The sequence below is a fragment of the Serratia sp. K-E0102 genome (assembly GCF_029962625.1).
Classification (GTDB): Bacteria; Pseudomonadota; Gammaproteobacteria; order Enterobacterales; family Enterobacteriaceae; genus Serratia; species Serratia sarumanii.
Genome location: NZ_CP124754.1, coordinates 1524524 through 1581069 on the forward strand (window position 1 = coordinate 1524524; position 56546 = coordinate 1581069).

Genomic DNA, 56546 nt, shown 5'->3' on the forward strand with positions numbered 1-56546 from the left:
GTGGGATTCTGCCGTTAACAGGCGGGATTTCGATGACATATAATCCGTCCTCAATAAGCTCCTGGTTGTACAAATAATGTACGCGACGCGCGTGTTTTTTCAAGAGCGAGTCATAAATTCTGGCTAATGCCGGCCTGAGCGGTACGCTGAAAACCAATCTTGCTTGGTATTGCGCAACAAAGGTGACGATCGCCAGACCAATGCCATTAATGAAGAGTTGTTCTCGTTCATATCGGGTGTACGCCATCCTGGTATAGGTATCAAATAAGGATCTGGCTACTTCGGCGCGGACTTCCAATGCTTTTACATCATACAGTTCCATGGCATACGCATTGTCCAATATTTCCGAGGTGGGATAAGCCCCAATAAGCCATTGACGCATCCTTAACGTCGCTTTTTTAAAATCAAGGTAATACGCAGCAGCAGCGCCTGCATTTTTATAAACCGTTATTCGGTATCTATACTCTGTGGCTGGTCGCGCATTGATCTCCCTCACATCAATCTCCATGATGAAATCCTTTTTACTATTATTTTTCCTATAGTTATCCCCTTTGTGACGAACCGATTATTAACTGCGGCGGAGAAGATCCTCCAGCCGCCGATGGCGCTTATGCGCAGCGCCGCGCAAAACTAAATGCCGCTGAACCAGTTGTAGCCCTGATCTTCCCAATAGCCGCCCGGATTGACGTCGCTGACGAAGATGGCGGCGATATGTTTGGCGTTTTTGAACCCCAGCTTGGTGGGCACCCGCAGCCGCAGCGGGTAGCCATAGTCCGCCGGCAGCGCCTTGCCGCCGAAATCCAGCGCCAGAATGGTCTGCGGGTGCAGCGCGGTGGCCATGTCGAGGCTGGAGTAGTAGCGATCGGCGCATTTGAAGCCGACGTAACCGGCATTCAGATCCGCCCCGACGTGCTGCAGAAAGGTGCGCAGCGGCACGCCGCCCCATTGGCCGATGGCGCTCCAGCCCTCAATGCAGATCAGACGCGTGATCTGGCTTTGCTGCGGCAGCCGCTGCAGCTGTTCCAGCGTCCAGGGCGCTTTTTTCTCCACTTTCCCCGCGACTTCAAGCCGGTAGCCGGCCAGATCGATCTCGGGGACGTTGTATTCCGGGTAAAACGCGTTGAAGGGGAAAGGCTGGGTAATCTGATCGGGCCGGTAAGTTTGCGCCAGCCGCTGGCCGCTGAACAGCCAGGCCTGCACCCGGTCGTTCCAGCGCGACATGGCCCACAGCACCTTATCCACCCGATCGCCGTCTTGCAGGTTGCAACCGGTGAGCATGGCGATGCCGCCCAGCGTCAGGCCGGAGCGCAGCATCAGGCGGCGCTGCAGATTGACCAGTTGCTTTTTTTGGTCCGGTTCCAGTTTTGGCGCGGTTGCCCGCGGCTTTTTCTCATTCATGTTTGCCACCCGTTATCATCGCCCACAGCGTTTTGGGCACGACGATCACCATAAAGACGTGGATCGCCACGAACAGGCCAATGCCGACCATGGCGAAGAAATGCACGTAGCGCGCGAAATCGAAGCCGCCAAACAGGGCGACCAATCCCTGCAGCTGAACCGGCTTCCAAATCGCCAGGCCGGACAGCACCAGCAATAGGCCCAGCGCCAGCACGCCGAGATACATCAGCTTCTGAATGGCGTTGTAGTGGCCATGCCGGTGGCGCAGGCGCAGCGTCAACGCCAGCCAGATATCCTGCCGCAGCGCGCCGACGCGAAGCGGCAACAGATCGCGGCGAAAATGGCCGCTGAACAGGCTCCACAGCAGATAGCAGGCGGCGTTGAGCGCCAATAGCCACATCACCGCCAAATGCCAACCAATCGCGCCGCCCAGCCAACCGCCCAGCGTCATCTGCGGCGGAAAGCGGAAATCGAACAGCGGCGAGGCGTTATAGATCTCCCAGCCGCTCATGAACATGCACACCATGGCGAACAGGTTGATCCAATGAGTGATTCGAACCGGCCAGCGATGCACCGGCCGCGACGCGTTGGTTTTCATGGCTTTCTCCGGTTACATCGGCGGTACGGTGCCGTCTTTGCCGGCGGATATGCGGGTGGCGACGCGCTCGCCCTTATCGTTGACGGCGGAGAACAGCACGATGTGCACGCCCGGCTTCAGCAGGCTCAGATCGCCCGGATCCAGCGTCACGATCGGCACGTCTTCCGGCACGACGACGGTTTTCTGCTGGTTGCCGTAGGTGACGGTCAGGGTGCGGCCGTTGGATTTCACCAGTTTGCCGACGGTGCCGTTGGTCATGGTGTCCACTTTGCCGTCGGCGGATTCCCAGGCCGAGTGCCCTTCGCCGGTGCCGCGCAGGCTGGCGGCGAACACGTGCACCTCCAGCGCTTTGAGCGTGCCGTCCGGCTGCGGCACGGCGGCGGTGCCGATAAAGCTGTCCGGTTTGATGTCGTCCAGCGTGGCCTTGGACACGCTGAGCACTTTGGTCTGATCGTTCAGCTTGACGCTGAGCGTCTCACCCTTGCGATCGGTCAGCTGCAGATTGCCGTCGGCCACCTGGCTGATGGTGCCGCGCAGCGGCGCGATAACCTTGCCCGGCGTTTGAGCGGCGGCGGCCAGGCCGCTGGACAGCAGCAAGGTGGACAACAGTAAACCGGCTATACGATGACGGGTAATCATAACGTTCTCCTGAAATGAGTTTGCCGGGTAAGCATGGTTGAGCCATTGGGTCAGCGCCATGGCCGTTTGATGACATTAATGTCATCAAGTTTGTCCGCCGAAGCTGCTAGTATTTTTGCAGACGTAACGAGGTGGCGAGCATGCGAATACTGGTAGTTGAAGACGATATCGGCACAGGGGATTACCTGAAGAAAGGGCTGAGCGAGGCGGGGTACGGCGTCGATTTGGCGCGCACCGGCACCGACGGGTTGTTTCGCGCGTTGGAGCAGGATTACGATGCGATCGTGCTCGACGTGATGCTGCCGGGGCTGGACGGTTGGCAGATCATCGAGGTGCTGCGCAAGAAAAGCGACGTGCCGATTCTGTTTCTCACCGCTCGCGACGGCGTGCAGGATCGCATCCACGGTCTGGAGCTGGGCGCGGACGATTATCTGATTAAACCGTTTTCGTTCACCGAACTGGTGCTGCGTTTACGCACCTTGCTGCGCCGTGGGCCGGCGCGCGAAGCCGATCATTATGCCATCGCCGATCTGCAGCTGGACGTGCTGCGCCGCCGGGCGGTGCGTCAGGAACAGGTGATCCCGTTGACCAACAAGGAGTTCATGCTGCTGCACCTGCTGGTGCGGCGCGAGGGAGAAGTGCTGTCGCGCACGCAGATCGCCTCTCAGGTGTGGGACATGAATTTCGACAGCGACACCAATGTGGTTGACGTGGCGATCAAACGCCTGCGCGCCAAAATAGACCGGCCGTTCGACGTCAAGCTGATCCACAGCGTGCGCGGCATCGGCTATGTCTGCGAGCCACGCTCGTGAACGGGCGCACTTCACGTCGGCCGGTATCGCTGACGCTGCGCACCGCCACGCTGTTCGCGCTGGTGGCCGCTTTGGTGGTGAGCGGGACGGGCGGGTATCTGTATAGTGCCATGCGCCAGGAAATGACGCTGCGCAGCGATCTGCAGGTGACCGGGCGCGTAGAGTATTTCCGCCATTTGCTGGGACAGCGCTTTCCTTTGGCGCGCCTGACCGCCAATAACGGCCTGTTTGAAAACATGCTGGGCAATGAACAGGACGTGCTGATTTTCCAAATTCCGGGGCAAGAACCGCTCATCAACGTGAACCCGGCCGGGGTGGCATTGCCGCCGATCGCGCCGACGCCGGCCGGCCAGGCGCAGACGTTGGCCGCCGTGCGCGGCGGGGAAACGGCGCAGGGGGTGCCGCTGCGTGCGGCGTCGGCGATGGTGCGCCTGGAAGACGGCAGCCTGTTGCAGATCTCCGCCGCGCACGTGATGGTCAACGAGCAGAAGATGCTGGCGCGTTACCTGTGGCGCATCGTCGCGGCGGTGGCGGTGGCTTTCCTGCTGATTGCGCTGCTGGGGTATGGGGTCATGCGCCGGGGATTGAAGCCGTTATGGCGCATGGCGGCGCAGGCATCGCAGATTGCGCCCAATACGCTGTCGACGCGCCTCAGCGAGCAGGGGGCGCCGAAGGAGTTGCAGCAGCTGACCCGTTCGTTCAATGCGATGCTCGATCGATTGAATGAAGGCTATCAGCGCCTGACGCAGTTTTCCGCCGATCTGGCCCATGAGATCCGCACCCCGGTAGGGGCGCTGATGGGCCAGTGCCAGGTGGCGCTTTACCAGCCCCGCAGCGTGGAGGAGTACGAAACCCTGCTGTCGAACAATATGGATGAGCTGGAGCGCATTTCCCGCATGGTGGAAAACATCCTGTTCCTGGCGCGCGCCGGGGAGGCGCAGTCTGCGCTGAACTACGGCCGTCTGGATGTGGCGCTGGAACTGCGGCGGGTGGCGGATTACTTCGAAGGGCTGGCGGAAGAACGCGGCATCGCGCTGAGCTGCGAAGGGGAAGGCGAGCTGAAGGCGGACGCGATGTTGTTCCAGCGGGCGCTGAGCAACCTGGTGGCCAACGCGGTGCGCTATGCCGATGAAAACAGCCTGATCGCGTTGCGGGCTGAACGGCGCGCCGATGCCTGGTGGGTGCAGGTTATCAATCAGGGGCCGCCGATCGCGCCGGCACAGCTGGAAAAACTGTTCGATCGTTTCTACCGCGCCGATCCCGCGCGCAGCGCCGGCAATCATGCCAGTGGGCTGGGGCTGTCTATCGTGCGCGCCATCATGACGCTGCACGGCGGTGAGGTGCGCGCGCAGTGTTCCGCTGGCCAGGATGCTGCTTGCTTGACCTTTAGCCTGATATTCCCTTCATCAGTTCAATGAACTGCGCGAATGTTTTCGCCTGTTGCGAATAATGCGACAGGCGTCATTCGTAAGCTTTTCCTTTCATTATTATTTCCCCAGCGCCTTGGCTGAACCTAAATTTTAACATTTGCGTCGCGGCAAGCGTGTTAATTCATCAGGCTAATGCGTATGCCGGCTATATGTGATTGCGCTCAACATTCACGTGTTATTATTTTTTTATTAAAATTTAGTTCTGCGACCATTTTTTGAGATGATTTTCCTTAAAGTTTGTAATCTGCGATATAAAAAACTAACTTTGTGGTTTTTATCGCGTCAATATATCAATGGGCGTGGTGATTGGTTAACCTTTGGTTATGGTTTGCAAGAAAAATCCTATATAACGGTGGTGAGGTGAAAAAGCGTATTTCGTGGCGTTGATTGCGTGGTTTTTCTTGCCTGCATTTGGGTGTTTTTGCGAATTAACCCGATTTAATATTTCATTAACATTTGACGCCAAACTATAAATTATCGCTATAGTGAAAACATGTGAATAAAATGAAATATAGATTTAATGACCATATTCTCTTTGACGCAGACACCAGAACCCTTAGCCCAACTGATTTTTCTGACGATCCCATATCCATATCCAGTCCTTCCAAGCGGTTGTTGCTGCTGCTGATTGCCCACCATGGCGAGGCCGTGGGGCGTGAATTGATATTCAAGAAGGTCTGGGACGATTACGGCATGGTTTCCAGCAATAATAATCTTAATCAGTGCGTCAGCAAATTACGTCGGGTGATTAAAAATCTGGGCGTCGAGGAAGAGGTTATTGTCACTGTCCCTAAAGTGGGTTTTATGCTGCGTGATGAGATTACCATCGAGTCTTATGAGGAAGCGGAAGATAGACACGATGCAGAACCCGCCGCCTCTTTGCCGGAGCCTGCGCCCGAAGCGGCGATAAACCCGCCATCCGCAACCGTCATCAACCGGGCCACCTCTTTTTTCGGTGATTCCCGCCGCGGCTGGCTGATGATCTGTGCATTGGTCCTGGGGGGCATCCTCATGGCCATTGCTGTCACCGCCTATTTCAGCGGCTCGGAGGCCCGGCAGGAGAGCTACCTGGGAAAGTCCGGCAATTGTAAGGTTTTCATGTCCTTGCCTGCCGCCTCGGCGTCGGTCAACGCCAGCCTGAATCGGGACATTCTGGCTTACGCCGCTCACCAAACGGGAGAATGCAGCGGCGATGAGTTTTTGCTGGTGGTGCGCAGTAATCAGGTCAGGGCTTACATTTCCGGCATTTCCCGCTTATTCCTGCTGCGCTGCAAGATTTTGCGTGAACATAAAATGGAGATCTGTTCCGGTTTGGAAAGCGACAATGCCGAGTTTATTAATTGACCATCGATAGCCGTCGGCCCAACGCGATTGAAAGGACGGTGGATATGACAAAAATATTACAGCATTGAAATTGAACGTTTGATTTTCATTTGGCGGGGTGCCGTGTGGCGTTTATCGAGAGGTATTTCCCTTTCTCTACCGCTTTCTACCTCATTATGGTGATTATGTATGGTTAAAGCCGATTTCGGTGATGCGCTGCTATTTTTTGAACCCAGCTATTTAGTGAGAACAGGAATGGAAGCATTTCTCGTTACCCGATCAAGTGACAGGTATTTTATCGATACCTTGAGCGAGCTGGAGGGAGCATTGAAAGGGGGGAAGCCGCGCGCGCTTATTATGGAGTTATATCATCAGAACGAATATTTGTATGATGTATTGCGGTTCGTTCTGACGGCAAAAAATGTCTGGCCGGAACTTCCCTTGGTGATTTTCACCGCGGTAGAACACCCCGGTATATTAGCGCTGTTAGCGAGGGATGCGCGCATAGCTATAGTGGCAAAGGAGGAACCTTTGCATTGCCTGCGTGATGCCATTGCGGCTGCGGGTGAGTTCTCCGGCTATCGTTCCCCGCATATTCGCGCCCGGTTGGCCCATTCGCCTGTCGCATTATCTGACGGTGAATGGCGAGTTTTGGCCATGATGGCTGCCGGCGCATCTCCACGAAGCATTGCCAACCTGACCCGGCGAAGTTACAAAACCATCAGCTCCCATAAACTGAATATTATGCGAAAACTGGGCCTCAATCAGGCCGGTTTTATGCGGCTTATTCTTTCCCTGAGAACCCGGTACCCTTCCTGACACAGGGCGAGAAGCCCCCTTTTTCTCTACAGCGGCCGATCTGGATTGGCTGCTGCTCTCCTGAGTTAATCCAATCAATCTTCTCTCCTCAACGAATGACGCGGGCTGAAATTCTGTACGGACATGGCAAGGATAAACAGGGCTGCTTTGTGGTTAAACAACAACCGCTTTGATGGGGTTAAACCACAATATGATTGTGCTTTCATCAAAGGCTTAATCCGTGTTTTAACGTGACTGGAGGTGGTTAAAACCTTAATTGCGGTATTTAAATCTAAATATTTAAACTTTAATAGTTAATGATTCTTTTTTGATCGGCTAGGGATATTCTTGTGGCGTCAAGCAGACTGGCTAAACGCAGTGATGCAAACGGCTGGCTGAGGATGGACGAAAGAAAGAAAACATATTCAACATTGAAGGGAGTTATACCATGAAGAAAATGACACTGGCTCTGGCGATCGTTTCCGCCTTTGCAGCGGTCAGCACTGCTCAAGCCGCCGACGTTACCGCTCAGGCGTTGGCAACCTGGTCTGCGACCGCCAAGAAAGACACCACCAGCAAACTGGTTGTGACGCCGATTGGCAGCCTGACCTTCAACTATGCAGAAGGCATTAAGGGTTTCAACAGTCAGAAAGGCCTGTTTGACGTCACCGTGGAAGGCGATACCACGGCCACCGCTTTCAAACTGACCTCAAAACTGGTCTCCAATACGCTGACTCAGCTGGATACTTCCGGTTCTACGCTGGAAGTCGGGGTGAACTACAACGGTGCTGCGGTAGAGAAAACGGCTGAAACCACCATGATCGACACCACCGCCGGCATTTTGGGCGGCAATCTGAGCGCCCTGTCCAACGCCTATAACCAGGCCGGCCGCACCAGCGCGCAGGATCAGTTCACCTTCAGCATCATCGGCGCGACGTCAAACGGCACCACCGCCGTCACGGATTTCAGCACGTTGCCGGAAGGTATCTGGAGCGGCGACGTCAGCGTCGAGTTCAACGCGACCTGGACTTCCTAATCCCCCGAACGATCTGCACCTGGCAGGGGGGAGACCTCCTGCTATTTATCGCTCATCAACGCCAGTGGAATACCGCAATGACACGCTTTTCTCTCGCCGTCACCCTGATGTTAATGCTGCTGCGGCCGGCTTTGGCTCTCGATGTGGGTGAGATCAGCTCCTTCATGCCTGGCGACAGCGCGCGCCTGAGCAAGGAAATCAAAAACACCACCGACAGCGGCCGGCTGGTGAACATCAAGATCGAACGCATTTCCAGCCCCCTGGCCTCCGGTACGGCGATCCCGATGAGCAGCCGGGATGAAATGCTGCTGTCGCCCGCCAGCCTGATCTTGCCGGCCAACGCCAGCGACGTGATCCGCTTTTACTACAAGGGGCCGAACGATGCTCAGGAGCGCTACTACCGCATCGTTTGGTTCGATCAGGCGCTGAGCGAGGCGGGGCAAAACTCGGATCGGCGTAATGCCGTGGCCACCACGTCGGCGCGCATCGGCACCATTTTGGTGGTGGCGCCTCGGCAGGATCGCTTCGCCTATCAGTTCGCCAACGGACGGATCAAAAACACCGGCAACGCCACGTTCAAAGTGGTGGCCTACGGCAATTGCAGGAACAAGCAAGACGGCAGCGACTGCAAGGAGAACTATTTCGTGATGCCGGGCAAGGATCGCGCCTTCAGCAAGGTTGACGTCAACGATAAAAAAGGGCGCGTCGCGCTGTGGCACGGCGAACAGTTTATCCCGGTGAAGTAATGCGCGCGTTATCCACGATGGATGCAAAACAATCACGCAAGGAGTGGCATGTGAACGCTGTGCTGTTGAAAACGCTTTTGGCTGCCGGTGCGCTGGCGCTGCCGACGCTGTTGCCTGGCCGTATGGCGATGGCGGCCGGTTTGACGCAGATTAACGGCGTGCTGATCCCGCAAACCTTCAGCCTGGCGTTGCGCGAGGGGATGAGTATTCCGCTGTTGTTGCATTATGAAAAGAGCGATGGCGTCAAAGACGACAGCCGCATCGGCCATGCCTTTCTCTACCTGGATCAGGACAGGCTAACGATTCGTCGGGTGACGCTGGAGGATAACGACGATGGCGCCCGGCTGACGGCGGCGATAGCCGGCCAGCTGCAGGCTTTGCAGGATGCGCCATTCGATCGGCAGCAGCATATCCGGATCGCGGACGACGCTTGGCTGGCGCTGGATTTCCGGCAGCTCAACCTGCAGCTGGTGGTGAAGGAATCCGCGCTCGGAACGGTGCTGCGCGCCCGCTCCAGCGACATCGGCGCGTCCAGCGTGGATGCCGTAAGCAGCACGCTGGATTATAACCTCGGAGTCTACGATAACCGGGCCCGCGCCAGCGAAGGCAATACCTCCAGTTATTTATCGCTCAACAGCGTCACGGCGTTGCGTGAACACCACGTGGAGTTGAACGGTTCCATCTACGGTATCGGCAGCGGCGATGAAAACGCCACGCTGTACAAAGCAATGTACGAGCGTGATTTCGCCGGCCGCCGTTTCGCTGCCGGCATGCTGGACAGCTGGAATCTGCAGTCGCTGGGGCCGGTCACCACCATCAACTCGAGCAAGATTTATGGTCTGTCCTACGGCAACCGCGCCAACTCGACGGTATTCGATAATTCCCAATCGCTGACGCCGATCGTGGTTTTTTTCCCCTCGGCCGGCGAGGTGCATCTGTCGCGCGACGGGCGGCTGCTCAGCGTGCAAACCTTCACGATGGGCAACCATGAAGTGGACACCGGCAGTTTGCCCTACGGTATCTATGACGTAGAGGTGGAAGTCGTGGTCAACGGCAAAGTGGTCGATAAACGCATGCAGCGAGTGAATAAACTGTTCAGCCCCAATCGCGGCGCCAATGCGCCGCTGGCCTGGCAATTTTGGGGCGGGATGCTGCGCATGGACGACTGGCGCGGCGAGCGAGAGCGCCACCGCCCGGCAAAGGACTCTTATTTGCTTGGCGCTTCGGCTACCGGCAATCTGCACACGCTGAATTGGGCGCTGTCGGGGTATTCGTTTGACGGCAACGCCGTCGGCGAGAGCCGCGTCAGCCTGCCGGTGACCGAGTCGATTCAGATCAACCTGCAAAATATGGCGGCCTCCGATCGCTCCTGGAGCCTGGTCAACAGCGTCAGCGCCGCGTTGCCCGGCGGCTTCAGCAGCGTATGGATCAATCAGGAGAAAACGCAGATTGGCGATCGTCTGTTGCAAAATGACGCCTATAACCGCGCCGTTGGCGGCAGCCTTAATCTGGGGGCGCTGTGGTCTCCGCTGGGCACCCTGAGCGCCAGCTACAACGACGATAAGAAGAACGACAGCCACTATTACAACGCCGACTATTACCAGAACATCTTTACCGGCCGCTTCGGCACGCTGGGCGTGCGTGCGGGCGTGCAACGCTACAACAACGGCAGCAGCAACGCCAATACCGGCAAGTACATCGCGCTCGATTTTTCACTGCCGATGGGCAACTGGCTAAGCGCCGGCGTTTCCAATCAAAACGGCTACACCACCGCCAACCTGGCGGCGCGCAAGGACATCAAGGACGGGCCGATCCGCACCCTGGGCGCCAACCTGTCGCGGGCGATTTCCGGTGATACCCGCGGCGACAACCGCTTCAACGGCGGTGGCTATGCGCGCTTCGACACCAAGTATTCTGCCGGCACGCTCAACGTCAGCAGCTCCGCCGACGGCTACGTTAACAGCAGCCTGACCGCGAGCGGCAGCATGGGCTGGCAAGGGCGTGATATTGCCATCAGCGGCCGCAACGAAGGCAACGCCGGGATTATCTTCAATACCGGCATTGAAAACGACGGCCTGCTGACCGCACGGGTTGACGGCCGGATGGTGAAGCTGAGCGGCAATAAGAATTACCTGCCTTTGTCGCCTTACGGTCAGTACGACGTTGAGCTGATGAACAACAAAAACTCGGCGGAGAGCTTCGACATCGTCACCAAGCGCAAGAGCAAGCTCACCCTGTATCCGGGCAACGTGGCGGTGATCTCGCCGGAGATAAAACAGATGGTGACGGTGTTCGGCCGCATCAAGGCGGAGGACGGCACGCTGCTGGCCAACGCCTATATCAAGAACCATATCGGCCGCACCCGCACCGATGAGAAAGGCGAATTTATCATGGACGTCGACAAAAAATTCCCGGTTATCGATTTTACCCACAGCGGCAATCAGACGTGCGAAGTAGATTTGGATCTGAGCAAGGCGCAAGGCGCGGTGTGGGTCGGCGACGTGATCTGCACCGGGCTGAAAACCTATGCGGGCAATCTGTCATCCGGGGAGTCTGACCATGAGAGCTAACGTTGCGCTGTTGTTGTTGTTGGCGCTGGTCGCCCCCGCGCTGCAGGCGGCGGTCAGCCAGACCAACTGGCCGGATGCGGCGGTAATGAAATTTGTCTTCGTGGAGAACAACGCCGACGACAACTTTTTCGTTACGCCGGCCGGCGGGCTGGATCCGCGCATGACCGGCGCCAACAAGTGGACCGGGCTGAAATACGGCGGTTCCGGCACTATCTATCAGCAGAGCCTGGGGTACGTGGACAATGGTTACAACACGGGGCTGAATGCCAACTGGCGCTATGACATGTGGCTGGAAAATGCGCCGATAAAGAATCCGTTCCTCGGCTTGCGTTGCATCAACTGGTATGCCGGTTGCAATATGGATACCAGCTTGATTCTGCCGCAGACCACCGACGAAAAGGGATTTTATGGCGCCGTGGTCACGCCAGGCGGCGCAAAATGGATGCACGGCATGATGTCGCCGAGCTTCTATCAGTATCTGAAGCAGATGGCTGCGGGTGACGCTTTCAGCATGCAGATCAACGGTTGCCAAACGTCGGTGGCTTACGACGCCGCGGCCGGCGGCCGTTGCCAGGATCAGGCCAGCGGCAGCTGGTACAAGCGCACCGTCACGCACAGCAAGGCGGCGCACCTGCGCTTTATCAATACCAACGCCGTATCGGAGGTGTTCGTCAACAGCGATGGGGTGCCGATCATCGGCGAGGGCAATGCCGATTGCAAGAACCAGACTATCGGCGCCCGCTCGGGCATCATGTGCAAGATGGTCAGCTATGATTTGCAGACCGACGGCAGCGTCAGTAATACCTCGATTCATGTTTTCCCGGCGATTAACCATGCGGCGCTGTCATCAGCGGTGAACGCCGCCGACCTGCAGTTCAGTCTGAACGGCAACACCTGGAAAAACACGTCGGGCACCGGCAGCTACTATACCTTTAACGAACTGAAGAGCAGCAATGCCGTCTATGTGTTCTTCTCCAGTAACTTCTTCAAACAGATGGTTGCGCTGGGGATTTCCGACAGCGGCACTCGCGATCTGATCAATTTCCGTTTTCAGAACACCACCTCGCCGGAGTCGGGATGGTATGAGTTTTCCACCTCAAACCAGCTGATTATCAAGCCGCGCGATTTCAGCATCAGCATTATTTCCGATGATTACGACAACAGCCCTCATCGTGAAGGTTATGTCGGCCCGACGGAGCCGGCGCTGGAGTTCGGCTACCTGGTGACTACCAGCGGCAAAACCGCCGCCGATCAGGTGAGGGTGATGGCGACCGGGCCGACTCGGGCGATCAACGGGGTGAACTATTGCCTCTTTTCTTCCGCGGATAACAGTACCCAGGTGCCGTTTCCCGCCACCCTCGGCATCACCACCAGCACCAACGGCCAGCAGAGCTTCGCCGCCGGCTGCGATGGCCAGTGGCACGACATGACCAATGCGCTCTGGAGCAGCACCCCGTGGAATGATATTTCCGGTGAAGTGGGGGTGCTGAACAAGACCCGTGTGACCTTTAGCATTCCGATGAATAACCCGATCTCGCTGAGAACCGTCGACGGCAACGGTTGGTACGGCGACGTCAGCGCCGCCGGTGAAATTCATGTCGAAGCCACCTGGCGCAACATCAATTGAGGGCAGAGCGTGAAACTTATGCTGATAGGGTTGCTGTGTTTGTCCTTCCCCTTTACCGCCGCTGCAATCAATGTCGGTACCCTGACGTTTGCCATGGATCAGGATCGCTCATTCACTGCCAAGCGGGTGTTGAATAACAACCGCAGCGCGCGCCTGTATCAGGTGAGCATTCGCGCCATCGATCGGCCTGGAGAGAGTGAGGTGCGCAGCCGGCCGGCGGATGGCGAGCTGCTGTTCGCGCCGCGCCAGCTGACGCTGCAGGCCGGGCAGGCGGAGTACTACAAGTTTTTCTACCGCGGGCCGCAGGATAATCGCGAGCGTTATTACCGGGTATCATTTCGCGAAGTGCCGACCCGATTGTTCGAGCCGGGGCCGCGTCGGGGCGCCGGCGTCAACCTGGAGCCGATCGTGGTGATGGACACCATTCTGGTGGTGCGTCCGCGTCAGGTAAACTTTGCCTATCGGCTCGATACCCAGCGCGGTACGCTCACCAACACCGGCAACACCTACTTCAAGTTCCTGCTCAAGCCGGGCTGCAACAGCACGGATGAAGAGGGCGTCACCGAATACCTGCGCCCCGGCGATACGCTGACCCATGCCGGTATTCGGCTGAAGGGGCAGAAATTCATTATCTATAACGACAAGTTTATCAGCGTCGATCGCAGCTGCCTCGATTAACGCGGCGGAATGGCAAAGCGGAAACAGGCGCCGCTTTGCGCTTGTTCGATCAGCTGAATATCGCTGTCGTGCAGCTGCAAAATGCGCCGCACGATCATCAACCCCAGCCCGCCGGAAGGGCGCCGGGCGCCGCTCAGGACAGACGGGCGCACGAACAGATCGGCGCGCAGCGTCTGCGGAATACCGGGGCCGCTGTCGCTGACCTGCACCATCACCCGATCGTCCTGCCGCCACAGCCGCACGCCGATGTCGCCGCCGGGCGGCGTATGGCGAATGGCGTTGTCCAGCAGGTTGGTCAGCACCCGCTCAATCATGCTGAGATCGGCGAACACCGGCGGAATGCCGGGGGGAATGTCGGCGTGCAGCCGCTGGTTGCGCGCCTCCGCCGCCAGTTCGAACTTTTGGAACACGTCCTGCAACAGCTCGCTGAGGGAGAAGGGTTCTTTCTGCGGTTTCACCACGCCGTACTCCAGCCGCGCCAGCTCGAACAGCTCCTGCGCCAGCTTGCCCACCTTGCGGCTCTGCGCCAGCGCGATCTCCAGGTAGCGCTGCCGATCGGCTTCGCTCAGGGTGGCGGCTTTGACCGACAGCGTCTCCAGATAGCCGTGCAGCGAGGTGAGCGGGGTGCGCAGATCGTGCGAGACGTTGGCGATGAACTCGCGCCGCAGCCGATCCTGCTGCGCCAGCGTTTGCCACTGTTCGGCAAGGCGCTGCGCCATGCGGTGGAAGGCCTGCTGCAGCTGGCTGACTTCGTCGCGCCCGGCCCGTACCGCCGGCAGCGATGCGTAGGCCTGCACCGCCTCGATGCCGCCGCTGTCCAGCGCGCTGACCTGCCGGGTCAGGCGACGGATAGGGCGCGTCACCCAATAAAACGCCAAACCGCCGGCCAGCAGGCTGAACAGCACCATCAGCCCGGAGGTCCACAGCGCCATCCTGACCGCCGAGTTGAACTGGGCGTTGCTGGCCAGCGCCGTGTACTCTTCGCCGAGCAGCACCACGTACAGATAGCCTTCGATCCGGCCATCAACCTTTAGCGGCGCGACGCTGAACACCTTGCGCCCGTCCGCGCTGCGCGGATCGTCGCCATACACCGGCATCGGCGCGCCACCGAGCAGCGCCTGCAGCGGTGGCAGCGCGACCCGCTGCCGCTTCAGATGCCCGGCCGGCGCGGCGTTGCCGATAATCGTGCCCTGTTTGTCGAGCAGGTAAACCTCAACGCTGGGATTCACCGCCATCAGCTGATCGAACAGGGTATGCACCGCCTGCGGATCCGGCCCGTTCACCCCCAGCAGCGGGTTGCTGTCGGCGATATGCTGCGCCAGGTTGCCGGACAGGCGCTGGATCACCGCCTGGCTGTACTGGGTGCTGCTGCGCACCTGCATCCAGCCGGAAAAGGCGCAGCCGATGACGATCAGCAGCGCGAAGATCAGCGTGAGGCGTTGCGCTAACGTAAGGTTTTTCATGGCTCACTCTTGCGGCGCGGCCGCGAATTTATAGCCCATGCCCCACACCGTGAGGATGCGCTCGGGTTCCGCCGGGTTGCGCTCGATCTTGATGCGCAGCCGGTTGATATGGGTGTTGACGGTGTGCTCATACCCCTCGTGCTGATAGCCCCAGACCTGATTCAACAGGCTCAGGCGCGAGAACACCTGACCCGGGTGGCGGGCAAAAAAGTACAGCAGGTCGAATTCGCGCGGCGTCAGCTCGACCGGCTGCTGGTGCAGGTGCACTTCGCGGGCGATGGGATCGATAGTCAGATCGTTGAAACTGAGCACGCCGGCGTCCATGCGCAGGTTGCGGCTCATCGCTTCCTGGCGGCGGAACAGCGCCTTGACCCGCGCCACCAGCTCCAGCATGGAGAAGGGCTTGGCCAGATAGTCGTCGGCGCCCAGTTCCAGCCCCAGCACGCGGTGTACCTCGCTGGAGCGTGCGCTGATGATGATGATCGGCGTGTAGCGCGTCATGGTGCGCGCCCGGCGGCAAATTTCCAATCCGTCCACGCCCGGCAGCATCAGATCGAGGATGAGGGCGTCCCAGCCGCCCTGTTCCAGCATCGCCATGCCCCGGTTGCCGTCGGCGGCGTGGCTGATGGCGTAACCCTCGTCGCGCAGATGCAGCTGCAGCAGTTCGGCGATGTCGCCGTCGTCCTCGACGATCAAAATTCGTTTTGGCTTGTCCATTCTCATTACCGCTGATTGCCCGTTTCTCTCTGAAGTCTACACAACCCCCACCGGCGGAGTTATCACATTTTATTTAACTTTGCGTGAGGTCTTGGGGAACAAATCCGGGGAATACTCGGCTCATCGCTTCATTGGTCGCCAGGAGTTCGCATGAGCCTCATTCTCACCCCGGAACAACGACAGACGGTGCATCCGCTGTGGCTGCGGTTGACGCACTGGCTGAATGCGCTGGCGATGCTGATCATGGTGACCAGCGGCTGGCGCATCTACAACGCCTCGCCGCTGTTCAACTTCAGCTTTCTCAATGAGCTGACGCTCGGCGGCTGGCTGGGCGGCGCGCTGCAGTGGCACTTCGCCGGCATGTGGCTGTTCGGTGTCAACGGGCTGTGCTACCTGCTGATCAACCTGGCCAGCGGGCGTTTCAAACGCAAATATTGGCCGCTCAGCCCACGGCAGTTTCTCGCCGATATAGGCGCCGCGCTGCGCGGCAGGCTGCAACACGCCGACCTGCGCCACTACAACATGGTGCAGCGCGTGGCCTATCTGTCGGTGATGATCCTCGGCGTGTTGAGCGCGCTGTCCGGGCTGGTGCTGTGGAAATCGGTGCAGTTTCCGCTGTTGCGCACGCTGCTCGGCGGCTATGAGGCAGCGCGCTATATCCACTTTTTTGCCATGTCGGCGCTGGTGGCCTTCGTCGCGATTCACCTGGTGATGGTGGCGCTGGTGCCCCGGACGCTGCTGGCCATGCTGCGCGGACGCTAAGGAGTGAATGATGGAAAAGGATAAACAGATCATGACGATCGATGAAGGGCAGGCGATCGTCAAAGAAGCGCAGCGGTTGTTGAGCGCGTCATCCCGCCGCCGCTTTCTGCGCAATGGCCTGACGCTGGGCGGCATCGCCATGCTCACCGGCTGCGATCTCAGCGACAACGCCAACGTCGAACAGGCGCTGAGCCGCATGTCGCGCTTCAACGATCGGGTGCAGGGCTGGCTGTTCAACGGCGATCGCCTGGCGCCGGTCTACCCGGAATCGATGATCACCCGGCCGTTTCCGTTCAACGCTTTCTACGCCGAGGAGGACGCGCCGGACATCAACGGCGACGACTACCGGCTGGAGGTGGCGGGACTGGTGCAGGACAAACGCGCCTGGAGCCTGCCGCAGCTGCACCGGATGGCGCAGGTCAGCCAGGTGACGCGCCATATCTGTGTCGAGGGCTGGAGCGCCATCGGCAAGTGGGGCGGCGTGCCGTTCGCGACCTTCCTCAAGGTGATTGGCGCGGATCTGAGCGCCCGCTACGTCAGCTTCAAATGCGCCGACGACTACTACACCAGCATCGACATGGCCACCGCGCTGCATCCGCAGACGATTATCGCGCTGACTTATGACGGCCAGATCTTGCCGCGCAAGTACGGCTACCCGATGAAGCTGCGCATGCCGACCAAGCTGGGCTACAAGAACCCGAAACACATTCAGGTGATCGAGGTCACCAACCGCTTCCCGGGCGGTTACTGGGAAGACCAGGGCTACAACTGGTTTGGCGGCAGCTGAGGCGGCCGCCGGCCATTCTCCGGCACTCCGGTGCCTTTGACATGACGGAAGGAAATACCATGAAAAAGTTATTTGCAATGATGATGTGCAGCACGCTGATGCTGGGCGTAGCCGGCGCCAACGCCGCTGATGGCATGAGCAAAGACGCGATGAAAAAGGACGGCATGAGCCAGATGTCGCACGACGGCATGGCGAAAGATGGGATGAAGAAAGAGTGCATGGGCAAGGACTGCATGAAGAAAGACAAGATGGGCAAAGACGCCATGAAAAAGGATGGCATGGCGAAAGACGGTATGGCCAAAGACGGCATGAAGAAAGACGAAATGAAGAAGGACGCGATGGGGCACTAAGCCGCCGCACTCCGCGGCTGCCAGCGGGCGATCCGCGGCGGCCGTGGGCAACATAAGGAGAGAGGATGATGCTGGCGACATGGCTGCGGCGCTTTCAGCGCTCGAACGGGGACGTTATCTTTATGCGCGCGGCGCTGGTGGTGATCTTCGCCGCCTTCGGCTACGCCAAATGGTTTGATTACGAGGCGCAGGGGCTGGTGCCGCTGATCGGCAACAGCCCGCTGCTGAGCTGGATGCATCAGGCGTTCGGCATCCGCGGCGCCAGCTATGCGTTGGGCGTCGCTGAGTGGAGCTTCGGTTTGCTGCTGCTGGCGGGATTCTGGTCGCGGCGGCTGGGGTTGCTGGGGGCGATCGGTTCGACGGTGACCTACCTGACCACGCTGACGCTGATATTTTCCACGCCGGGTGCCTGGGAGCCTTCCGCCGGCGGTTTTCCGGCCATGGCCGGCGCCACCAGCTTTTTGATCAAGGATCTGGTGTTGCTGGCCGGTTCCCTGGTGCTGCTGAAAGCCGATTTGCCGGCCGAGCAGGCATAAAAAAGGGCGTAGCCTGGCTACGCCCTCTGGTTATTGATCGACCGTCACATATCCGGGAAGGTCAGGGTGCCCCCCGGCGCTTCGCGATGAATGTGCAGGAAGTTCAGGTGCTTCTCGTACTGGTCGAGGATATCGCCAATCACCTGTTCCTTGCTGTAGTCCATCAGGTCGTTGCCCTGGGTGCCTTCCATCAGGAAGGTTTCCAGCCGGTAGTAGTGCGACTTGCCGGAGCGGGCGCGGTAGGTGAAGCCCGGCACCGAGTAGCGCATCGGCCAGATCTGATAGATGAAGTTCTGTTCCTCGCCCAGGTGCACCAGCAGCTCCAGGTGGTTCAGGCGCTCGTCTTCGGTCGGCGGCACTTCACTGAACTCCACTTTCGCGCCGCGCAGCTCCAGCTCGCGCGCCACGTCCTGCATTGCCGGGCGGCAGACTTTATCCAACATTTTCTGCGTGTACTGGGTGCCCGGGTAGTTCATCACCCGCGACAGGCGCTGTTTCCAGTTGAGCACGTCGTGGCTGGAGACCGGCACCGGCGCCAGGGTGCTGAGCGCGCTAGCCTTGCGGTAGTCTTCCACCCGCAGCGATTTATACAGCCCGGCCATCACGAAGAAGATCACGAAGCTGAACGGCAGACCCATGATCACCGTGGTTTTCTGCAGCGCCGGCACACCATCGGTCATCAGCATGCCGATGGTCAGCAGGCCGATGGCCACCGACCAGAAAATCCGCAGCCAGTTTGGCGCATCATTATTGATGTCGGCCAGGCGCGAGGTGAAGTTGCCCAGCACCAGCGAGCCGGAGTCCGCCGAGGTGACGTAGAACAGCAGGCCGGTGATGGTGGCCACCGAGGCGCTGAAGGTGAAGCCGGGGTATTGCGCCAGCAGGCTGTAGAAGCCGCGCTCCGGGAACTGCATCACTTCCTGCGCAAACTCGGCGTTGCCGTGAATGATCTGGTACAGCGCGCTGTTGCCGAAGATTGACAGCCACAGCAGGGTGAACACGAACGGAATGATCAGCGTGCCGACCACGAACTGGCGAATGGTGCGCCCGCGCGAGATGCGCGCCAGGAACAGGCCGACGAACGGCGACCACGCCACCCACCAGGCCCAGAAGAACAGCGTCCAGTTGTTCATCCACTCCACCGGCCGATCGAAGGCGAAGCTGTTGAGCGTCATGCCCATAAAGCGGTTGATGTAATCGCCGACGTTGAGCACCAGCGCATTGAGCAGGAACTCGGTGTCGCCGAAGAACAGCACGAACAGGATCAGGCCCAGCGCCAGCAGCACGTTCAGCTCGGACAGGATGCGGATGCCCTTGTTGACGCCCGAGGTGACCGAGATGGTGGCCATGATCACCGACAGCAGGATCAGCGAGCCCTGCACCGTCAGGTTTTCCGGGATCTCGAACAGCACCTTGAGGCCGTAGTTGAGCTGCACTACGCCGATGCCCAGCGTGGTGGCGATGCCGAAGATGGTGCCGAGCACCGCGGCGATGTCCACGCTGTGGCCGATCGGGCCATTGATGCGCTTACCGAAGATCGGGTACAGCGCCGAGCGGATGGTCAGCGGCAGATTGTAGCGATAGCTGAAGTAGCCGAGGGCGATGCCCATCAGCGCATACATCGACCAGCCGGTCAGGCCGTAGTGGAACAGCGTCCAGACCATCGCCTGGCGCGCGGCCTCCAGCGTTTGCGCGTCGCCTTCCGGCGGCATCATGTACTGGGTCACCGGCTCGGCGACCGAGAAGAACATCAGGTCGATGCCGATGCCGGCGGCGAACAGCATCGCCGCCCAGCTCATCAGGCTGAACTCCGGCTTGGACTGCTCCGGCCCGAGCTTGATCGAACCGAAGCGCGAAGCGGCGATAAACACCACGAACACGATGTACAGCGTCGCCGCCAGCAGGTAGTACCAACCGAAGGTGGTCGACACCCAATTCAGCGTGCGGGTGATCCACTGCCCGGAGAAGTCGGTGAAAAAGATGGTCATCAGCGAGAAGGCCAGGATCAGCCCCGCCGAGGTGAAGAAAACCACAGGGTTGAGGCGGTCCTGCTGCGGTTTGGAGGAGGTTTCGCGTGTTGTCATCGTCATCCTCTGAACTGAGTAAAATCGTGCCGCTCCGCATTTCGGGGCGCGTTGGCGCCGCCGGAAAACGGGCGAATGAAGGCGGCGGCCACCCCATCAGGAGGGCCTGAGTAACGCCGCTTTCGCCTGTTAACGAAGCGCCGGCGCGCTTCGCGGCGGGAACCGCTTACAGCCACTGATTTTGGTCAGATTCGTTAATTACCTCACAAAAATCAGCCAGTTCCACAACCAGATAGTACAAATTTTTAACCAGGCGGCAATAAAATATATGCAATTTTTATTGAACGTTCAATCAAAAAAAAGTTTAATAGTCCCCATGATGACCTGAATCACGGGCGAAACGGCAGTGAAATTTGCCCGCTGAGATAAGGCCGAAGTCGGTTTTGTGAGAGTCGAAATATGCCAAAGGTAGGAATGCAGCCAATCAGAAGGCAGCAGTTGATTGATGCCACGCTCGCCGCGGTAAACGAAGTGGGAATGCATGACGCCACCATCGCGCAGATCGCGCGGCGGGCCGGCGTTTCCAACGGCATCATCAGCCATTATTTCAAGGACAAGAACGGCCTGCTGGAAGCCACGATGCGCTATCTGATCAGCCATCTGGGCGAGGCGGTGAAGCTGCGTTTGCAGGCGCTGACCGATAACAGCCCGGCGGCGCGGCTGCAGGCGATCGTCGCCGGCAACTTCGACGACAGCCAGATCAACAGCGCGGCGATGAAAACCTGGCTGGCCTTTTGGGCCAGCAGTCTGCACCAACCGCAGCTCAACCGGCTGCAGCAGGTGAACGGCCGCCGGCTCTATTCCAACCTGTGCGCCGAGTTTCGCCGCGTCATGCCGCAGCCGCAGGCGCGGTTGGCGGCCAAGGGGCTGGCGGCGCTGATCGACGGACTGTGGCTGCGCAGCGCGCTGCGCGGCTCGGCGTTCAATCAGGCGCAGGCGCTGGCGCTCACGACCGAATACATCACGTTCCAACTCCGGGGGCAGACGCCGCCCGGAGGATAACTCAAGGAGATCCTATGTCCCGTTTTGGCTTGCAGAAGCTCTATATTCATGGCGCCTATGTAGACAGCACCGCTGGAAAAACCTTCAACGCCATCAACCCGGCGAACGGCGAAGTTCTGGCAGAAGTCCAGGCCGCCGGCGCTGAAGACGTCGATCGTGCAGTGGCCAGCGCGGCCAGCGGGCAGAAGGTGTGGGCGGCGATGACGGCGATGGCGCGTTCGCGCATCCTGCGCCGCGCGGTGGATATTCTGCGCGAGCGCAACGATGAACTGGCGGCGCTGGAAACGCTGGATACCGGCAAAGCGATGTCGGAAACCACCGCGGTGGACATCGTCACCGGCGCCGACGTGCTGGAGTATTACGCCGGCCTGATCCCGGCCATTGAAGGCGAACAGATCCCGCTGCGCGAAACCTCATTCGTCTACACCCGCCGCGAACCGCTGGGCGTGGTGGCCGGCATCGGTGCCTGGAACTACCCGATTCAAATCGCGCTGTGGAAGTCCGCGCCGGCGCTGGCGGCGGGCAACGCGATGATCTTCAAGCCGAGCGAAGTCACCTCGTTGACGGCGCTGAAGCTGGCGGAAATTTACACCGAAGCCGGCCTGCCGGACGGTGTCTTCAACGTGGTGACCGGCAGCGGCGCGGAAGTTGGGCAGTACCTGACTGACCATTCGGGCATCGCCAAAGTCTCTTTCACCGGCGGGGTGAAAACCGGCAAGAAGGTGATGGCCAACGCGTCGGGGTCGACGCTGAAGGAAGTCACCATGGAGCTGGGCGGCAAGTCGCCGCTGATTATCTTCGACGACGCCGATCTGGATCGCGCCGCCGATATCGCCATGATGGCCAACTTCTACAGCTCCGGCCAGGTGTGCACCAACGGCACCCGCGTCTTCGTGCCGGCGGCGCTGCAGGCGCAGTTTGAGGCGAAAATCCTCGAGCGCGTGAAGCGCATTCGCCTCGGCGATCCGACCGATCCGCAGACCAACTTCGGGCCGCTGGTCAGCTTCGCGCACATGGAATCGGTGCTGCGCTTTATCGAAAGCGGCAAGAACAGCGGCGCGCGCCTGCTGTGCGGCGGCGAACGCGTCACCCACGGCGAATTCGGCAAGGGCGCTTACGTGGCGCCGACGGTATTCAGCGACTGCCGCGACGACATGGAAATCGTGCGCGAGGAGATCTTCGGGCCGGTGATGAGCATTCTCAGCTACCAGAGCGAAGAGGAAGTGGTGCGCCGCGCCAACGATACCACCTTCGGCCTGGCCGCGGGCGTGGTGACCAACGATCTGGCGCGCGCGCACCGCGTGATCCACCAGCTGGAAGCCGGCATTTGCTGGATCAACACCTGGGGCGAGTCGGCGGCGGAAATGCCTGTCGGCGGCTACAAGCAGTCCGGCGTTGGCCGCGAGAACGGCCTGACGACGCTGGAACACTACACCCAGATCAAATCGGTGCAGGTTGAGCTGGGCGAATACGCCTCGGTATTCTGATCTTCCCGCCGTCTTTCGAGCCGCAGCCGCGTTGGCTGCGGCCGACAATCTCTAGAGAGCCAAAATACACCGCCTGTTGCCGAGTCGCGCTTCGCGTCTTTGCCTGACCAGGCCTCTATAAAGTAAGGAGATAATGAATGGAATTTGACTACATCATTATCGGTGCCGGTTCCGCCGGCAACGTGTTAGCCACCCGATTGACCGAGGACGCCGACGTCAGCGTCCTGCTGCTGGAAGCCGGCGGCCCGGATTACCGGATGGATTTCCGTACCCAGATGCCGGCCGCGCTGGCGTTTCCGCTGCAGGGCCGCCGCTATAACTGGGCGTATGAGACCGATCCTGAGCCGCACATGAACAATCGCCGGATGGAATGCGGCCGCGGCAAAGGGCTGGGCGGTTCGTCCCTGATCAACGGTATGTGTTACATTCGCGGCAACGCGATGGACTTCGATAACTGGGCCAAGGCGCCGGGTCTGGAAGACTGGACCTATCTGGACTGCCTGCCGTATTTCCGCAAGGCGGAAACCCGCGATATCGGCCCGAACGACTATCACGGCGGCGAGGGTCCGGTGAGCGTCACCACGCCGAAAGCCGGTAACAACGAACTGTTCCACGCCATGGTGGAAGCCGGCGTGCAGGCGGGTTACCCGCGCACCGACGATCTGAACGGTTACCAACAAGAAGGCTTCGGCCCGATGGATCGCACCGTGACGCCGAAAGGGCGCCGCGCCAGCACCGCCCGCGGCTATCTGGATCAGGCGCGTTCGCGGCCGAACCTGAAGATCGTCACCCATGCGCTGACCGACCACATTGTGTTCGACGGCAAGCGTGCGGTGGGCGTCAACTATTTGCAGGGCGACAGCAATCAACTGACCTACGCCAAAGCGCGGCGCGAAGTGCTGCTGTGCGCCGGCGCCATCGCCTCGCCGCAGATCCTGCAGCGTTCGGGCGTCGGCCCGGCGGCGCTGCTGAACAGCCTGGATATCAAGGTGGTGCACGATCTGCCGGGCGTCGGGGAAAACCTGCAGGATCACCTGGAGATGTACCTGCAGTACGCCTGTAAGAAACCGGTGTCACTGTACCCGGCGCTGCAATGGTTCAACCAGCCGAAGATCGGCGCGGAATGGCTGTTCAACGGTACCGGCGTTGGCGCCAGCAACCAGTTCGAGGCCGGCGGCTTCATCCGCAGCCGCGCAGAATTCGCCTGGCCGAACATTCAGTATCACTTCCTGCCGGTGGCGATTAACTACAACGGCAGCAACGCGGTAAAAGAGCACGGCTTCCAGGCGCACGTCGGCTCGATGCGTTCGCCGAGCCGCGGCCGGGTGCAGGTGAAGTCGAAAGATCCGCGCCAGCACCCGAGCATTCTGTTCAACTACATGTCGACCGAACAGGATTGGCAGGAGTTCCGCGACGCTATTCGCATCACGCGCGAGATCATGGCGCAGCCGGCTTTGGACGAATACCGTGGCCGCGAGATAAGCCCGGGGCCGGAGGTGCAGACCGACGAGCAGCTGGACGCCTTCGTGCGCGAGCACGCCGAAACCGCCTTCCACCCGTCCTGCTCGTGCAAGATGGGCGAGGATGAGATGGCGGTGGTCGATGGGCAGGGCCGGGTGCACGGCATGGAAGGATTGCGGGTGGTGGATGCGTCAATCATGCCGCTGATCATCACCGGCAACCTGAACGCCACCACCATCATGATCGCCGAGAAGTTAGCCGATCGCATTCGCCAGCGCGCGCCGCTGCCGCGCAGCACCGCCGACTATTACGTCGCCGGCGATGCGCCGGTGCGCAAACAGTAACCGACACGCCCTCTCGCCGTTGAGGGGGAGGGCCGCCGTAGCAAGCAACCCCTCTCCATATGCTCTTCCCCAAGGCGAGGGGGCAACTCTCTTTTTATTCCTTATCCCATCATGCCGCCGGCAGCGAGATCGCCTGATCGAAACTGGTGGGCGTCGCCATGCGCCACATGCGGGCGTAGAACTCGCTTTTGATCTCCGGCTGCAGCAGCGCGCCCGGCTCCAGGTAGTAATAGATATCGGCGTATACCTTGATCTCGGTCGGCGTGATGCGGCGCAGCATATGGTGCGAGGTCAGCTGCTCCGGGCGGCTGACGCCGGCCGCCGCCAACATGTCCGCCAGCGCTTTCACCGTATTTTGATGGAAGTGGTAGACGCGTTCCGCCTTGTTCGGCACCACCAGCGCCTTTTGCCGCAGCGGATCTTGCGTCGCTACGCCGGTCGGGCAGTGGTTGGTGTGGCAGCTCTGCGACTGGATGCAGCCGACGGCGAACATAAAGCCGCGCGCCGAGTTCACCCAATCGGCGCCGAGCACCAGCACGCTGGCGATGTCGAACGCGCTGATGATCTTGCCGCTGGCGCCTATCTTGATCTGGTCGCGCAGGCCGCAGCCTACCAGCGTGTTATGCACGAACAGCAGCCCTTCGCGCAGCGGCATGCCCATATAGTTGGAAAGCTCGAGCGGCGCGGCGCCGGTGCCGCCTTCCTTACCGTCCACCACGATGAAATCCGGCAGGATGCGGGTGTGCAGCATCGCCTTGACGATGGCGACGAACTCCCACGGGTGGCCGATGCACAGCTTGAAACCGACCGGTTTGCCGCCTGACAGCTCGCGCAGCTGTTGGATGAAATGCATCATTTCCAGCGGGGTGGTGAAGGCGCTGTGCGACGCCGGCGAGATGCAATCGACCCCTTCCGGCACGCCGCGGGTGGCGGCGATTTCCGCATCCACCTTTTTCGCCGGCAGAATGCCGCCGTGGCCGGGTTTGGCGCCCTGGCTGAGCTTGATTTCAATCATTTTCACCTGCGGGCTGTGCGCCTGTTCGGCAAAGCGCCGTGGATCGAAATGGCCGTCGGCGGTACGGCAGCCGAAATAGCCGCTGCCCAGCTCCCACACCAGATCGCCGTTGTTTTCACGGTGATAGCGGCTGATGCTGCCCTCGCCGGTGTCGTGGTAGAAATTGCCCTTGGCCGCGCCGAGGTTGAGCGCGCGAATGGCGTTGGCGGAGAGCGCGCCGAAACTCATGGCAGAAATGTTGAAGATCGACGCGGAGTAAGGCTGGCGGCAGTCGGCGCCGCCGATGGTGATGCGGAAACTGGTCGGGTCGGCGGCTTCCACCGGCCGCATGGAGTGGCCGATGCACTCATAGCCGGTTTGGTAGACGTCCAGCAGGGTGCCGAACGGTTTGTCGCCCATCTCGTTTTTCGCCCGGCGATACACCAGCGTGCGCTGGGTGCGCGAAAACGGGATCTCTTCATTATCCTGCTCGAGGAAATACTGGCGCAGTTCCGGGCGGATGAACTCGAAGAAGAAGCGCATGCGGCCGATGATCGGGTAGTTGCGGCAGATGGCGTGGCGCTGCTGGGTGAGATCGTAGATACCCAACACCATCAGGCAACCGCAGGCCAGGGCCGGCAGCCAGAACCACGGATAGTTGTGCATCATGATTAAGAAAGCCAGGGTGAGCAAGATGCTCAGTACAAAGCAGGTATAGCGGCTGAATAAGGACGACTTCATAACATCTCCTGATGTTTATTTTAATCCACACGACATGACTCACGGATAATCCGTGTGCGAATCGTAGCCAACAGGAGGAGATGTTGTGTGTCTGTTGCTGCTTTGTCGCCGGTTGTTACATTAATTTAACGTGGCGGCAGGGGAGACGGGTTGCCGCGCGGCGTACCGCGCAACAAGCCAGGATGTTTATTTGCCGGCGACGAAGATGGTGCTCATGCTGCGCAGCCGCAGCTTTTTCATCGCGCTGTATTTCTGCGAAAAGATGGTTTTTGGGTGCGTGCCGCGCTTTTCCGCAATGTGCAGCAGGCTGTCGCCGCGCAGCAGATTGAAGATCACGTCGCTTTCCGCCGGGCTGAGCTCGCGGGTTTTCTGCACTCTGATGCCGCCCGGTTCTTTGCTTTCCAACAGCCGCTGGATTTTTTCCTGCAGCGAATAAAGCGGAATGCGGGTAGAGACCAACTCAACGGAAATTCCCAGGATCGACAGCAGTTTCACCACGCGCTCGTCGTCGTAGAACACCAACAGGCGCGTTTTGCTGTTGTACTGCTGGTGCAGGGACACCAGGCTTTCGATCACGTTAACGCTCTGCTCCAGGTTTTGCGAGGTGAAAATCAGCGCGATATCGTGCTTGGTGATCTTCTCTGCTTTGGCGCCGCCGTGCATGAAATCGGAAAACAGGCGGATATCGTACGCGCCGTAGTGTTTCTTCAGCAGCACCGACAGGCCAACATAGCTGTACTTACACTCACTAATCACAAGAACGTTGTTTTTAGACATAGGGCAAACACCAATACCGAGTTAAAAGTATTCAGCTGTAAGAAGCGAGTTCAAATCCTTGATGCTGGATTCCTTCCACAGCTTTCCCTGCAGTGCGTAATATGGCATTTCATCCAGCCATTTCTTGTGTTCGGGAGTTTCAACTCCTTCGATAATTACCTTGTAATGATTAAGGTAAAAGAAGCGCAGTAATGCGCGCATCAAGCCCTCGCCGCCGGACTTTTTCATGAAGTCCCAGAGCAGAAAACGGTCGAGCTTAACGAAGCGGAACTGGCTGTTGTACAACGCGGAAAAACCCGCATAGCCAGAACCAAAATCATCGAGCCAAAATGAATAACTATTCAATGACGGATCGCCGTGCACGCGATCTTTCACCAGCCGGGTTGAATTCTCGCTGATCTCGAAATGAATACAGCGCATGGCATTAATTCTTTCAGCAAAGTGAGTATTCGCCAGCGATTGCAGAGAATAATCGTCAACATTCAAAGTGGCTATCACTTGGTTTTCATGAAACCAGTGTTTGTATTTATCGATCAGATTGATCTGATCCATCAAAATCTCAATCCGGGTGGCGCTATCGGCGTGGCGAAAGAACTGTTCAGGAGAAAAATGAGCGTATTCGCTATTAAACGTAAAGCGAGACAGACATTCAACGGCCAGCAATTGTCCCGATTTCGCGAACATTGGCTGAAAAACATAATTAATGCCGTTATTTTTCTCTCTGAAAGAACCGCTCATTTCCCAATCCTTGGATTGATATTTAACTTGTTGATTTTAAATGATTAAAAAGAAAGTTACTCCAGGTTTATTGGTAAATTTCTTATTTAAAGCGCCAGAATGGCCGAAGCGTGTCGACAGACCATTTAACGCGTAATTCGTGCCAAAGTCCAAATGTCGCAATCTGTTACTAAATGTAAATATTCGGGATAATATGCTGATTTTCAGGCCTTAATGCAAAATCTTGAACTCTGCAGCTTTCCCAAACACAGATTATTCCTATTCATATGAATCGTCAACATCGATCGATAGGTATTCGCCGATAGTTTATTCCTATCAAGAGGGGCCTTATGAATGTTTTAAACGATTTAACATTAAGAATATGCTTAGTCTATATTTCGTCCGGCAATGAGTTCATCGAGGCAACGCTCCTTTTCAGCAAGGGAGTGCTATCGCTGAGTGTATGCTCAGTGGCGGCAATATATATAAGCCCGCCACTGAATCGATTATTTTATTGTTCTATGGAGCTGGAAATGAAAAAAGTATTATTGCCTTTGGCTGCCCTGGTATTGTCTGCAACTGCTTCCAACGCAATGGCAGCAAACGGCAACGTTAAATTCACCGGTGAAATTGTACAGTCCACCTGTAAAGTTGTTGATAAAGACCAGAATAAAGAAGTTTACCTGGGTAAATATCCTACTACCGCTTTCCCAACTGCCGGTTCTACCAGCGGTGCTAAAGCTTTCGATATCAGCCTGGAGAAATGTGAAGCGGGTAACTACACCCTGCGTTTCGACGGTAACACTCCAGCCGGCCACCCAGAGCTGTTGGCTGTAACTGGCGGCGCGACTGGCGTTGGCGTTGAAATTCTGGACAACAACGGCTCTACTCTGCCTATCTCGCAGGAAGTGGCTACCCCAGCTACCGTTACTGTTGCCGCTGATGGCGATAACCCAGGCGCTGCGACTTTCAACCTGCGCGCTCGTTACAAATCCTTCCAGGATCTGGTAACTGCCGGTCAGGCAAACTCTAACGCTACCTTCACCATCGAATACAAATAATTCGCTGGCAGGATAGATAGAGTTATTGGCCATGGATGGCTAAATTTTGAGAGTTGAGACATTCCGATGAAAAAAATTCTGACTGGTATTTTATTCGCATTCTCTGTTAATGCCTTCGCCGGCATCCAGGTTGATGCGACGCGTGTCATCTATAACAGTGCAAGTAAATCCGCATCGCTCTCAATCAGCAATGACAGCGACGATACCTACATGGTGCAAACCTGGCTGGATACTGGCGATGCAAGCCAGATGCCCAAGAATTTGCCGATCGTGGTGACGCCACCCATTTTGAAGCTGGCTGCCAAGAAAGACGCCATTTTGCGTTTTATCTATTCCGGCAGCGGTTTGCCGCAGGACAGAGAATCTCTGCTCTGGGTCAACGTACAGGAAATTCCGCCAACGCCTAAGCAAGATAACGTGCTGCAGGTGGCGATCCGTACCCGTATCAAACTGTTCTACCGCCCGGATTCGTTGAAAACCAACCTGCAACAGCAGGCGGAAGCGCTGAAGTGGAAGCGCCAGGGCGGCAATTTGGTCGTGACTAACGATGGCCCGTTGTTCGTCACTCTCGGCGTGTTGAACCTGAAGAGCGGCGGCAAGAGCTGGAAAGTGAACGCCGACATGGTCAAGCCACACGACAGCCTGCGCATCTCTCTGCCTCAGGGCGCGCAATCAGCCAACAACATGTCGTTTACCTATATCAACGACTATGGCGGTCACACCGAGATTAAAAACGTCGCACTGAATTGATTGAAGCACTTCAAGGAATGAAAGAAATGGCACACAAAAGAATAACAACCCTCGCGCCAAAACGTTTGGTTAAGCTGATTAATGGTGTAATTTATTTTTCTGCCGTGCCATTTTCATTCTCGCATATGGCCATGGCGGAGGAGCAGTTCAACACCTCCTTCATCCATGGTGATGACAATATTGCTCAGGTGGCGGCGCTGGCCAGCGGAGACGATATTTTGCCGGGTAAATACCCGTTTGATATCTATCTCAACGGACAGCGTGTCGATCACCGCGAGATAGAGTTCAAGAAAGAATCCAAAGACTCCCCGGTAGCGCCGTGCCTGACGGCTGTGGACTACCAGGATTACGGCGTAAAGCTGCCCGGCGATCTGACCACCGCCGGTGCCGAGCAATGCTACGCATTGCCGCAACAGATCTCCGGTGCCAAGCTGAGCTATGACGCTGCCGTACAGCGTATGGATCTGGAAGTGCCGCAGGTGTTTCTGATCCCGCGCCCGCAAGGCGCCATTTCGCCGAAAGTTTACGATCGCGGCATCAACGCCGGCTTTGTAAACTATAACTTTAGCGGCACCCATAACCGCTACGGCAACAACCAGAACGACAAGACTTCTGACTATTACTTCCTGAGCCTTAACAATGGCCTCAATATTGGCGATTGGCGCCTGCGCAACAACTCGACGCTGAACCAGCAGTCGGGTGCCGGCACGCACTGGAAGAACATTTCCAGCTGGGCGGAAACGGATATCGTTTCTCTGCGCAGCCGTCTGGTGATCGGCCAGACCAACACCAACAACAACGTTTTCGACAGCATCCAGTTCCGCGGTGTGCAGATGTCCAGCGCCGACGACATGCTGCCGGAAAGCCAGCGCGGCTATGCGCCGGTGGTGCGCGGCGTGGCGACGACCAACGCGCGCGTTGAGGTGCGTCAGAACGGCTATACCATTTACAGCACCAACGTTCCGCCAGGGCCGTTTGCGCTGACGGACATTTTCCCAAGCACCCTGAGCGGTAACCTGGACGTGACGGTCATCGAAGCCAACGGCTCGAGAACCTCTTTCGTTGTGCCATTCTCCTCGGTGCCGAACATGCTGCGCGAAGGGATTTGGAACTATCAGCTGACCGCCGGTAAATACCACGACGGCACCAGCCGCTATCAACCTAAATTTGTGCAGGGCACCTTGTCGCACGGCATGGCGTATGACATCACGCCTTACGGCGGCGTGCTGGTGGCGGAAAACTACCGTTCAGCGGTCGTGGGCCTCGGTAAAAACCTGGGGAACTGGGGGGCCGTCTCCTTTGATATGTCCTATTCCGACACCAACCTGGTGAACGGCGATGACAAACAAGGGGAGAGTTTCCGCTTCCTGTATTCCAAGTCGCTCAACGACTGGGGGACGGAATTCCGCATTGCCGGTTACCGTTACTCGACCTCCGGATATTATGATTTCTCCGATGCGGTTGCCGAGCGCGAACGCTATGAGAACGGTTATTACCGTAACGATTACTACGATCAAAACGATCGCAACCTGGGCGTGCCGGACTGGGCGGAATCTCGCCGTCGCAGCTATTATACCAGCCGTTTCAACAACAAACGCCAGCGCGTTGAGCTGTCTGTCAACCAGCGCATCGCCGGTAATTCGACGCTGTACGCCAACCTCAGCAACCAGTCTTACTGGGGAGGATCCGGTGAAGATCGCACCGTACAAACCGGTTTCAACAGCAGCTATAAAAATATCAGCTATGGCGTCTTTTATCAGGACAGCCGCAGCAACTACGGCTATAAAGACCGCAGCGTCAACCTGACCGTGTCGATTCCGTTCAGCTTCTTCAGCAAGGATTCGTCGGACATGACCGCCAGCTTCAACGCCGGTCACAGCAAGCAGAGCGGCAATACCTACAGCGCCGGCCTGAGCGGCACCGCGCTGGATGACAACCGCTTGAACTATGCGGTGCAAAGCGGTCATGATCGTTATTCGGGCCAAACCAGCTCGGCCAACGTCGGTTATCAGGGCAGCATGGGGACCATCAATGCCGGTTATAGCTACAGCAAAGATTATCAGCAGTCTTCGTTGGGCGTGGCGGGCGGCATCGTCGCACACTCCGGCGGCGTGACGCTGACCCAACCGCTGCAGAATACGTTTGTGCTGGTGGAAGCGAAAGACGCCAAGGGCGTTCGTATCGAAAACCAACCGGGTGTCGCCATCGACCGCTTCGGTTACGCGGTGATGACCTCTGCATCGCCATACCGCCATAACCGCGTGGCGCTGCGCACCGAAGATATCGGCAACGGCCTGGATATCCCGATGGCGGCGAGAGACGTGGTGCCGACTTACGGCGCAATTACCCGCGTGAAGTTTGAAACGCACACGGGCCAAAGCCTGTTGGTACACAGCAAAATGGCCGACGGCAGCGTACCGCCGATTGGCGCCAACGTCTTCAGTGCGGACGGCAAGAACAACGGTACTGTCGGTACCAACGGCGATATTTATATTTCAGGGGCTTCCGCAGGGGATCGCCTGCTGGTGAAATGGGGCAACGACGCGGGCGAAAGCTGCTCACTGGTGGTGCCGGAATTGAAAGCGGCGACCGAACAGCTGATGGGTTATCAGGAACTTTCGCTGACCTGCGGAAAACCGTAAAAGGAAAGGATATGTCTTCTTTATTAAAGCATAAGAATCTCGGGTTGGCGGCTGGGCTGCTGGTCACGCTGGGCACGTTTTCGCAGAGCAGCTATGCGCTGTCATGTAAGCAGAACGGCAGCATTCGCCAGGACATCGTGCTGGATAAAGCCATCAAGGTATCGACCGCCAATACCGCGCCGGGCGCATTGCTGTGGCGTTCGCAGACCTTTACCTCGACTTTCCAATGTACGGATGACTGGAACAACCCGAGAGGGGAAAATGCCTACCTGTACTGGGATCCTCAGTCCCGTATGAGTCAGATCCATAACTCGATCGAAGTGGGTGTCACTTATCAGGGGATTGATGTCAAACCAACGAAAGGCGCACGTCAGGATGTGGGGCCAGGAACGGAATGCCGCCGTTCAGGCAGCCGTTGTCTGTCTCCGGCCAGATCGCTGACGGTAACCGTGTCTTACGCTATCTATATTAAAGCAACCGGCAAGGCGCCTCCGGCTGGCGGCAAGATTAACGACAACAACTCGTACTCGGTATTTCAGGTTGATGGCGTCGGCGGCTTGAACGGCACGCCGAACAGCAACTTTAACGCCTATATTTCCGGGCTGGGCAACATTCAGTTTATTTCCTGCAACCCGAAAATCACCGTGGTGGCCAACAACGGTTCGACGGTTAATTTTGGCACTATCCCGCGTCAGAATGCGGTAGTGGGCAAAATCGAGAAACAGGTGCCGTTCTCGGTTGCCGCCAATATGTCCGATCCGACGACCGGGCAGGACTGCCAGGGGGAGACGTTGCAGGCCAGCTTCAGCAGTACTTATCCGCTGCAGGATAACAGCGTGATCCTGCCGACCAGCGACAGCGGCTTCGGTATTTTGATCTCGCAGGCGGCGACGCCGAATACGCCGATCATGATGAACAGCCCGGTCGATCTGGGCCTGGTTAACGGCACCATCGTTGAAAAGAACTTCATGGCCAGCCTGAAATGGTTGAGCACCAACCCGAAAGTGGGGCCGTTCAGCGCATCGGCGAATATTGACGTCACCTTCAAATAATCCGGTGTCGCTTCAATTAAAAAGGGTTCAGTTCGCGAGAACTGAACCCTTTTTACGTGTTATGCCGCGTTTATCAGCGCAGCCCCATCCAGGTGGTGCAAACGCCTTCCGGCGGTTTGCCTGCATACCAACGAGGCAGCGTGGGGGCATCGTGGCGTGGCTCGGCCTCCACTTCCACCGGCTGCGCCGGCCATTCCGCCACGTCCCAGCGGGTGGTGCGGCGATACACCGCCGGGGTTTTGCCGAACTGTTTCTTGAAGGCGCGTGAGAACGAAGGCTGAGAATCGAAATGGTATTGCAGGGCGATATCCAGGATCGGGCGCGGGGTGGAGCGCAGCGCCTGCGCCGCCTGCGACAGGCGCCGCTCGCGGATATAGCTGCCGAGCGCGTGGCCGGTGGTGCTGCGGAACATGCGCTGCAGGTGCCATTTGGAGTAGCCCGACTTGGCGGCGACGTTATCCAGCAGCAGCGGCTGGTCCAGATGAGTTTCAATCCAGTCTAGTAAATCGTGAATGATATTGACGCGATCCATGGTTTTAGTTCTCCCGCAAAAACGACATTCAGGTCACAGTGACTTAGCTTAATTATCCAAGAATATACTTTGATAATAGGCGCGAGTGCGCCGTTACGCAAGGGTAAACCGGGGGGAAAAAGGTGACCAAAAATGCTCTTTGAATCGCAGGGGGATAAAAGAAAGGCCGCATAAAGCGGCCTTTCCAGCAGGAAACGAGTGGAAAATCAGTTGGTTTCCGGTTTCACTTCAATGTAGTTCAGACCCAGCACGCTGCTGGTGTAGCCGCGGATCTTGTTGGTCATCTCGATATCGCCGTTCAGCTTGTGGCCGTAGGACGGGATGATCTCTTTCAGCTTGCTCTGCCATTCCGGCGTCGCCACTTTGCCTTTGAACACGGTTTCCATCAGGTGCAGCATGATCGGCGCAGCGGTGGAAGCGCCCGGTGACGCGCCCAGCAGAGCGGCGATGCTGCCGTCTTCAGAGCTGACGACTTCGGTGCCGAACTGCAGCACTCCGCCTTTATCCGCGTCTTTCTTGATGATCTGCACGCGCTGGCCTGCGGTCCACAGCTTCCAGTCTTCCTGCTTGGCGTCCGGGAAGTACTCTTTCAGCGCGGCGAAGCGATCGTCGTCGTTCATCATCAGCTGGCCGACCAGGTATTTCACCAGATCGAAGTTATCCAGACCGACGTGGGTCATCGGCATCAGGTTCGAGGTGCTCAGCGAGTGCAGCAGATCGAACAGCGAACCGTTCTTCAGGAACTTGCTGGAGAAGGTGGCGAATGGCCCGAATAGCAGTACGCGCTTGCCGTCCAGCATGCGGGTATCCAGGTGCGGCACGGACATCGGCGGCGAACCTACGCTGGCCAGGCCATACACTTTGGCCAGGTGCTGGTTGGCGATCGCCGGGTTGGTGGTGACCAGGAACTGGCCGCCGACCGGGAAGCCGCCGTAGCCGTCGGCTTCAGGGATGCCGGATTTCTGCAGCAGGGTCAGGGAGGCGCCGCCTGCGCCGATGAACACGAACTTGGCGTTAACGGTGGTTTCTTTACCGTCGCGGTTCAGATCGGCAACGGTCACGCTCCAGGTCTGATCGGCGTTGCGCTTGATGTCGCGCACTTCGTGGCTCAGGTTCAGCTTGAACTTGTCGCTGGTGCTCAGCGCGTCAACCAGCTGGTGGGTGATCACGCCGAAGTTGACGTCGGTACCCAGCGGCATGCGGGTCGCGGCGATTTTCTGCGCCGGATCGCGGCCGTTCATCACCAGCGGCGCCCACTGTTTGATTTGCGCAGGATCTTCGGAGTATTCCATGCCGCGGAACAGGGTGCTGTGCTGCAGCGCCGCGTAGCGTTTACGCAGGAAGTTGACGTTGTCGTCGCCCCACACGAAGCTCATGTGCGGCACGCTGTTAATGAAGGATTTCGGATCTTTCAGGACATTGTTTTTCACCTGATAAGACCAGAACTGGCGAGAGATTTCGAAAGACTCGTTGACCTTCACCGCCTTGCTGATGTCGATGGTGCCATCGGCTTTTTCCGGCGTGTAGTTCATTTCGCTGAAGGCGGAGTGGCCGGTGCCGGCGTTGTTCCAGCCGTTGGAGCTCTCTTCTGCCACGCCGTTCATGCGCTCGTACATGTCGATGGTCCAGGTCGGCTCCAGCTCATGCAGATAGGTGCCCAAGGTGGCGCTCATGATGCCGCCGCCGATCAACACCACGTCGACGGTTTTATTCTTCTCTTCAGCCGCCGCCTGCTGCGTAACGCTAAACAGGCTGAGGCTGAAAATCAGGACGAGTAATTTTCTCATTGAATTAAATCTCTTGTGTGTAAATTCTACTCATTGCAGGTGAAAGAATTTAGCGGGAGTTACCCTGGAAAATAGTGAAGCCGACCGCCCGGCGTGAGCCGATAGGCAGCGATAATGCCTTTTTGTTAATAGGGTTTTTAACGAAAAGTGAACTATTGCAGGCCGTCCGGATGCAAATTGATCGGTTCACGTTACTGGCGGGGTATTATTGTTTGCGAGAATGTTAAAAACTACTTTTGTAACTAAAAAAAATGAATATAAGCAAAAATAGGCCGGTTGCTGTCGCAGGAATAAACAGAGAGGGGAGTAAGGCCATATAACCGCGTTATTTTCAGGGGCTAATTGTCGCGTAATTAAACGTTATTTCGTTATCACACAATAATTGCGGTTAAATTGCAAATACGCATCGGTAACCAATAATAAACGGCCGCCGTTGCGGGCGGCCAGGATTCACATGGCGGTTACTTGATGCCCATCGCATCACGCATGGTGAAGAACAGATCGGTCTGATCGGTCAACCCCACCACGTTGGCGGCGTGCGGGCCGTAGGCCGCGACGCGCAGCTGGGTGCCGGTGTGCCCCTGCGATTCCTCTTCCGAGTTGCCGTAGCTGAGGGTCATCGGCGCGCCGTCTTTGGTGGTCAGTGTCTGGGTCAGGCCCGGCGCTTTGGCGTCGGCGGCGACGATCTGGCTGGAGTGCGCGTGGTCGGCGGTGACGATCACCAGCGTGTTGCCGTCGGCGCGGGCGAAGGCCAGCGCTTTTTGCACCGCCTCGTCCAGATCGACGGTCTCACCAATCTGCCCGCACGGGTTGGCGGCGTGATCCTGCTTATCGATCGACGCGCCCTCTACCTGCAGGAAGAAGCCGTTCGGGTTGTCTTTCAGCAGCGCGATCGCTTTTTCGGTCATCGCCGCCAGCGTTGGCGTGGCCGCGGTGCGCGCCGGGTTGTTTTCGCAGGTCACCGCCGGCTTGTCGAGGTTGCCGTGATAGCTGGCTTTCGGCCCCAGCCAGCGCACCGGCATGTTGCCGTCGGCGAACAGGCCCAGCAGCGGTTTTTGCTGATTGGCCAGGGTAACGGCCTGCAGTTCATCCGCGTTGCTCACCCACTGATAACCTTGCGCCGCCGCTTGATCTTTCAGCGATTTTCCTTGCCATTCGCCGCTTTTCGCCAGTTGGTTGAAGGATTTCGCGCCGCCGCCCAGCGTGACGTCGGCACGGGTTTTCAGCAACTGCTCGGTGATGGAACCGCGGCCGCCGTTTTCCAGCGCGTTAGCGGCGCATTTCTCGCTGGTTTCCTCCGGGCCGTAGCATTTGCGCGAGGTAACGTGCGACACCAGCGCCGCCGGCGTGGCGTCCTGCAGTTCGGCGGTGGAGACGTTGCCGGTGGCCTTGCCGGCCGCCTTGGCGATCTCCAGCAGCGTCGGCTGGTCTTTGCCGTTCACGTCCACGCCGAGCGCGCCGTTATAGGTTTTCACCCCGGTGGCCCAGGCGGTGGCGGAGGCGGCGGAGTCGGTTACGTAATCCGGTTTGTGGGTTTTCTTGTCCAGCGAGTAGTGGGTGTATTGCCCGGTCAGCGGCAGGGCGTCGATGCCCTTGAAGTAACCGCCTGCGCCCTCGGCATAGTTACGCGCGGCGGTGATCTCGGAATCCCCCATGCCGTCGCCAATCAGCAGGATCACGTTTTTCACCGTTTTGTCCGACAGCGACGCCTTCAGCGCGGCGGTCTGATCGCCGGCCAGACGACGGGCGCCGCCCGGTTCGGTGAGGGTACCGCGCGCGGCGCGCTCGGTCAGGCCATCGGCATTGGCCGAGGTTTCCGCCGCGATGGCGGAGGAACAGAGCAGGGCGGACAGCACGGCGCCGGCGATCAGGGATACAGCAGGTTGCATGGGGCAAGCTCCTTGTCGTAATACAACAATGTAAATAACATCAAATTGTTACGTAAGGAGAGTAGAGCAGAGGGATGACAATTTTATGACAGCGGAAGGCGGGACGGCCCGGCGGCCATCCCGTTTGACGATCAGGCCGCGCGCGCCGGTATAGTGAGCCCACGTTGCACCGCCGGCCGCGCCAGACCGCGCTCCAGCCACTGCGCGACGCGGGGGAAACTGTCGAACTCTACCAGTTCGCGCGCCTCATAGAAGCCGATCAGGTTGCGCACCCAGCCCAGCAGCGAGATATCGGCGATGGTGTAGTCCGCGCCCATGATCCAGTCGCGGCCTTCCAGGCGCGTTTCCAGCACGCCGAGCAGGCGTTTCGATTCGTTTTTGTAGCGCTCCAGCGGCCGCTTGTCTTCATACTCGCGCCCGGCGAATTTGTGGAAGAAACCGAGCTGGCCGAACATCGGGCCGACGGCGGCCATCTGGAAGAACACCCACTGAATGGTTTCGTAACGCTGCGCCGGATCCTGCGGCAGGAAACGGCCGCTCTTTTCCGCCAGGTAGAGCAGAATGGCGCCGGATTCGAACAGCGGCAGCGGCCGGCCGCCGGGGCCGTCGGGATCGATGATCGCCGGGATCTTGCCGTTCGGGTTCAGCGCCAGGAATTCCGGCGTCCAGGTTTCGTTGTTGCCGATGTCGATCAGGTGCGCCTCATAGGGCAGGCCGATCTCTTCCAGCATGATGGACACTTTGACGCCGTTCGGCGTCGGCAGGGAATAGAGCTGCAGCCTTTCAGGATGCTGAGCCGGCCAGCGTTTGACGATCGGGAATTGGGTGGAATCGAGCATGGAAACTCCTCGGGTTGGCGGGGTGGCCTAAGCGTACCCCTTGAGTATTGCAGTAAAACTACCCCGCCGCCGGGTTACACCGTGAGCTCAAAATGTGCTGCCAGCGCTTTTTTACCGGCAGGGGTCAGCTGCAACTCGCGGCTGTCGAGCCGACGGACGATCCAGCCGCGGTGGATAAAGGCGGCCAACAGCGCGGCGCCCAGCGCGCCGCCGAGGTGAGAGCGGCGTTCGCTCCAGTCCAGGCAGCCGCAGGCGAAGCGGCGGCGGGTGGGGGCGGGGGAGCAATCGACGCCCAGCCGCGCCAGCGCGGCCTGACCGGCGTCGCTTAAGCGGTAGTCTTCCTCACCGGTCAGCCAATTCAGCGCATGCAGCCGATCGTGCAGTTTCACCGCCACCTCGCCCGCCATATGGTCGTAGCAGGTGCGGGCATATTGCAGCGTGGTGGGCGTGCTGCTTTTCACCGACGTGCGCGGCACGCCCGCCAGCGCCATCAGGCCTTCCAGCGCCTCGGCCACCGGCTGACCGGCCAGCCGAAAATAGCGGTAGCGCCCCTGTTTGACGCAGGCGATCAGCCGCTGCTCCAGCAGTTTCGCCAGATGTGCGCTGGCGGTGGACGGGGCGACCTCGACCGCCGCGCTGAGCTCGGTGGCGGTGTAGGCTCGCCCATCCATCAACAGGCACAGCATGCGCGCCCGGGTGCGGTCGGCGATGGCGGCGCTCAGCGCCGCCAAACGATCTTCTAGGTCGATGTTATGCATACTTCGAGGTTAGACGAAGTATGACTGCGCGTCCATTGCTAACCTGTGGCTGTCGCATTCTGGTGCTGTGCGTCTGTGTTCGCTGGATATTGATGAGCGGGCGTTGAAATCGGTGCGGTGGCGCCCTTCCTACAATCAATGCGCGCGTACCTGAGTTTTACCGTTGAGAGGGGACGATAATGATCGCCGTGATTTTTGAACTGCAGGCCGCCGACGGGCAGCGTGATACCTATCTGGCGTTGGCGACGGAGCTGAAGCCGCTGCTGGCGCAGATCGACGGATTCATCTCCATCGAGCGCTTTCAAAGCCTGGCCGATCCTGCGCGCCTGCTGTCGCTCTCCTTCTGGCGCGACGAGGCGGCGGTGCAGCAGTGGCGCAATCTCGAGCAGCACCGGGCGGCGCAGGCGCGCGGACGTGGCGAGGTGCTGGCGCAGTATCGGCTGCGGGTGGCGGAGGTGGTGCGGGACTACGGGCTGGAGAGACGCGAACAGGCGCCGCAAGATAGCCGTTGTTATCACCGCACCTGAATAAAGCCCGCCGCCGGCGGGCTTTCGTCCGTTATTTCGCTTCGCTGCCCACCTTCATTGCCCCGGCGTAGCTGGCGCCCATCCCCCAGGCGGCGCCGTGGTCGCGGGCGATCTGCAATACGCCTCCCGCCGTGGCTTTGCGGCTCCAGTCCTGCTGCCATTCCAGCATCAACGCCACCCAGTTGATGGGCGTGGCGCCCGCCTGTACCAGACGCTGCATGGCGTTGTTTTGGCTGTCTGGCGTAATGTCACCGGTGACGTCCGACAGGATATAAACCTCATAGCCCTCGCCCAGGGCGGACAGCGCCGGCAGCATCACGCAGCTGGCAGTCCACAGCCCGCCGATGATGATTTTCTTGCGGCCGGATTGTTTGATCAGATCCACCACGCGCCGATCCTGCCAGACGTTGATGGCGGTGCGATCGTACACCTGCAGGTCCGGGCGTGCCTGCGTCACCTGCTGGAATACCGGCCCGGCGAAGCTTTTGGCGTTGGCCGAGGCCAGAATGGTCGGCACGTTGAACACCTTGGCGGCCTTGGCGATGCCGGCGGCGTTATTGACCAGGTTGGTTTGATCGATAGAGGAAATGGTCATGCCGAACATGTCCTGCAGATCGACCAACAGCAACAGGCTGTTCTCGGCGGTCAGCGGCTGCACATAACCCGCCTGGCGGCTGTCGGCGGCGGGGGATTGCGCCAGCGCGGCGACGGGGGCGGCGGCGGCGCTCAGGCCGAGCATCAGGGCGAACAGGGTCTTTTTCATTATTAACTCCATGATTATCAGTAGATTAAATTCACCTCTCACTCAGGGAGGCGGTTGAATAAAGTCTACTGAGGTTGTTGAAGTTAATAATCTGTGTTTTATTGAATTTATAATTAACCATCAGGACATAATATGGACGTGCTACTGACGATGCGCGCCTTTCGTCGCGTGGTTGAGCGCAACAGTTTTTATAAGGCGGCGGAGGATCTGGCGATCACGCCGGCGGCGTTGAGCAAGCAGATTAAGCAGTTGGAAAATCGGTTGGGGACGCTGTTGCTGGTGCGCACTACCCGCAGCATGGGCCTGACCGAAGCCGGGCAGCTCTATTACCAGGAAGCCTGTCGGTTGCTCGGCGAGTTCGACGCGCTGGAGCAGACGGTTGCCGCCAGCGCGCAGCAGGTCTCCGGCACGCTGCGGGTCAATGCGCCGCTTTCGTTCGGCCTGACGGTGTTGTCGCCACTGCTGCCGCCGTTTATGCAACGTTACCCGCAGCTGCAGGTGGAGCTGACGTTGGACGACAGGGTATTGGACGTGGTGGCGGCCGGTTTCGATATTTCCTTGCGCATTCGCCGACGGCTGCCGGATTCTTCCCTCAGCGCCCGGGCGCTGGGTGAAGTGCACCAGCGAATTTGCGCCGCGCCCGGCTATTTGGCGCAGCACGGCGTGCCGCAAACGCCGAATGAATTGCAGCGACACAGCTGTCTGGCCTATTCCCTGGCGGAAAGGCCGGGGCAGTGGCAGTTCACCGCCGGCGAGGAGAGCCTGAGCGTGACGTTCACTCCCCGGTTGATCGCCAACAACAGCCTGATGCTGCGGGATATGCTGGTGGCGGGACTGGGCATCGGTTCGCTGCCGTCGTTCGTGGCGGATCCCGAAATCGCCGCCGGCAGGCTGGTGCGGCTGTTCCCTGAACAGATTGCCGACGTGCATCAGGTTTTCGCGGTTTACCCGACGCGCCGGCATGTGCAGCAGAAAGTGAGTTTATTCACCGAATTTGTGCGAGAACAGGGATTGATGACGGCGAATTGACAACGGCGCACGGTTGTCATATTCATTAGCTATGAAAAAATCCTACCGCCCATTCGCGCAAATTATAATCACCCTTCTCCAAAGGGTGGGATAGCGCGTGTGTCGCCAATAAAAACCCGCCGGCAGGCGGGTTTTTTTATCCCCTTCCGGCAACGACCGGAGAACGTCATGAAAACCTACCCTGCAGTTTTACACCTGATGTGTGGCAAGGCCGGCGCAGGCAAATCGACGCTGGCGCAGCGTTTGGCGCAGCAACCGCAAACGCTGTTGCTGGTCGAAGATGCGTGGCTGGCGACGCTGTATGAGCAGGAGATGACCAGCCTGCAAGACTATGCGCGCTGTTCCGACCGGTTGCGGCGGGCGCTGGGCGGGCACCTCGTTCAGCTGCTGCGCTGCGGCTGGTCCGTGGCGCTCGATTTCCCGATGAATACGCCGGACAGGCGGCGCTGGGCCAAAGCGTTGGCGGAGGAGGCCGGCGTTGCGCACTGTCTGCATTTTCTCGACGTCAGCCATGCGCAATGCCTGAGCCGGATAACGCTGAGAAACGCGCGCGGCGAGCACCCGTTTACACTGAGCGAAGCGGAGTTTGAGCGCCTGGCGCAGTACTTTGTTCCCCCGGCGGAAGAGGAAGGAATGACAGTCTTGCGTTATGGCGAACAGGACTGAAAACCGGCGCCATGACGGCGCCGGCAACAACAGGGCTAGGCTTCGGCGTTAAACGCGTTGTGGAAGGCGACTTCCGCGCACGGCAGTGCGGCCTGGAAGGCGATGGCGCAGAAGTAGATTAGAAAGGCTTGGTCGGCAGGTATTTGCCGTCCAGGGTGATCACCGCGCGTTCGCCGCCTTCCGGATCGGCGACCTTCTTGATATCCAGCTTGAAGTTGATGGCGCTGATGATGCCGTCGCCGAACTGCTCGTGCACCAGTGCTTTCAGCGTGGAACCGTAAACCTGCAGCATTTCATAGAAGCGATAAATGGTCGGATCGGTCGGCACGCCGCCGGGAATGCTGCCGCGTAGCGGGATGGTTTGCAGCAGCTGTACCGCCTCTTCGTCCAGCCCGAGCTTGGCCGCCACGGTGCGTGCCGCTTGTTCCGGCAGCGCATGCTGCCCCAGCAGCGCGGCGGTGACGAACGCCAGGCTGAGTCCGGTGCCCTCCGCCAGCGCGTCGAAAGTCAGGTTATGGCGGATCTTGGCGGCCATGATGGTGTCGGTGAGCGCTGCGCGCGGGGCGGCGTTGTGCAGAGAGTGTGTCATGTTAGCTCCTTTTGTTGGCTTAAAAACGGGCGAGCGCCGGGGTGGCGGTCACCTCGGGATAGGTGGCGAGCGGCACGAAGCGGCGGGTTTCGCCGTCCAGCGCCTCGATAGCGCCGCTGGCGATGTCATAGACCCAGCCGTGCAGCGTCAGGCGGCCCTGATCCAGCGCCAGGGCGACGGAAGGGTGCGTTTTGATGTTGTTGAGCTGGGCGATGACGTTTTCGCGTACCATCGACGCGACCCGCGCCTCGTCCGAGGCGTGCGGATAAGCCTGATTGACCGCCTTCGCTGAATCGGCGTAACGCAGCCAGCCAGCGACCGTGGGCAGGTGATCCAGACACTGGCAGGTGGCGATGGCGGTCATTGCGCCGCAGTCGGAATGGCCGCAGATCACGATATCTTCCACGCCCAGCGCGGCGACGGCGTACTCGACCGAGGCGGTAACCCCGCCGGGTTCGGGGCCGAAAGAAGGTACGATGTTGCCGGCATTGCGGATCACGAACAGATCGCCCGGCTCGCGCTGGGTGACCAGCTCCGGCACCAGGCGGCTGTCGGAACATGAGATAAACAGGGTGCGCGGGTTTTGGCGGGTCGCCAACTGCTGAAACAGCGCCGTGCGTTCAACAAAGGCTTCGCGCTGGAACTTCAGGAAGCCTTCAATCACCTCTTTCATCCGTTTCTCCATTGGGTGTCGTTATGCGATGGCGGCATGATGAACGCTTCTGGCTATAGGGTCTAAGACCCATTTATAATGCAAGCTATAGGTTTTACTAATAGCTGGGGCGTTATGCTGCTGCGACACATCCGTTATTTTCTGGCCGTTGCCGAACAGGGCAACTTCACCCGCGCCGCCGAAGCGCTGCACGTGTCGCAACCGACGCTGTCGCAACAGATCAAGCAGCTGGAAGACACATTGGGAGCGCCGCTGTTCGATCGCAGCGGCAGAGCCGTGCGTCTGACCGACGCCGGTGAGGCGTGGATGCGCTATGCGCGGCTGGCGCTGCAGGATCTGGATGCCGGCGCGCGGGCGATCCATGACGTGGCGACGTTGGCGCGCGGCCATTTGCGGCTGGCGATGACCCCCACGTTCACCGCCTATCTGGTGGGGCCGGCGGTCGATGCCTTCTACCGCCGCTATCCGGGGATTACGCTGAGCATTGAAGAGATGGCGCAAGAGCGAATGGAGGCGCTGCTGGCGCAGGATAGGCTGGATCTGGGCATTGCCTTCGAGATGGCGCAGTCGGCGGAGGTGGAAGCGGCGCCGTTGTTCAATGAGTCGCTGGAGCTGATGGTCGGCGCCGATCATCCCTTGGCGTCTCATCGCCGGCCGCTGACGCTGGCGGAGTGGCAACATCTGCCGCTGGCCTTGCTGAGCGGCGACTTCGCCACGCGCCAGTTTATCGATCGCTACTGCACGCAGCTGGGTTTCCGGCCGCAGGTGGCGGTGGAGGCCAATGCGCTGGGCGCCATCGTCGAGATCGTGCGGCGCGGGCAGCTCGCCACGCTGCTGCCGGCCGCCATTGCGCGCGAGAACCGGCAGTTGAAAAAAGTGGCTTTGGCCAACGCCATGCCGGTGCGGCAGGCGGTATGGCTGCAGCGCAAAGGCGCTTACCGCAGCGCCGCCGCGCAGGCGTTTATTGCCCTCTTGCAGGAACAGGGCATTACGCCGGCGCCGGGCAGCCGATAGCCGCACGGCTCGGCAGCAGGCGCTATTCTTTATGACGCTCCCGGAACAGCAGAGTGGCGATCAGGCTGACGGTCAACATGCCGGTGACGTACCACGCCGGCGCCATCGGATTGCCGCTGACGTCCAGCAGCCAGGTGACGACCAACTGCGCCGAGCCGCCGAACAGCGTCACGCCAAAGGCGTAAATCATCGAGGTGCCGGTGGCGCGCACGTGGCGCGGCAGCGCCGAAACGATCAGCATGGTGCTCGACAGCATGTTGATGCCCAGCGCGCCGATCAGCAGGATGCGGAAAACGATCGCCAGCCACAGGGTTTGCGTGGCGCTGAGGAACCAGAAGGTCGGGTAAATCAGGATCAGTGCTGCAAAGATTGAGAACAGCAGCGGCCTTTTGTAGTTCTGCACCCGATCGACGTAACGGCCTGCGCAATAGACCGCGATGATCTGTACCACAGAGGCGATACAGCTGAACAGGTAGGCGGTCGGGCCGGCGATGTGATAGGTCTGCATCATGTAGGTCGGCATATACAGCAGCACCACGTAGACCATCACGGTGCCGGACATGATGATCAATACGCCCAGCAACAGATCTTTGGCATGATTGCTCACCAGATCCCATACCGGATTCAGCGGCGGCCGCGCGTGAGCCGGCGCCTCTCCACTGTAGGTCTCTTCCAGATGTTTGCGAATATAGATGCCGACGGGAATGATCAACAAACCGATGATGAACGGCACGCGCCAGCCCCAGGCATACAGTGCCTGCTCCGGCAGAAAATAGGTGAGCGCCAGGCCTAAAGAGGCGCCAAGCAGGGCGCTGATGCCCTGGCTTATCGCCTGCCAGCTGACGAAGAAGCCGCGTTGGTTGGCCCCTGCCGACTCCAGCAGCAGCGTGGTGGCCGAGCCCACTTCACCGCCGGCGGCAAACCCCTGAATCAGGCGGCCAACCACGATCAGCACCGGCGCCAGAACGCCGATTTGCGCATGGGTGGGCGCGAAGGCGATCAGCGCGGTGCCGACGCCCATCAGCACGATGGTCATCAGCATGGCGGCCTTGCGGCCGACCCGATCGGCATAGGCACCCAGCACCATGCTGCCCAGCGGGCGCATGATAAAGCCGACGCCGAACACCGCCACCGACATCAACAAGGAGCCGTAGGCGCTGTCGCTGGGAAAATAGAGTTTGCCGATAATGGCGGCAAAGAAGCTGTAGACGGTGAAGTCGAAAATCTCCAGGCCGTTGCCCAGGCTGGCGCCGACAATGACTTTGTAATTTACCGCGCCCTTCTCCGCCGTTTGGCTTTTGGGCAATGCGTTTTCAGCAGTGTTCATCGTTGTCTCTCGCGATAGGTGGACGGTGTGTTGTTATTATTTTCTGGCCGGGGTGGCGTTATCCGGGGCGGCGATAACCGAGCCCCGAAACGCCAACAAAACGGCAACGTCACGTTTACATATACTTGTATGTACAATCATATGCAATATGAGAGTAGTTAGCGCGATAACGGTGGTTTGATTTTCACATCTTTCTGTATTTAATTGTTTTTATTTGATTTTTTCTTCAGCTGGAACGAATGTGCCATGTCGATTTAGTGAGCTGTAACGCATTAATCCTCTAAAAAACCTTGGTATTTAAGAAGGCGGTCACAAAATGTCGCGTATAGCAGAATGTGTGGCGATAGTCGGAAAAAACTAGAATTAAATAGAGACGTGTTGGCTGTATTAATGATTTTCATAAGATGAACAGATACGATTTATTCGTGCCTGGGGCGGTGTCAGGGGAGAATAAATGTCATTTTTAAGTTTAATTAATATATTTGGCGAATTGGTTTCAAATATTGTACGGCTCGCTGCGTGAAATCTCGCCGTGAATTTTATCGGTGTTATTTAACCCAGCTATGACTTATCCGTCGTCACCGCTCAAAATGTCACCAAAACTTCCCGCGATCTCTTAACCCCGTTGTGGCATAATGCGCGCCAAATCACATTCCCTATGTATAAAGAGCGAGCGCTGTGTTAAGCACCAACAACATCACCATGCAGTTCGGCAGCAAGCCGTTGTTTGAAAACATCTCTGTTAAATTCGGCGGCGGCAACCGTTATGGCCTGATCGGCGCCAACGGCTGCGGCAAGTCCACCTTTATGAAAATCCTCGGCGGCGATTTGGCGCCGACCGGCGGCAACGTGTTCCTCGATCCGAACGAGCGCCTGGGTAAACTGCGTCAGGATCAGTTCGCCTTCGAACAATACAGCGTGCTGGACACCGTGATCATGGGCCACACCGAGCTGTGGGCGGTGAAGGAAGAGCGCGACCGCATCTACGCCATGGCGGAGATGAGCGAAGAAGACGGTTATAAAGTGGCCGATCTGGAAGTCGCCTACGGCGAGATGGACGGTTACACCGCCGAAGCGCGCGCCGGCGAACTGCTGCTTGGCGTCGGCATTCCGGTGGAACAGCACTATGGCCCGATGAGCGAAATCGCGCCGGGCTGGAAGCTGCGCGTGTTGCTGGCGCAGGCGCTGTTCTCCGATCCGGAAATCCTGCTGCTCGACGAACCGACCAACAACCTGGACATCGATACCATTCGCTGGCTGGAGCAGGTGCTGAACGAACGCAACAGCACCATGATCATCATCTCGCACGACCGTCACTTCCTGAACATGGTCTGCACCCACATGGCGGATCTGGATTACGGCGAACTGCGCGTTTATCCGGGCAACTACGACGAATACATGACCGCCGCCACCCAGGCGCGTGAACGTCTGCTGGCCGACAACGCCAAGAAGAAGGCGCAGATCAACGAGCTGCAATCGTTCGTCAGCCGTTTCAGCGCCAACGCCTCCAAATCCAAGCAGGCCACCTCGCGCGCCCGCCAGATCGACAAGATCCAGCTGGAAGAAGTGAAGGCCTCCAGCCGCCAGAACCCGTTCATCCGTTTCGATCAGGACAAGAAGCTGTTCCGTAACGCGCTGGAAGTGGAAGCGCTCACCAAGGGCTTCGACAACGGCCCGCTGTTCAGCAAGCTGAACCTGATGGTGGAAGTGGGTGAGAAGGTTGCGGTGCTGGGCGCCAACGGCATCGGTAAAACCACCCTGCTGAAAACGCTGGTGGGCGACGCGCAGCCGGACACCGGCACCGTGAAGTGGTCGGAAAACGCCCGTATCGGTTACTACGCGCAGGATCACGAATACGAGTTCGACGATACCCTGACCGTGTTCGACTGGATGAGCCAGTGGAAGCAGGAAAAAGACGACGAGCAGGCGGTGCGCAGCGTGCTGGGCCGTTTACTGTTCAGCCAGGACGACATCAAGAAGAAAGTGAAGGTGCTGTCCGGCGGTGAGAAGGGCCGCATGTTGTTCGGCAAGCTGATGATGCAGCGCCCAAATATTCTGGTGATGGACGAACCGACCAACCACCTGGATATGGAATCCATCGAATCGCTGAACATGGCGCTGGAGATGTACGAAGGCACGCTGATCTTCGTCTCCCACGACCGTGAGTTCGTCAGCTCGCTGGCGACGCGCATTCTGGAAATCACTCCGAACAAGGTGATCGACTTTACCGGCAACTACGAAGACTATCTGCGCAGCCAGGGCATAGTGTAACCCTCGCGGCAACGCATCAGGGCGGGAATTATCCCGCCCTTTTTTTATCCGTCATTCCCCGCCGCACACCTCGCAGTGCGGATCCTTCGGCAGTTTCATCTCTCGGAACTGCATGCTCATCGCATCGAACATCAACAGCTTGCCGCGCAGCGGCTGACCATAGTCGGCCAGCAGCTTGATGGCCTCCATCGCCTGCAGGGTGCCGATAGTGCCGACCAGCGGCGCCATCACGCCCGCTTCGACGCAGGTGAGGGCGCTGTCGCCGAACAGCCGGCTCAGGCAGCGGTAGCAGGGCTCGCCCGGCTGATAGGTGAACACGCTGAGCTGGCCTTCCATGCGGATCGCCGCGCCGGAAACCAGCGGCCTCTGCTGCGCGTGGCACAGGCGGTTCAGGGCATCGCGCGCCGCCACGTTGTCGGTGCAGTCCAGCACCAGATCGCAGGCGGCGATTTCTGCCGCAATCGCCTCATCTTCCAGTCGGCCGTCGATCGCGTCGATGCGGATATGCGGGTTGATGGCGCTCAGTTCCTGCCTGGCGGAGGCGACTTTGCTCTGGCCGATGCGATCGTCGCGGTGCAGGATCTGGCGCTGCAGGTTGGAGAGCGAGACGGTGTCGAAATCCACCAGCACCAGATGGCCGACGCCGGCCGCTGCCAGATATGGCGCGGCGGCGCAGCCCAGCCCGCCCAACCCGGCGATCAGCACGCGGGCGGCCTTCAGCTTCTCCTGGCCGTCGAAGTCAAAGCCGCGCAGCACGATCTGGCGGTTGTAGCGCAGCGCTTCGGCGTCGGTCAATTCCGGCAGCATGTTCAGCTCCTCAGCAGGGCATTGAATGGCTCGATCTCCACCGTTTCGCCTACCGCCACCGAACCGCGTTCGCGCTCCAGCACGATGAAACAGTTGCCCTGGCTGTAGGAGCTGAAGACGTGCGAGCCCTGGTGGCCGGTGGTGCTGACCTCCAGTTCGCCCGCGGCGTTGCTGCTGAACACGCCACGCTGAAAATCGAGGCGGCCCGGCGATTTCTTCAGCGGGGTCAGCGCCCGTGCGCGCAGGCGCGGCGGCAGGCGCCAGTCGCTGTGGCCGGCCAGCTTCGCCAGCAGCGGTTGCACCAGTTGGTAGAAGGTCAGGGCGGCGGAAACCGGGTTGCCCGGCAGGCCGCAGAACCAGGCGTGGCCCAGTTTGCCGAAGGCGAAGGGTTTGCCGGGTTTGATCGCCAGCTTCCAGAAGCTGACCTGGCCCAGTTCGTCGAGCATTTGTTTGGTGTAGTCGGCTTCGCCGACCGAAACGCCGCCGCTGCTGATGACCACGTCGGCCTGGCTGTCTGCCTGTGTGAAGGCGTCGCGCAGCGCATCGCGATCGTCGCGGATAATGCCGAGATCGAGCACCTCGCAGCCCATCTGCTCCAGCATCAGGCGCACCGCGAAGCGGTTGGTGTCGTAGATTTGGCCCGCCTGCAGCGGCTGGCCGACCGGCTGCAGTTCGTCGCCGGTGGAGAACACCGCCACCTTCAGCTTACGCATCACCTGCACTTCGGCGACGCCAAGCGAAGCCAGCAGCGGCAGCTGCGCGGCGCCCAGCTTCACGCCGGCCGGCAACACGCTCGCGCCGCGGCGAATGTCTTCACCCGCCAGACGGATATTCTGTCCGGCTTCAACCGGCGCGGTAAAACACACGCCCTGGTCGCTCACCTCGGCCTGCTCCTGCATCACTACCGCGTCCGCCCCGGCCGGGATCGGCGCGCCGGTCATGATGCGCACGCAGCTGTTGGCCGGCCATTGGCCGTCGAACGGCGCGCCGGCGAAGGCCTTACCGGCGACCGGCAGCGGCGCATTGGCCGCCAGATCGGCGAGGCGCACAGCATAGCCGTCCATCGCCGAGTTGGCGAACGGCGGCACGTCGAGCGGTGAGACCACCGGCGCGGCGGTGATGCGGCCGGCGGCGGCGGTCAGGGCGATGGATTCGGTCTGCTGCAGCGGGGCGATCTGCCCGAGCATTTTTTCCAGCGCTTGCTCCAGGGAGATGAGATCGGAAGTATGGCAATGATCCATAAAGGGAACTCCGTAATCAGGGTGCGCTAAAATAGCGACAAAGTGCGGGTATTATGGCAGAGAACGCCGGGGGGGAGAACGGGTTATGCCCGCCATCTTTCGCACTGCGGCGCTGGGGCGATCGGGTATAAATTGCGTAAAACAGAGGAGAATCATGATGCATAAACAGGTTATCGACTTCTGGTTCGACGAGATCGAACCGATCATGTGGTTCAAAAAGGACGACGATTTCGATTGTCTGCTGCACAGCCGTTTCGGCGAAATCTGGCGCGCGGCGGCGGCGGGGGAGCTGGCGCACTGGCGCGACACTATCGAAGGGCGCCTGGCGGAGGTGATCGTGCTCGATCAGTTCAGCCGCAACCTGTTCCGCGGCACGCCGCAGTCGTTCGCCTGCGACGGCATGGCGCTGATCCTGGCGCAGGAGGCGATCCGCAGCGGCGAGTGCGAACGGCTGAGCCGCGAGCAGCGCGGTTTCCTTTATCTGCCGTTCATGCATTCGGAATCGCCGCTAATCCACCAGCAGGCGCTGGTGCTGTACACCGAGCTCAATAACGGCGACCAGCTGGAGTTCGAGCTTCGGCACAAAGCGATCATCGATCGTTTCGGCCGCTACCCGCATCGCAATGCGATATTGGGGCGCACCAGCACGCCGGAAGAAGAGGCTTTTTTACAGCAGCCCGGATCGGGTTTTTAATCTCGGATCATCTGCGCCCGGCCGGGGAAAAAACAGCAGGCCGGGCGCCGCAATAAGCGTTATTCAGCGTGAACGTTTATTTCCTTACGCCATGCCGCTATTTCCGCACGCGGAATTACCAATAATCTCGGCCGTACGATCGGCGATTTACGGCTTTTCATAACCTGCTGTTTTTATTCCAATAAGCTATTTCAAGGTGCGAAACGGTCTAAGCGGACTACGCTAAAAGCGGGACGTGGACGTTATGCTGTACTTCCACTGTAGGACTAAATAGAGTCGAAAAAGACTGAATAATAATGATACCGCGCTCAGCTTATTCGCTGCGCAACGGCGGGATTAACACAGGGTGTCAGGCAAATGAGCAAACCAGTGATTGCCATTCATGGCGGCGCGGGCGCAATTACCCGGGCGGCGCTGAGTGCGGAAAAAGAACGGCAGTATATCCAGGCGCTGTCCGAGATCGTGACCGCCGGGCAGGCGATACTGGCCCAGGGCGGCAGCGCGCTGGACGCGGTGACCGAAGCGGTGCGGCTGCTCGAAGAGTGCCCGCTGTTCAACGCCGGCAAAGGCTCGGTGTTTACCCATCAGGGCACCCACGAGCTTGATGCCTGCGTGATGGACGGCCGCACCTGCGATGCCGGCGCCGTCGCCGGCGTCAGCCGCATCCGCAACCCGGTGCTGGCGGCGCGCGCGGTGCTGGAAAACAGCGAACACGTGCTGTTTGCCGCCGAAGGCGCCGAGAAGTTTGCCGCGGCCCACGGCCTGGAACTGGTCACCCCCGATTTCTTCTTTACCCAGGAACGTTTCGATCAGCTGCACCGGGCCCAGGCGGAGCAGGGCCGGGTATTGCTCGATCACGACGGTGCGGCGCAGGCCGGCGATCCGCTCGATCCCGATCGCAAATTCGGCACCGTCGGCGCGGTGGCGCTGGATGCGCTGGGCAACCTCGCCGCCGCCACTTCGACCGGCGGCATGACCAACAAGCAGGCCGGGCGGGTAGGCGACACGCCGATTATCGGCGCCGGCTGCTATGCCAACAACGCCACCGTGGCGGTTTCCAGCACCGGCACCGGCGAAATCTTCATGCGCGGCGTGGCGGCCTATGACGTCTCCGCCCTGATCGAATACGGCGATCTGAGCCTGCAGGCGGCCAGCGATCGGGTGGTGATGGAGAAGCTGCCGGCCCTCGGTGGCAGCGGCGGCATGATCGCCGTCGATCGCCACGGCAATATCGCGCTGCCGTTCAACTGCGAGGGGATGTATCGCGGTTTTGGCTATGTCGGCGATGCGCCGTCCGTCGGGATTTACCGCTAAGCGTTCACCGGGAGGGTGCATGACCGACGTTTTACTTCGACCCGCCGCCAGCGGCGGGCCGTCATTGCCGCCGCAGCGGGTGCTGACGGTGCGCGATCTGAGCATCAGCTTTCCTCAACCGGACGGCGCCGTGGCAGCGGTGCGCAACCTGTCGTTCGATCTCGATCGCGGCGAGACGCTGGCGATCGTCGGTGAGTCCGGCTCCGGCAAATCGGTCACTTCGCTGGGGCTGATGCGGCTGGTGGAGCAGGGCGGCGGGCGCATCGTCGGCGGCGTCATGACGCTGCGCCGGCGCGACGGCGCGCTGCTCGATCTGGCGCAGGCCTCGCAGAGCACGCTGCGCACGGTGCGCGGCGCCGACATGGCGATGATCTTCCAGGAGCCGATGACCTCGCTCAACCCGGTATTTCCGGTCGGCGAGCAGATCGCCGAATCGCTGCGCCTGCATCAGGGCATGGATCGCCGCAGCGCGCGCCAGGAGGCGCTGCGCATGCTCGATCTGGTGCGTATTCCGGAGGCCAAAGAGGTGCTGGGGCGTTACCCGCACCAGCTTTCCGGCGGCATGCGCCAGCGGGTGATGATCGCCATGGCGCTCTCCTGCAAGCCGGCGCTGCTGATCGCCGATGAACCCACCACCGCCCTCGACGTCACCATTCAGGCGCAGATCCTGCAGCTGATCCGCGTGCTGCAACGGGAGATGCAGATGGGGGTGATCTTCATTACTCACGACATGGGCGTGGTGGCAGAGATCGCCGATCGGGTGCTGGTGATGCGCCGCGGCGAGCAGGTGGAACAGAATCGGGTGCGCGAGCTGTTTGCCGCGCCACAGCAGGCCTATACCCGGGCGCTGTTGGCGGCGGTGCCGAAGCTGGGGGCGATGGCCGATCGGCCGCTGCCGGCGAAGTTTCCGTTGCCGGGCGGAGAGGGGGATACGGTGCCGCAGGATACCGTGCCGCCCGGCGCCGCGCCGATCCTGCAGGTGGAGCATCTGGTTACGCGCTTTGATCTGCGCGGCGGGTTGTTCAATCGGGTCACTCGCCGGGTGCACGCGGTGGAAAACGTCAGTTTCGATCTTTACCCCGGCGAGACGCTGGGGCTGGTGGGCGAGTCCGGCTGCGGCAAGTCCACCACCGGGCGCTCTTTGCTGAAGCTGGTGGACAGCCAGAGCGGCACCATCACCTTCGCCGGGCGGCGGATAGATCAGTTGAAGGGGCCGGCGCTGCAGCACCTGCGGCGCGATATTCAGTTCATTTTTCAGGATCCCTACGCTTCGCTTGATCCGCGTCTGACGGTCGGTTTTTCCATCATGGAGCCGCTGCTGGTGCACAACGTGATGCGCGGCCGCGAGGCGGAGCAACGGGTGGCCTGGCTGCTGGAGCGCGTCGGCCTGCTGCCGGAGCATGCGCGCCGCTACCCGCACGAATTTTCCGGCGGCCAGCGCCAGCGCATCTGCATCGCGCGCGCGCTGGCGCTGAACCCGAAAGTGGTGATCGCCGACGAGGCGGTGTCGGCGCTGGACGTGTCGATTCAGGCGCAGATCGTCAATCTGCTGCTCGACCTGCAGCGCGAGTTCGGCATCGCTTTTTTGTTTATTTCACACGACATGGCGGTGGTGGAGCGCATCAGCCACCGGGTGGCGGTGATGTACCTCGGGCAGATCGTCGAGATCGGCCCACGGCAGGCGGTGTTCGACAACCCGCAGCACCCTTACACCCGCAAACTGATGGCGGCGGTGCCGGTGGCCGATCCCGCCCACGCCCACAAACGGCAGCCGCTGCCGGCCGATGAGATCCCGAGCCCGGTGCGCGCGCTGGGCGATGAACCCGTTACCGCACCGCTGGTGCAGGTTGGCGCCGGGCACTTTGTCGCCCGCCACCCGATCGCCGGTGCTTTTTAAAGACCTCAGGAGAGACAAGCGACATGAAGCACACATTCAAACGCAATGCGCTGTTGGCCGCCGTACTGCTGGCGGCGGGAACCGGCCCGGTCTGGGCGGCGAAGGACGCGGTGATCGCCGTGGCCTCCAACTTCACCACCCTCGATCCTTACGACGCCAACGATACGCTGTCGCAGGCGGTGGCCAAGTCTTTCTATCAGGGGCTGTTCGGCTTCGACAAGGACATGAAGCTGGTGAACGTGCTGGCGGACAGCTATGAGGTCAGCAAAGACGGCCTGACCTACACCGTCAAACTGCACCAGGGGATTAAATTCCACGACGGTACCGCGTTCAACGCCGAGGCGGTGAAGGTAAACCTCGATCGCGCCAGCAACCCGGACAGCCACCTCAAGCGCTACAACCTGTTCAAGATGATCGACAAAACCGAAGCGGTGGACGCCAATACGGTGAAGGTCGTGCTGAAAGCGCCGTTCTCGGCGTTCGTCAACAACCTGGCGCACCCGGCGGCGGCGATCATCTCGCCGGCGGCGCTGAAGCAATACGGCAAGGAGATCGGTTTCCACCCGGTCGGCACCGGGCCGTATCAGTTCGTCACCTGGAACCAGACCGATTTCGTCAAGGTGAAGAAGTTCGACGGCTACTGGCAGCCGGGGCTGCCGAAGCTCGACAGCATCACCTGGCGCCCGGTGGTGGATAACAACACCCGCGCGGCGATGCTGCAAACCGGCGAGGCGACCTTCGCCTTCCCGATCCCTTACGAGCAGGCCAAGGTGCTGGAAGGCAACGCCAAGCTGGACGTGGTGGCCGCCCCGTCGATCCTGCAGCGTTACATCAGCATGAACGTCACTCAGAAGCCGTTCGACAACCCGAAGGTGCGCCAGGCGCTGAACTATGCCATCAACAAGGACGCGCTGATCAAAGTGGCGTTCGCCGGGTACGCGGTGCCGGCGGAAGGGCCGGTGCCGCCGGCCATTGACTTCGCCGCCCGCTATAAGCCGTGGCCGTACGATCCGGCCAAGGCGCGCGAGCTGCTGAAAGAGGCCGGCTACCCGAACGGCTTCACCACCACCCTGTGGTCTTCCCACAACCACAGCACCGCGCAGAAGGTGCTGCAGTTCACCCAGCAGCAGCTGGCGCAGGTGGGGGTAAAAGTGACGGTGACGGCGATGGATGCCGGGCAGCGCGCGGCGCAGGTGGAGAGCGTCGGGGTGAAAGACACCGGCGTGCGGCTGTTCTACACCGGCTGGTCGGCCTCGACCGGGGAAGCGGACTGGGCGCTGTCGCCGCTGTTCTCCACCCAGGCGGCGCCGCCGAAGCAGTTCAACACCGCGTTCTACAGCAACCCGCAGGTGGACAAGGATCTGACCGACGCGCTGGCGACCACCGATCGCGCCGAGAAGCAGAAACTGTATCAGGACGCGCAGGATCGCATCTGGGCCGATGCGCCCTGGATCTTCCTGGCGACCGAACGTCTGTTGTCGGCCAACAGCAAACAGCTGAGCGGTTTCTACGTGATGCCGGATACCTCGTTCAACTTTGATAACGCCGATCTGAAATAAGGCGCCCATCCCCGCCTGCGGCCAAGCGTCGGCGGGCGGGGGAAGGAATGAGATGCTCAATTATTTTCTGAAACGACTGCTGGGCCTGATCCCGACGCTGCTGATCGTGGCGGTGCTGGTGTTCCTGTTCGTCCACCTGCTGCCGGGCGATCCGGCGCGGCTGGCGGCGGGGCCGGAGGCCGACGAGGCGGTGGTGCAGCTGGTGCGCAAGGATTTGGGGCTGGATCAGCCGCTGCCGCAGCAGTTCGCACACTTCTTCGTCAACGCGCTGCGGGGCGACTTCGGCATCTCGATGGTGTCCAAGCGCCCGGTGAGCGAAGAGATCGCCTCGCGCTTTATGCCGACCTTTTGGCTGACCGTCACCAGCATGCTGTGGGCGGTGGCGTTCGGCCTGGCGATCGGCGTGGTGTCGGCGGTGTGGCGCAACCGCTGGCCGGATCGCCTCGGCATGACGCTGGCGGTGTCGGGGATCTCGTTCCCGGCCTTTGCGCTCGGCATGCTGCTGATGCAGGTGTTCTCGGTCGAACTGGGGTGGCTACCGACGGTGGGCGCCGACAGCTGGCGACACTACATTCTGCCTTCGATCACCCTGGGGGCGGCGGTGGCAGCGGTGATGGCGCGTTTCACCCGCGCTTCGTTCGTCGAGGTGCTGCAGGAAGACTACATGCGCACCGCGCGCGCCAAGGGCGTGCGGGAAAGCGTGGTGGTGATGAAACACGGCCTGCGCAACGCGATGATCCCGGTGGTGACCATGATGGGGCTGCAGTTCGGCTTCCTGCTCGGCGGTTCGATCGTGGTGGAGAAGGTGTTCAACTGGCCGGGGTTGGGGCGGTTGCTGGTGGACTCGGTGGAGATGCGCGATTACCCGGTGATCCAGGCCGAGGTGCTGCTGTTCTCGCTGGAATTTATCCTGATCAACCTGCTGGTGGATATGCTGTACGCGGCGATCAACCCGGCGATTCGTTATCAATGAGGACGCGGCATGATT

Annotated in this window: 52 protein-coding genes (2 of these 52 running past the window's edge); 31 read left to right on the top strand and 21 right to left on the bottom strand. The window is 59.6% G+C overall.

The window, feature by feature from the left end:
- The 4 genes from SSARUM2_RS07360 to SSARUM2_RS07375 all read right to left on the bottom strand — a co-directional run.
- On the bottom strand, positions 1 to 508 hold the 5' portion of the coding sequence (locus SSARUM2_RS07360) for a hypothetical protein (protein ID WP_041034124.1). The gene continues 92 nt to the left of window position 1, outside the view; the window shows 508 of its 600 coding nt (coding positions 1–508); it begins with the start codon at positions 506 to 508; its stop codon lies beyond the left edge, outside the window.
- 122 nt (positions 509 to 630) lie between these two features.
- A complete protein-coding gene (locus SSARUM2_RS07365) occupies positions 631 to 1398 on the bottom strand; it encodes a molybdopterin-dependent oxidoreductase (protein ID WP_033637672.1) in 768 nt (255 codons plus the stop codon).
- Positions 1391 to 1996, bottom strand: coding sequence for a cytochrome b/b6 domain-containing protein (locus SSARUM2_RS07370; RefSeq protein WP_033637673.1), 606 nt, complete (start codon positions 1994 to 1996; stop codon positions 1391 to 1393). Before SSARUM2_RS07370 ends, SSARUM2_RS07365 begins: the two co-directional genes overlap by 8 nt.
- Before the next feature lie 12 nt (positions 1997 to 2008).
- Positions 2009 to 2635 carry a hypothetical protein gene (locus tag SSARUM2_RS07375; RefSeq protein ID WP_033653393.1) on the bottom strand — a complete coding sequence of 209 codons (627 nt, stop codon included), beginning with the start codon at positions 2633 to 2635 and terminating at the stop codon, positions 2009 to 2011.
- 140 nt (positions 2636 to 2775) lie between these two features.
- On the opposite strand from SSARUM2_RS07375, the gene SSARUM2_RS07380 reads away from it, so the two are divergent.
- From SSARUM2_RS07380 to SSARUM2_RS07420, 9 genes are all read left to right on the top strand, one after another.
- Entirely contained in the window at positions 2776 to 3447 is a 672-nt protein-coding gene (locus tag SSARUM2_RS07380; protein ID WP_033637675.1) for a heavy metal response regulator transcription factor, read from the top strand.
- A complete protein-coding gene (locus tag SSARUM2_RS07385) occupies positions 3444 to 4865 on the top strand; it encodes a heavy metal sensor histidine kinase (RefSeq protein ID WP_060452755.1) in 1422 nt (473 codons plus the stop codon). Before SSARUM2_RS07380 ends, SSARUM2_RS07385 begins: the two co-directional genes overlap by 4 nt.
- A 516-nt stretch (positions 4866 to 5381) precedes the next feature.
- Positions 5382 to 6221 (top strand): winged helix-turn-helix domain-containing protein, encoded by an 840-nt coding sequence (locus SSARUM2_RS07390; RefSeq protein WP_033646852.1) that lies wholly within the window; start codon positions 5382 to 5384, stop codon positions 6219 to 6221.
- A gap of 168 nt (positions 6222 to 6389) precedes the next feature.
- Positions 6390 to 7019 carry a LuxR C-terminal-related transcriptional regulator gene (locus SSARUM2_RS07395; protein ID WP_060452756.1) on the top strand — a complete coding sequence of 210 codons (630 nt, stop codon included), beginning with the start codon at positions 6390 to 6392 and terminating at the stop codon, positions 7017 to 7019.
- A 427-nt stretch (positions 7020 to 7446) separates the two neighbouring features.
- Positions 7447 to 8034 carry a common pilus major fimbrillin subunit EcpA gene (locus SSARUM2_RS07400; protein ID WP_033646847.1) on the top strand — a complete coding sequence of 196 codons (588 nt, stop codon included), beginning with the start codon at positions 7447 to 7449 and terminating at the stop codon, positions 8032 to 8034.
- A gap of 77 nt (positions 8035 to 8111) precedes the next feature.
- Positions 8112 to 8780, top strand: a complete 669-nt coding sequence (locus tag SSARUM2_RS07405; RefSeq protein ID WP_033646845.1) for a hypothetical protein — start codon at positions 8112 to 8114, stop codon at positions 8778 to 8780.
- 17 nt (positions 8781 to 8797) lie between these two features.
- Complete coding sequence (locus tag SSARUM2_RS07410; RefSeq protein WP_060452765.1) at positions 8798 to 11350, top strand: CS1-pili formation C-terminal domain-containing protein; 2553 nt, start codon at positions 8798 to 8800, stop codon at positions 11348 to 11350.
- On the top strand, positions 11340 to 12977 hold the full coding sequence (locus tag SSARUM2_RS07415) for a hypothetical protein (RefSeq protein WP_060452757.1): 1638 nt from the start codon (positions 11340 to 11342) through the stop codon (positions 12975 to 12977). The genes SSARUM2_RS07410 and SSARUM2_RS07415 overlap by 11 nt, the downstream gene beginning before the upstream one ends.
- 18 nt (positions 12978 to 12995) lie before the next feature.
- Positions 12996 to 13655 (top strand): fimbria/pilus periplasmic chaperone, encoded by a 660-nt coding sequence (locus tag SSARUM2_RS07420; RefSeq protein ID WP_120150935.1) that lies wholly within the window; start codon positions 12996 to 12998, stop codon positions 13653 to 13655.
- On the opposite strand, the gene SSARUM2_RS07425 is transcribed toward SSARUM2_RS07420, so the two are convergent.
- Positions 13652 to 15118, bottom strand: a complete 1467-nt coding sequence (locus SSARUM2_RS07425; RefSeq protein ID WP_049196265.1) for an ATP-binding protein — start codon at positions 15116 to 15118, stop codon at positions 13652 to 13654. The genes SSARUM2_RS07420 and SSARUM2_RS07425 overlap by 4 nt on opposite strands.
- A gap of 3 nt (positions 15119 to 15121) precedes the next feature.
- Positions 15122 to 15835, bottom strand: a complete 714-nt coding sequence (locus tag SSARUM2_RS07430; protein WP_041034140.1) for a response regulator transcription factor — start codon at positions 15833 to 15835, stop codon at positions 15122 to 15124.
- 150 nt (positions 15836 to 15985) lie between these two features.
- Between SSARUM2_RS07430 and SSARUM2_RS07435 the strand changes: the two genes are divergently transcribed.
- The 4 genes from SSARUM2_RS07435 (at position 15986) to SSARUM2_RS07450 (ending at position 18270) form a co-directional block, all read left to right on the top strand.
- A complete protein-coding gene (locus tag SSARUM2_RS07435; RefSeq protein ID WP_033646833.1) occupies positions 15986 to 16597 on the top strand; it encodes a cytochrome b/b6 domain-containing protein in 612 nt (203 codons plus the stop codon).
- A gap of 10 nt (positions 16598 to 16607) precedes the next feature.
- The gene (locus tag SSARUM2_RS07440) at positions 16608 to 17384 is read left to right on the top strand and encodes a molybdopterin-dependent oxidoreductase (RefSeq protein WP_049213469.1); all 777 of its coding nucleotides are present in this window, start codon (positions 16608 to 16610) and stop codon (positions 17382 to 17384) included.
- 59 nt (positions 17385 to 17443) lie between these two features.
- Positions 17444 to 17734 (top strand): pentapeptide MXKDX repeat protein, encoded by a 291-nt coding sequence (locus tag SSARUM2_RS07445; RefSeq protein ID WP_049213467.1) that lies wholly within the window; start codon positions 17444 to 17446, stop codon positions 17732 to 17734.
- A gap of 65 nt (positions 17735 to 17799) precedes the next feature.
- Positions 17800 to 18270, top strand: coding sequence for a DUF417 family protein (locus tag SSARUM2_RS07450; RefSeq protein WP_033637683.1), 471 nt, complete (start codon positions 17800 to 17802; stop codon positions 18268 to 18270).
- A gap of 44 nt (positions 18271 to 18314) precedes the next feature.
- Here SSARUM2_RS07450 and SSARUM2_RS07455 read toward each other — a convergent pair whose 3' ends face one another.
- Positions 18315 to 20354, bottom strand: a complete 2040-nt coding sequence (locus tag SSARUM2_RS07455) for a choline transporter (protein ID WP_033653535.1) — start codon at positions 20352 to 20354, stop codon at positions 18315 to 18317.
- A gap of 399 nt (positions 20355 to 20753) precedes the next feature.
- Here SSARUM2_RS07455 and betI point away from each other — a divergent pair, with 399 nt between their 5' ends.
- From betI to betA, 3 genes are all read left to right on the top strand, one after another.
- Positions 20754 to 21356, top strand: a complete 603-nt coding sequence (gene betI, locus SSARUM2_RS07460) for a transcriptional regulator BetI (protein WP_004939107.1) — start codon at positions 20754 to 20756, stop codon at positions 21354 to 21356.
- A gap of 14 nt (positions 21357 to 21370) precedes the next feature.
- Positions 21371 to 22843: a betaine-aldehyde dehydrogenase gene (gene betB, locus SSARUM2_RS07465; protein ID WP_049196262.1), complete on the top strand. Its 1473-nt coding sequence runs from the start codon at positions 21371 to 21373 to the stop codon at positions 22841 to 22843.
- A 137-nt stretch (positions 22844 to 22980) separates the two neighbouring features.
- Positions 22981 to 24648: a choline dehydrogenase gene (gene betA / locus SSARUM2_RS07470; protein WP_049196261.1), complete on the top strand. Its 1668-nt coding sequence runs from the start codon at positions 22981 to 22983 to the stop codon at positions 24646 to 24648.
- A 109-nt stretch (positions 24649 to 24757) separates the two neighbouring features.
- On the opposite strand, the gene SSARUM2_RS07475 is transcribed toward betA, so the two are convergent.
- The 3 genes from SSARUM2_RS07475 to SSARUM2_RS07485 all read right to left on the bottom strand — a co-directional run bounded on the left by SSARUM2_RS07475 (position 24758) and on the right by SSARUM2_RS07485 (position 27898).
- Complete coding sequence (locus SSARUM2_RS07475; RefSeq protein ID WP_060426553.1) at positions 24758 to 26383, bottom strand: FMN-binding glutamate synthase family protein; 1626 nt, start codon at positions 26381 to 26383, stop codon at positions 24758 to 24760.
- A 186-nt stretch (positions 26384 to 26569) separates the two neighbouring features.
- A complete protein-coding gene (locus SSARUM2_RS07480) occupies positions 26570 to 27160 on the bottom strand; it encodes a LuxR family transcriptional regulator (protein ID WP_004939094.1) in 591 nt (196 codons plus the stop codon).
- 21 nt (positions 27161 to 27181) lie between these two features.
- Positions 27182 to 27898: an EAL domain-containing protein gene (locus SSARUM2_RS07485; RefSeq protein ID WP_033637688.1), complete on the bottom strand. Its 717-nt coding sequence runs from the start codon at positions 27896 to 27898 to the stop codon at positions 27182 to 27184.
- A gap of 512 nt (positions 27899 to 28410) precedes the next feature.
- Here SSARUM2_RS07485 and SSARUM2_RS07490 point away from each other — a divergent pair.
- The 4 genes from SSARUM2_RS07490 to SSARUM2_RS07505 all read left to right on the top strand — a co-directional run bounded on the left by SSARUM2_RS07490 (position 28411) and on the right by SSARUM2_RS07505 (position 33382).
- Complete coding sequence (locus tag SSARUM2_RS07490; RefSeq protein ID WP_004939088.1) at positions 28411 to 28938, top strand: fimbrial protein; 528 nt, start codon at positions 28411 to 28413, stop codon at positions 28936 to 28938.
- 66 nt (positions 28939 to 29004) lie between these two features.
- Positions 29005 to 29688, top strand: a complete 684-nt coding sequence (locus SSARUM2_RS07495) for a molecular chaperone (RefSeq protein ID WP_004939085.1) — start codon at positions 29005 to 29007, stop codon at positions 29686 to 29688.
- Between the two features lie 26 nt (positions 29689 to 29714).
- The gene (locus SSARUM2_RS07500) at positions 29715 to 32330 is read left to right on the top strand and encodes a fimbria/pilus outer membrane usher protein (protein WP_033637689.1); all 2616 of its coding nucleotides are present in this window, start codon (positions 29715 to 29717) and stop codon (positions 32328 to 32330) included.
- Positions 32331 to 32341: 11 nt separating this feature from the next.
- On the top strand, positions 32342 to 33382 hold the full coding sequence (locus SSARUM2_RS07505; RefSeq protein ID WP_060438935.1) for a fimbrial protein: 1041 nt from the start codon (positions 32342 to 32344) through the stop codon (positions 33380 to 33382).
- Between the two features lie 73 nt (positions 33383 to 33455).
- On the opposite strand, the gene SSARUM2_RS07510 is transcribed toward SSARUM2_RS07505, so the two are convergent.
- From SSARUM2_RS07510 to SSARUM2_RS07530, 5 genes are all read right to left on the bottom strand, one after another.
- Positions 33456 to 33914 (bottom strand): helix-turn-helix domain-containing protein, encoded by a 459-nt coding sequence (locus SSARUM2_RS07510; protein ID WP_033646824.1) that lies wholly within the window; start codon positions 33912 to 33914, stop codon positions 33456 to 33458.
- Between the two features lie 206 nt (positions 33915 to 34120).
- Entirely contained in the window at positions 34121 to 35701 is a 1581-nt protein-coding gene (locus SSARUM2_RS07515) for a malate:quinone oxidoreductase (RefSeq protein WP_060453191.1), read from the bottom strand.
- A 461-nt stretch (positions 35702 to 36162) separates the two neighbouring features.
- Positions 36163 to 37590, bottom strand: a complete 1428-nt coding sequence (gene phoA / locus SSARUM2_RS07520; RefSeq protein ID WP_033646822.1) for an alkaline phosphatase — start codon at positions 37588 to 37590, stop codon at positions 36163 to 36165.
- Between the two features lie 131 nt (positions 37591 to 37721).
- Positions 37722 to 38429: a glutathione S-transferase N-terminal domain-containing protein gene (locus tag SSARUM2_RS07525; protein ID WP_039566863.1), complete on the bottom strand. Its 708-nt coding sequence runs from the start codon at positions 38427 to 38429 to the stop codon at positions 37722 to 37724.
- A gap of 74 nt (positions 38430 to 38503) precedes the next feature.
- Complete coding sequence (locus SSARUM2_RS07530; protein WP_060453193.1) at positions 38504 to 39187, bottom strand: metalloregulator ArsR/SmtB family transcription factor; 684 nt, start codon at positions 39185 to 39187, stop codon at positions 38504 to 38506.
- A 179-nt stretch (positions 39188 to 39366) separates the two neighbouring features.
- On the opposite strand from SSARUM2_RS07530, the gene SSARUM2_RS07535 reads away from it, so the two are divergent.
- Entirely contained in the window at positions 39367 to 39714 is a 348-nt protein-coding gene (locus SSARUM2_RS07535; protein WP_060453194.1) for an antibiotic biosynthesis monooxygenase, read from the top strand.
- Between the two features lie 31 nt (positions 39715 to 39745).
- Here the strand turns inward: SSARUM2_RS07535 and SSARUM2_RS07540 are convergent, their stop codons facing one another.
- On the bottom strand, positions 39746 to 40477 hold the full coding sequence (locus tag SSARUM2_RS07540) for an isochorismatase family protein (RefSeq protein WP_033637699.1): 732 nt from the start codon (positions 40475 to 40477) through the stop codon (positions 39746 to 39748).
- A 132-nt stretch (positions 40478 to 40609) separates the two neighbouring features.
- On the opposite strand from SSARUM2_RS07540, the gene SSARUM2_RS07545 reads away from it, so the two are divergent.
- Both SSARUM2_RS07545 and SSARUM2_RS07550 read left to right on the top strand, forming a co-directional pair.
- Positions 40610 to 41506, top strand: coding sequence for a LysR family transcriptional regulator (locus SSARUM2_RS07545; RefSeq protein WP_033653371.1), 897 nt, complete (start codon positions 40610 to 40612; stop codon positions 41504 to 41506).
- Positions 41507 to 41674: 168 nt separating this feature from the next.
- Entirely contained in the window at positions 41675 to 42172 is a 498-nt protein-coding gene (locus SSARUM2_RS07550; RefSeq protein WP_060453195.1) for an ATP-binding protein, read from the top strand.
- 118 nt (positions 42173 to 42290) lie between these two features.
- Here SSARUM2_RS07550 and cynS read toward each other — a convergent pair whose 3' ends face one another.
- Together cynS and SSARUM2_RS07560 are read right to left on the bottom strand one after the other, a co-directional pair.
- The gene (gene cynS / locus SSARUM2_RS07555; RefSeq protein ID WP_033637703.1) at positions 42291 to 42761 is read right to left on the bottom strand and encodes a cyanase; all 471 of its coding nucleotides are present in this window, start codon (positions 42759 to 42761) and stop codon (positions 42291 to 42293) included.
- 19 nt (positions 42762 to 42780) lie between these two features.
- Positions 42781 to 43434 carry a carbonic anhydrase gene (locus tag SSARUM2_RS07560; RefSeq protein ID WP_060453196.1) on the bottom strand — a complete coding sequence of 218 codons (654 nt, stop codon included), beginning with the start codon at positions 43432 to 43434 and terminating at the stop codon, positions 42781 to 42783.
- A 114-nt stretch (positions 43435 to 43548) separates the two neighbouring features.
- On the opposite strand from SSARUM2_RS07560, the gene cynR reads away from it, so the two are divergent.
- Positions 43549 to 44448, top strand: coding sequence for a transcriptional regulator CynR (cynR, locus tag SSARUM2_RS07565; RefSeq protein ID WP_041034168.1), 900 nt, complete (start codon positions 43549 to 43551; stop codon positions 44446 to 44448).
- 22 nt (positions 44449 to 44470) lie between these two features.
- On the opposite strand, the gene SSARUM2_RS07570 is transcribed toward cynR, so the two are convergent.
- Positions 44471 to 45775, bottom strand: a complete 1305-nt coding sequence (locus tag SSARUM2_RS07570; protein WP_060453197.1) for an MFS transporter — start codon at positions 45773 to 45775, stop codon at positions 44471 to 44473.
- Between the two features lie 678 nt (positions 45776 to 46453).
- Between SSARUM2_RS07570 and SSARUM2_RS07575 the strand changes: the two genes are divergently transcribed.
- Positions 46454 to 48046, top strand: coding sequence for an ABC-F family ATPase (locus SSARUM2_RS07575; RefSeq protein WP_049233478.1), 1593 nt, complete (start codon positions 46454 to 46456; stop codon positions 48044 to 48046).
- Between the two features lie 51 nt (positions 48047 to 48097).
- On the opposite strand, the gene moeB is transcribed toward SSARUM2_RS07575, so the two are convergent.
- Both moeB and moeA read right to left on the bottom strand, forming a co-directional pair.
- Positions 48098 to 48853 carry a molybdopterin-synthase adenylyltransferase MoeB gene (gene moeB / locus SSARUM2_RS07580; RefSeq protein ID WP_060453198.1) on the bottom strand — a complete coding sequence of 252 codons (756 nt, stop codon included), beginning with the start codon at positions 48851 to 48853 and terminating at the stop codon, positions 48098 to 48100.
- A 2-nt stretch (positions 48854 to 48855) separates the two neighbouring features.
- Positions 48856 to 50094, bottom strand: coding sequence for a molybdopterin molybdotransferase MoeA (moeA, locus tag SSARUM2_RS07585; protein ID WP_041034174.1), 1239 nt, complete (start codon positions 50092 to 50094; stop codon positions 48856 to 48858).
- A 157-nt stretch (positions 50095 to 50251) separates the two neighbouring features.
- Between moeA and SSARUM2_RS07590 the strand changes: the two genes are divergently transcribed.
- The 6 genes from SSARUM2_RS07590 to gsiD all read left to right on the top strand — a co-directional run.
- A complete protein-coding gene (locus SSARUM2_RS07590; protein WP_060453232.1) occupies positions 50252 to 50788 on the top strand; it encodes a DUF924 family protein in 537 nt (178 codons plus the stop codon).
- 357 nt (positions 50789 to 51145) lie between these two features.
- Complete coding sequence (locus SSARUM2_RS07595; protein WP_041034178.1) at positions 51146 to 52102, top strand: isoaspartyl peptidase/L-asparaginase; 957 nt, start codon at positions 51146 to 51148, stop codon at positions 52100 to 52102.
- A gap of 19 nt (positions 52103 to 52121) precedes the next feature.
- Positions 52122 to 53999, top strand: a complete 1878-nt coding sequence (locus SSARUM2_RS07600) for a dipeptide ABC transporter ATP-binding protein (protein ID WP_060453199.1) — start codon at positions 52122 to 52124, stop codon at positions 53997 to 53999.
- A gap of 23 nt (positions 54000 to 54022) precedes the next feature.
- On the top strand, positions 54023 to 55558 hold the full coding sequence (gsiB, locus tag SSARUM2_RS07605; RefSeq protein ID WP_060438924.1) for a glutathione ABC transporter substrate-binding protein GsiB: 1536 nt from the start codon (positions 54023 to 54025) through the stop codon (positions 55556 to 55558).
- Between the two features lie 52 nt (positions 55559 to 55610).
- Positions 55611 to 56531 (top strand): glutathione ABC transporter permease GsiC, encoded by a 921-nt coding sequence (gene gsiC, locus SSARUM2_RS07610; protein ID WP_033637716.1) that lies wholly within the window; start codon positions 55611 to 55613, stop codon positions 56529 to 56531.
- Between the two features lie 9 nt (positions 56532 to 56540).
- A protein-coding gene (gene gsiD, locus SSARUM2_RS07615) for a glutathione ABC transporter permease GsiD (protein WP_049233469.1) crosses the window boundary here: on the top strand, positions 56541 to 56546 show its beginning. 903 nt of this gene lie beyond the right edge of the window; the window shows 6 of its 909 coding nt (coding positions 1–6); the start codon lies at positions 56541 to 56543; its stop codon lies beyond the right edge, outside the window.

What these genes read in the sequence shown, in the direction of transcription:
- SSARUM2_RS07365 (WP_033637672.1), bottom strand. Translation starts at nt 1,398, where the DNA reads ATGAATGAGAAAAAGCCGCGGGCAACCGCGCCAAAACTGGAACCGGAC.
- SSARUM2_RS07370 (WP_033637673.1), bottom strand. Translation starts at nt 1,996, where the DNA reads ATGAAAACCAACGCGTCGCGGCCGGTGCATCGCTGGCCGGTTCGAATC.
- SSARUM2_RS07375 (WP_033653393.1), bottom strand. Translation starts at nt 2,635, where the DNA reads ATGATTACCCGTCATCGTATAGCCGGTTTACTGTTGTCCACCTTGCTG.
- SSARUM2_RS07380 (WP_033637675.1), top strand. Translation starts at nt 2,776, where the DNA reads ATGCGAATACTGGTAGTTGAAGACGATATCGGCACAGGGGATTACCTG.
- SSARUM2_RS07390 (WP_033646852.1), top strand. Translation starts at nt 5,382, where the DNA reads ATGAAATATAGATTTAATGACCATATTCTCTTTGACGCAGACACCAGA.
- SSARUM2_RS07395 (WP_060452756.1), top strand. Translation starts at nt 6,390, where the DNA reads ATGGTTAAAGCCGATTTCGGTGATGCGCTGCTATTTTTTGAACCCAGC.
- SSARUM2_RS07400 (WP_033646847.1), top strand. Translation starts at nt 7,447, where the DNA reads ATGAAGAAAATGACACTGGCTCTGGCGATCGTTTCCGCCTTTGCAGCG.
- SSARUM2_RS07405 (WP_033646845.1), top strand. Translation starts at nt 8,112, where the DNA reads ATGACACGCTTTTCTCTCGCCGTCACCCTGATGTTAATGCTGCTGCGG.
- SSARUM2_RS07410 (WP_060452765.1), top strand. Translation starts at nt 8,798, where the DNA reads ATGGATGCAAAACAATCACGCAAGGAGTGGCATGTGAACGCTGTGCTG.
- SSARUM2_RS07415 (WP_060452757.1), top strand. Translation starts at nt 11,340, where the DNA reads ATGAGAGCTAACGTTGCGCTGTTGTTGTTGTTGGCGCTGGTCGCCCCC.
- SSARUM2_RS07420 (WP_120150935.1), top strand. Translation starts at nt 12,996, where the DNA reads ATGCTGATAGGGTTGCTGTGTTTGTCCTTCCCCTTTACCGCCGCTGCA.
- SSARUM2_RS07425 (WP_049196265.1), bottom strand. Translation starts at nt 15,118, where the DNA reads ATGAAAAACCTTACGTTAGCGCAACGCCTCACGCTGATCTTCGCGCTG.
- SSARUM2_RS07430 (WP_041034140.1), bottom strand. Translation starts at nt 15,835, where the DNA reads ATGGACAAGCCAAAACGAATTTTGATCGTCGAGGACGACGGCGACATC.
- SSARUM2_RS07435 (WP_033646833.1), top strand. Translation starts at nt 15,986, where the DNA reads ATGAGCCTCATTCTCACCCCGGAACAACGACAGACGGTGCATCCGCTG.
- SSARUM2_RS07440 (WP_049213469.1), top strand. Translation starts at nt 16,608, where the DNA reads ATGGAAAAGGATAAACAGATCATGACGATCGATGAAGGGCAGGCGATC.
- SSARUM2_RS07445 (WP_049213467.1), top strand. Translation starts at nt 17,444, where the DNA reads ATGAAAAAGTTATTTGCAATGATGATGTGCAGCACGCTGATGCTGGGC.
- SSARUM2_RS07450 (WP_033637683.1), top strand. Translation starts at nt 17,800, where the DNA reads ATGATGCTGGCGACATGGCTGCGGCGCTTTCAGCGCTCGAACGGGGAC.
- SSARUM2_RS07455 (WP_033653535.1), bottom strand. Translation starts at nt 20,354, where the DNA reads ATGACAACACGCGAAACCTCCTCCAAACCGCAGCAGGACCGCCTCAAC.
- betI (WP_004939107.1), top strand. Translation starts at nt 20,754, where the DNA reads ATGCCAAAGGTAGGAATGCAGCCAATCAGAAGGCAGCAGTTGATTGAT.
- betB (WP_049196262.1), top strand. Translation starts at nt 21,371, where the DNA reads ATGTCCCGTTTTGGCTTGCAGAAGCTCTATATTCATGGCGCCTATGTA.
- betA (WP_049196261.1), top strand. Translation starts at nt 22,981, where the DNA reads ATGGAATTTGACTACATCATTATCGGTGCCGGTTCCGCCGGCAACGTG.
- SSARUM2_RS07475 (WP_060426553.1), bottom strand. Translation starts at nt 26,383, where the DNA reads ATGAAGTCGTCCTTATTCAGCCGCTATACCTGCTTTGTACTGAGCATC.
- SSARUM2_RS07480 (WP_004939094.1), bottom strand. Translation starts at nt 27,160, where the DNA reads ATGTCTAAAAACAACGTTCTTGTGATTAGTGAGTGTAAGTACAGCTAT.
- SSARUM2_RS07485 (WP_033637688.1), bottom strand. Translation starts at nt 27,898, where the DNA reads ATGAGCGGTTCTTTCAGAGAGAAAAATAACGGCATTAATTATGTTTTT.
- SSARUM2_RS07490 (WP_004939088.1), top strand. Translation starts at nt 28,411, where the DNA reads ATGAAAAAAGTATTATTGCCTTTGGCTGCCCTGGTATTGTCTGCAACT.
- SSARUM2_RS07495 (WP_004939085.1), top strand. Translation starts at nt 29,005, where the DNA reads ATGAAAAAAATTCTGACTGGTATTTTATTCGCATTCTCTGTTAATGCC.
- SSARUM2_RS07500 (WP_033637689.1), top strand. Translation starts at nt 29,715, where the DNA reads ATGGCACACAAAAGAATAACAACCCTCGCGCCAAAACGTTTGGTTAAG.
- SSARUM2_RS07505 (WP_060438935.1), top strand. Translation starts at nt 32,342, where the DNA reads ATGTCTTCTTTATTAAAGCATAAGAATCTCGGGTTGGCGGCTGGGCTG.
- SSARUM2_RS07510 (WP_033646824.1), bottom strand. Translation starts at nt 33,914, where the DNA reads ATGGATCGCGTCAATATCATTCACGATTTACTAGACTGGATTGAAACT.
- SSARUM2_RS07515 (WP_060453191.1), bottom strand. Translation starts at nt 35,701, where the DNA reads ATGAGAAAATTACTCGTCCTGATTTTCAGCCTCAGCCTGTTTAGCGTT.
- phoA (WP_033646822.1), bottom strand. Translation starts at nt 37,590, where the DNA reads ATGCAACCTGCTGTATCCCTGATCGCCGGCGCCGTGCTGTCCGCCCTG.
- SSARUM2_RS07525 (WP_039566863.1), bottom strand. Translation starts at nt 38,429, where the DNA reads ATGCTCGATTCCACCCAATTCCCGATCGTCAAACGCTGGCCGGCTCAG.
- SSARUM2_RS07530 (WP_060453193.1), bottom strand. Translation starts at nt 39,187, where the DNA reads ATGCATAACATCGACCTAGAAGATCGTTTGGCGGCGCTGAGCGCCGCC.
- SSARUM2_RS07535 (WP_060453194.1), top strand. Translation starts at nt 39,367, where the DNA reads ATGATCGCCGTGATTTTTGAACTGCAGGCCGCCGACGGGCAGCGTGAT.
- SSARUM2_RS07540 (WP_033637699.1), bottom strand. Translation starts at nt 40,477, where the DNA reads ATGAAAAAGACCCTGTTCGCCCTGATGCTCGGCCTGAGCGCCGCCGCC.
- SSARUM2_RS07545 (WP_033653371.1), top strand. Translation starts at nt 40,610, where the DNA reads ATGGACGTGCTACTGACGATGCGCGCCTTTCGTCGCGTGGTTGAGCGC.
- SSARUM2_RS07550 (WP_060453195.1), top strand. Translation starts at nt 41,675, where the DNA reads ATGAAAACCTACCCTGCAGTTTTACACCTGATGTGTGGCAAGGCCGGC.
- cynS (WP_033637703.1), bottom strand. Translation starts at nt 42,761, where the DNA reads ATGACACACTCTCTGCACAACGCCGCCCCGCGCGCAGCGCTCACCGAC.
- SSARUM2_RS07560 (WP_060453196.1), bottom strand. Translation starts at nt 43,434, where the DNA reads ATGAAAGAGGTGATTGAAGGCTTCCTGAAGTTCCAGCGCGAAGCCTTT.
- cynR (WP_041034168.1), top strand. Translation starts at nt 43,549, where the DNA reads ATGCTGCTGCGACACATCCGTTATTTTCTGGCCGTTGCCGAACAGGGC.
- SSARUM2_RS07570 (WP_060453197.1), bottom strand. Translation starts at nt 45,775, where the DNA reads ATGAACACTGCTGAAAACGCATTGCCCAAAAGCCAAACGGCGGAGAAG.
- moeB (WP_060453198.1), bottom strand. Translation starts at nt 48,853, where the DNA reads ATGCTGCCGGAATTGACCGACGCCGAAGCGCTGCGCTACAACCGCCAG.
- moeA (WP_041034174.1), bottom strand. Translation starts at nt 50,094, where the DNA reads ATGGATCATTGCCATACTTCCGATCTCATCTCCCTGGAGCAAGCGCTG.
- SSARUM2_RS07590 (WP_060453232.1), top strand. Translation starts at nt 50,252, where the DNA reads ATGCATAAACAGGTTATCGACTTCTGGTTCGACGAGATCGAACCGATC.
- SSARUM2_RS07595 (WP_041034178.1), top strand. Translation starts at nt 51,146, where the DNA reads ATGAGCAAACCAGTGATTGCCATTCATGGCGGCGCGGGCGCAATTACC.
- SSARUM2_RS07600 (WP_060453199.1), top strand. Translation starts at nt 52,122, where the DNA reads ATGACCGACGTTTTACTTCGACCCGCCGCCAGCGGCGGGCCGTCATTG.
- gsiB (WP_060438924.1), top strand. Translation starts at nt 54,023, where the DNA reads ATGAAGCACACATTCAAACGCAATGCGCTGTTGGCCGCCGTACTGCTG.
- gsiC (WP_033637716.1), top strand. Translation starts at nt 55,611, where the DNA reads ATGCTCAATTATTTTCTGAAACGACTGCTGGGCCTGATCCCGACGCTG.